Source organism: Nonomuraea sp. NPDC005692, assembly GCF_040631115.1.
In the GTDB taxonomy this organism is placed as follows: domain Bacteria; phylum Actinomycetota; class Actinomycetes; order Streptosporangiales; family Streptosporangiaceae; genus Nonomuraea.
Genome location: NZ_JBEXYU010000026.1, coordinates 1 through 54,540 on the forward strand (window position 1 = coordinate 1; position 54,540 = coordinate 54,540).

A 54,540-nucleotide genomic window follows, 5' to 3' on the forward strand; every position below is an offset into this window, starting at 1 on the left:
AACCAGTCGAACGACTCGGTCTGCAGAGCGAGAAGATCAGGAACTTCGAGGGGCTCCTGGATGCGCGCGAAAGAGACGCGACGGGGACCAGCGGGAACGGCGGAAATGCTGCGCGAGGCTGCCAACAGTTGTCCTTCCGGAGGGCACGGATGGAATCGAACTGCGCGCACGCCAAACGCCCGGACCGGAATCCGGGGCGTCGAAAGGCGGCGCGAGGCAGCAGCATAACTCAACTGAGAAACGAATGTCCACACTTACTATAAGTGTCAACCTCGGTGCCGCCTTCAGCTTTTCACAGCAGGGCGAACTCGTCAACTCCAGACGCCGTTGGACGTCCGATTGGCGCCAGCGGCCGGGCCGGGCGCGCGGGATGCTCCCCTCATGAACATGACGAGGACGTCCGACGCGTGGTCGGTCATGGAGCGGTTCTACGCGGCCGAGGCGGCGTACGTGGCCGCGGGCGGTTTCGGCAGGGCGGACTACGCGCCCGTCGCCGCTCTGCTGGACCCGGAGGTCGTGCTGCACCAGGCTCCTGGGCTGCCGTTCACCGGGACCGGGGAGTGGCGCGGGCACGCCGGGATGGAGCGGTTCCTGGCCGCCTTCAGCCGGACCTGGGAGTCGATGGAGTTCCTGGAGCAGCGGCACTGGGGGGACGAGGACACGGTCGTCGTCCGCAACCGCGTGCGTTTCCGTGCCCGCGCCACCGGGCGGGAGGTCGATACCCTGATCGTGCAGCTGATCACCGTACGGGACGGCCGCATGCTGGAGTGCCACCCCTTCTACTGGGACCCCAGGGCCGTCGCCGCCGCCTGCGACACCTGACCGCCCGGCCGGAGGGGCCGGTGGTCGGAGGATCCGGGCCCGCGCGGTTGGCGCGGGCCCGGATCCGCGCGGTCAGCGTTCGCTGGAGGACGCGCGGTAGTGCAGGTCCTGCACGTACGGCGCCGCGGTGATCGAGTACGGCGAGACCACCTTGGCCGCCGTCGCCGACTCCCTCGTGACCGTCGCCGACGTGCTCCCCGCCTTCAGCGGGAACGTCCTGGCCGACACGCCGGCGGGCGCGTCGTAGCTCTGCGTCGTGCCGCCGACGGTCACCGACACCTTGGCCGGCGCCGTCAGCATGGTGAGCACCTCGACCGTGTCACGCGCGGCCGTGCTGCCGCCGCGCAGCTTCATCAGCTTGGTCTGCGCGAAGGAGGGCTGGGCCGCGACCGGCTGGACCCGGTGGGTCAGGTACGCCGCGTCGTTCGTGATCTTCGGGCAGCCGAGCTTGTGGCAGGTCAGGTAGTAGGCGTTGATGTCCAGGTACGTCCAGCCGGCGTTCCTGGACGGCGCGAACTGGGTGTTCTCGGAGTAGTCGTTCCAGGTGGTGAGCTGGACCCAGTCGGCCTTGCCGTCGATCGCGCCCTTCCACGTCGCCCGCAGGTTCTCGGTGTTGCCCGCCTCGTCGAAGATGCCCTGGTTGGGGCGTTCGTCCTGGATCGACACCGGCTGCATCCAGATCTTGCCCATGCCGTGCGCGCGGTCGATGTTGCCGCCCAGGGCGGCGTTGGCGGCGGGGTTGCGGTTGCCCCAGTTGGAGAAGCCGTAACTGATCGAGGCGAACGCGTCCCGGTACTTGTTGAAGTCGAGGAAGCAGGGCACCAGCGCCACCTTGACGCCGTGCTCGGTCTCCATCGTCTTCATCCAGGCCGCCCACCAGGCGGCGGTGCGCCCCTCGGCCTTGAACGGCGCCACCACCAGGCGGTCGTCGGCGAGCCGGTAGACCGACTTCGAGGCGGCCAGCTTCGCCATCGCGGTGGCGAACGCGGCGCTGTCCACCGAGGCCAGGCCGTTCGTGTCCGGCATCAGCACGATCTTGAACCCGGGGTCCACGGCCTCGGCAGCCTTGATCAGGTTCTGCACCCGCGTCCAGTGGGCGCTGGTGATCGACAGGATGTCGACGGTGAAACCGTCCAGGCCGGCCGCGATGGCCTGCTTGACCTCGGTCTTGAAGTCGGCCAGCGCGTAGTCGCCGCTGATGGGGTCGCGCCCGGTCGGCCGGTCGCGCAGCAGCCCGCCGTAGGCGGCGTGCTTGCCGCTCTCGCCGTCCGGCTTGAGATAGTTCCTGGCGTAGTAGTCGTTGGCCGGGGCCTGGTTGTCCAGCGACACCGGATACGGCGTGAAGTAGTGCGCGAACACCTTCTTGGCCGACCCGCGCAGAGCCGTCTTCCCCGGCAGCACGAACGGCAGCGGCCCGTCGGTCTGGCCGCTGCCCTCGGTGTAGGTGACCGTGAGCTTCGGGCCGCGGTTGCCGGTCTCGCGCGAGGACATCAGCACGGTGGCGGTGGCGTCGCCGCCGGTGAGGGCGAAGGCGTACGTGCCGTCGCCCTTGACGGCGGCGGACACGTCCAGCTTGACCGCCGTCCCGGCGGTGAAACCGGTGTGCGAGGCCACGGCCGCGGCGCCGAACTCGGGGCGGGTGTTCCAGGTCGTGGCCGCCTCGGTCCAGGAGCCCGTCACGGGACGGACCGACACGGTGGTGTCCGTCGTCCTGGCCGGGACGACGTCCAGGGTGACCTTGACGTCCTCGGCGTCCTCCGGGATCCCGGCGACCTTGAAGCGGGTCAGGCCGACCCGCTGGCCCGCGGCGGCGCTGCCGCACGCGGCGCCGCAGACGCTCATCCAGGTCGCGGTCGCGAAGCTCTTCGCCGGCTCGGCCTGGCTGATGAACACGTCCTCCGTGGCGGCGAACGTCACGGTGAGGGGTGCGACGGCGGACGCCTGCGCGGGCGCGGCGACGGCCGCGCCCGCCAGCGCGGTGAGCATCGCCACCGCGACCGGCAGGGCCCGATATCGGTTGAGCATGGAACTCCCTTGGCTTTCGGTACGCCTCCGCAGCGGCGGAGCCGCGTTGCATCGCCAACGATGGAGCAAGATCGAGTCACCGGCCAGGACTTCCGGATAAATCCCCCATTTGGAACGATGCTATTTTTCGTCCCCTCGGTACGTCATTGCGGTCAGGCGGCCCGCCTCCAGAAGGTTCCCTGGTCGGGCATGGCGCCGAAGCCGCGACTCGGGCAAGATGGACCAGCCCTTTTCTGTCTCCGCTTGGCCTGCGCGCACGACCGAGTCAATGTCATCATGGGCACACGGTGTGTGATTTCGGGTAGGAGGGACCGATGTCCGAGCCTTCCCCCGGTGCGGCCGCAAGCTGGCCGATCAGCCGAGACCTCGCGGGGCTGCGGGAGCTCGTCCGCCGGCACGCGCTCCAGGCCGGGCTCGCCTCCCAGCGCGGTGACGACCTCGCGCTCGCCGCCAACGAGGCCGTCACGAACGTTCTCGACCACGCGGGCGGGGCCGGCTGGGTGCACATCTGGGCCGACGACCACTTCCTCACGGTCGACGTCGGCGACCACGCCGGCCGCCTGCGGCCCGACGCCTGCCCCGACGCCCGTCCCCAGGTCGGGCCGGGCGGTTACGGCCTGTGGGTGATGCGCCGCCTCTGCGACGAGTTCGTCATCACCCAGACCAGCGCCTCCTCCCAGGTCCGCCTCCGCATGGCCCGCACCCACCCCTCCAACCCCTGACCCCATCGGCGCCCCCGCTCGCGACCTCCCTTCTCCACGGGGGGAGGCCCCCTTCCCGCGCGCACCACGTCGCCTTCCCACGAGGCATGATCGGTTTCCCCCAGCCGGGGCTCACTCGGCCGGGGCCCCTGGGAGCGCGCCGCCGGGTTCGGCGATCCGCCGCTGCGAGACCTCGGCCGAGAGGATCGCCTGCGCCCGCCCGGCAGGCTACGGACGTCCCAGCGCCCGGTACACCCAGCCGGCCCCCCGCCAGCGCCCGGCGTCCAGGGCGTTGCGCCCGTCGACGACGTTGCGGGTCCGAACCACCTTCCCCACTTCCTCGGGATCCAGGTCGAGGAACTCGCGCCACTCGGTGAGCAGCAGCACGGCGTCCGCGTCGCACACCGCCTCCCCAGTTGACCTGGCGTACCCCAGGTGCGGGTGCACCCGGCGGGCGTTGGCCAGCGCCGCGGGGTCGTACACGGTGACCGTGGCGCCTTGGTCGCGGATCGTGGAGGCGACGTCCAGTGCCGGAGAGTCGCGGATGTCATCGGAGCCCGGCTTGAACGACGCGCCCAGCACGCCGATCACCTTCCCGGCGAACGTACCGCCGAGCAGTTCGCGGACCAGGTCGACCGTACGGGCCCGGCGCCGCATGTTGATCGCGTCGACCTCGCGGAGGAACGAGAGCGCCTGGTCCACGCCCAGTTCCTCGGCGCGGGCCATGAAAGCGCGGATGTCCTTGGGCAGGCAGCCGCCGCCGAAACCGAGCCCCGGGTTCAGGAACTTGCTGCCGATACGGTCGTCGTAGGACAGCGCCTCCGAGAGTTGGGTGACGTCGGCGTGCGCTGCCTCGCAGACTTCGGCCATCGCGTTGATGAACGAGATCTTGGTGGCGAGGAACGCGTTCGCCGAGACTTTCACGAGCTCCGCCGTCTCGTAGTCGGTGAGCACCAGCGGTATGCCCTCGGCGAGCAGCTTCGCATACACCTCGCGGAGCACTTTCCCGGGCCGCTCCGAGGTGGCGCCGATGACAATGCGGTCAGGGCGCAGCGTGTCCTCCACCGCATGCCCCTCGCGCAGGAACTCCGGGTTCCACGCCAGGTCAGCGCCGATGGGCACGTTCGCGGCGATCCGGTCGGCCAGCGCCGCGGCCGTGCCGACCGGAACCGTGGACTTGCCCACGATCAGGCATTCCCGCCGCAGGTGCGGGAGGAGTGCGTCGACGGCGCCGGTGACCTGGCTCAGGTCAGCGGCGTTGGAGCCCGTGAGCTGGGGCGTGCCCACGCAAAGGAAGTGGACGTCACCGAAGTCGGCGACCTCCTTGAACGACGTCGTGAACGCCAGGCGGCCGGTGTCGAGGTTCCGGCGCAGGATCTGCTCCAGGCCGGGCTCGTAGAAGGGCAGGTCGCCGGCCGCCAGCCGGGCCACCTTCTCATGGTCGACGTCGATGCCCAGCACCTCGAATCCGAGCTCGGCCATGCATGCGGCATGGGTGGCGCCCAGGTATCCGGTACCGATCACTGTGAGGCGGTGAGCCAATGAGTCTCCTGGTGTCTTTCGAAGGAAGTCTTGATATCGCGGGCCACCGGGCCCACCGTCGGGTCACGGTCGCCGGACCGCCCTGCCGTACGCCTGCAGCGTGCGGGCAGCCGCCGCATCCCAGGAGTGGCGGCCGAGAACGTACTGGCGGGCCCGCTCCCCCAACCCCGGATCGTCGTCGCTCAGCATCCGGAGCAGCGCGGCCGCCAACTCGTCCGGATCAAGCGTCTCGGTCCGCACGCACGCTCCCTCGGCGCTGCCGACCACGTGCGGGTCGAACCCCGGGCCGACCACGACCCGGGCGCGCAGTGCCATTGCCTCCAGGGCGGCGAACCCGAACGACTCCGAGGTCGAGGGGAAGACGCACGCGTCGGCGGCCACCATGTGATCGCGCAGTTCGCCGGTGTCCAGGTATCGCCCGAGTACGTGCACGTGCCCAGCCATCCCCGCCTCATCGACCCGTTCGCGCAGCCGCCGGTCGATGGAGGTGTCGTCGGGCCAGCCGGTGCCGGCCATGACCAAGCTGACAGGGATGCCGTCGGCCAGCATTCGACGGACCGTCTCGATCAGCTCGGTCACCCCTTTGTGCGGACCGTACCGGCCGGCGAACATGATCATCCGCCGTTCGCCGGTGATCCCGTACAGGGCTCGGACCTTGTCCCGTGCGGCGGCGCGTTCGATGTCGTTCGGGCACTCCATCTGCCAGGCCTTCCCTGCGCCGTGCGAAACCACGGCGACGTCGGCCCGTCCTGCCAGGTGCGGGACACCGGCTTTGGTGTGCGGCGACGGAACCATGATCAGCCGGGCTCGGCGGCTCAGCGCCCGGTTCAGCGCCCGGCCAAGAGCGGCGACCCATCCCCGGCCCCGGTCCCGGAGAAAGATCTCGGCGGAGTGCACGTGATAGCACACCGGTATCCGGAGCAGCACGGCACAGACCAGACCGGCCGGTGCGCACATCCAGTCGTGCACTGCGACCAGGTCGACCTTCTTCCGGGCGTGCAACCGCCGGGCGTACCGGATCCCGACGAAGTTCAGCCGGGCGACCACGGCCATCATCCCGATGCGCGAGCGCGGCAGCGTAGTACGTGCCCACGGCGGGGTGACGAGCACTCGGCGGACGGTCGCGCCGCGGTGGCGGAACAGGCGTGGCAGGCGGTGGTGCCGGGACGCGCCTACCAGGTGCACCTCGGCGTCCTGGGAGGTCAGGCCGCCGAGCAGCCCCTCTATGTAGGTGCCGATCCCGCCGAAGGGGTCGGGCGGTGCTCCGGTGGAGACGATGACGATCCTCATGTCACGAACCCTTCTGTTCGTGTGCCTCGTCGGGAACGATGACGCGGAATTCCTGGGCCGCGTGATCGGACAGGGCCTTGCCACCACCGTCGAGGTGGTAGCTGGGAATGACGAGGTCGCCAGTGGTGTACAGCCAGTCGAGACGCCAGATCCGAGGCAGTGAGAAGCGGGAGACGGGCCAGGTGTGAAGGGGGGCGAGGGCACTCGGAAGGCCATGCGCCTGGATGTCGTTCTGGAAGGAGTACAGCTCCGTCCAGGGCGAGTTGAAGTCACCGGCCAACACGATCGGATAGAGGTTGCCCGCCATGTCCGTGCGCAGCTTGTTCAGGTTCTCGAACCGCCAGATGCTCTGTTTCTTCTGGCGCTCGTAGAATCCTGCGGTGAAAGGGTTGCCGCCCCGGAACGGGCCCGGCAGGTGCACGTTGTAGAAGGAGACCGTGCGGCTGCCGACCAGGATTTCCGTACGCTGAAACTTCGGGCCTTTCCAGAACCAGTCGTCGCCGGTGCTGGAAACCGTCTGATGGTGCGCGGTGACGATGGGCAGCCGGGAGAGGGTGATGAACTCGCCCTCGACGGATATCTGGTAGCCGGGGAACGTCGCGCGCAGGCTGGCCGTGGCATCAATGCGTATCACCTGGTTGTACGGCGTATCGTTGATCACCCCGTACAGGTGTTCCTGCAGGAGATAGACATCGGCATTCTGCCGGCGTAAGAAGGCGTAGAAGACGTCGGGATCGTTTTCCATGTCCCAGTAGTTGGTGTTCCAGGAAAAGACCTTGACAGCCGTACCGCGCGGCCCGGCGGCGGTCGACTCTCTCAAACCGCGTCCGAAGCCCGCCAGCCAGGCTCCGCCCAGCAGCAGGAGAACCAGGAGCAAGGCGAGCCGGCGGCGCACCGGACGCGCGAAAGGCACGAGGGCGAGGAGCAGCATGGGCACTGCCACCATGGTCAGCGGTGGAGTCATCTCGACGATGACCCACGGCCACCAGTTGCCGGCGAGCAGGACATGTAGGACGAGGAAGGCCGTCCATGCTGCCGTGGCCGCGACCAGGAACCTCGTCCCCCTGCCCCAGCGGTCGATCACCGGGTCCGGCTCAGGAAGAGCGACACTGCTTCTCTTCCGAAGCCGCGACTGGTGGGGAACTCCACTGTGGTGCTCTTGAGGGGAAACGGTTGGGCCGGTACGTCAACTCCGAGGAACTCGCACAGCGGACCCCATTCATCGCGAATGTTGTAAATGAGCAACCGATCGGTCGGGACGGCCTCGATGACCTGCTCCGTGTGCGCCTTGAACTGCTCAATGGCGCGTTCCGGTCGCCGCTCGGTCATTGCCTGCAAGGCCCGGCCTTCGAGTGTCTGCTGAAACAGCCTGATCAGTGGGGCGAAATCCGTGCCGAGACTCGACGACAGTCGAATCGCGGCCCGGCCGTACAACGTGTTGATGTGCCGCCGGTTCTTGAGCAGCGTCCTTTGCACGCTGCCCACCCATTGCCGCGGATCGCGCACGGTGTGGACGACCTTCGCCTCCGGGTAAAGGTCGACAAGTTGTCGCCAGCAGGGGGTGGCCGGTTCGCACACCATTGATTCGTAACCGCTGAGGAGCTCCTTCCAATTCGCCGATCCGTCCTGAACGGCTCCCAGCAGGGGCCGGATCATCCGGGGATTCCGGAATACGTCCCCTGCGCTGAGGCACGGCCCGAAGCCGAGTCGCACCAGTGCCTCCTTGAGGGATGTCGTCCCCGTCCGGCCGTATCCGGTGCCAATGACGCGCATGGTGGTCTACTCCCTTGTGAGTGATGGGACGGGCGATGTTTCAGCTGCTCTTCGCCTGGCTGCCACAGCGCGAATCGCGGCGAGCAGCCCAAGCACTGCGAGGGTTGCGATCACGTGCCCCAATGTGGTGAGGAGCCGGCTCAGCAGCAGCAGTGTGACGAGGTCCGGGCCAGTGACCAGGGCGCCGAGTGTGAGACCGAGCACGACTTCACGTACTCCGAGGCCGGCAGGTGCCTGGGACAGCGCCCCAGCGACCGCGCTGAGGACGAATCCACCTACGCCGAGTGTCATCGCGGCCGCCGGAGGCGCTCCGAAGGCGATGGCGAGGATGGCCGCGTGCGTGCCGTTGCAGGACCAGCCGAGGACGTTGAAGGCAAGGACTGCCAATGAGGTTCTCGCAGAGGGCAGTACGATCTCGTGCTTTCCCCGACGGAGTACGCGTTGTCCGATGCCGAGCAGTCTCCCGAGCACGCGTGGCGCCAGCAGGACCGTACCGACGCCGAAGAGCACCAGCGGCAACGCCAGCCACCACAGTGGATGGTCCGCCGCGAGGTGTGGGACCGCCAGCAATCCGACGACACTCCCGCTGAGCGCGGTCAGAACGAGCGTGATCAGGCCGGCCGTCATGAGCCCGGCCGCCGGCGCTCCCACCCTCCGCGCGAGCGCGGCCTGCACGATCGGGGGCCAGATCGCGCCGGGAAGATAGCGTGTCACTCCGGACAGGAAGAACACCCAGGCGGCATCAGAAACCGTCAATCGTGTTCCGGTGCCGGTCACCAGCAGTCTCCACCCGAAGAATCCGGGAAAGGTCCCCACCACGGTGAGTGCGGCCCCGAGAGCGACGGGTCTCCAGCCGGCGGAGCTGAGACTGTCGCCGAGCCCATCTCGCACACGCCAGACCTGCCAGCAGAGAAACACGACGATGATCGAATAGACGGTCACCCGGAGCAGCCTGAGCAAGCGCCGACGGACGTCCGGTGAACTCGCCACCACTACTGCACCAGCGTGCTCGGCCGCTGGGCACCGATCGCCGAGGAGTTGTCCCCCATGGCGGTGACCTGGTCGAACAGTTCCTCGTAAGCGTCCAGGAAGGTCTCCACACCGTAGAGACGGCGGGCCCGGCGACCTCCCTCGGCGCGCTCGTCGGGGGTCAGCGCCGCCAACTCGGTGATCGCGCGAGCCAGCAAGGCCGGATCACGTGGCGGAACCCGCCGGCCGAACCCCGTCTGCAGGATGGGCGAACGCCCCCCGGGAAGGTCGGTGCTGACCGAGGGAATGTCGGCCATCATCGCCTCCGCTTGGACGGTTCCGAAGGACTCAGCGACGGAAGGCAGCGCGAAGACGTCGATCGAAGCGTAGAAATCGTCGATCTGACTCCCGCTGAGCAGCCCCAACATGCGGATCCGCTTGTCGTCGCCGATGAGCGGACGGAGCCGGTCCTCGATCCCGCCACCGGCCACCTTGATCCAGTCGCCGGCGATCAGCAGCCGAGCGTCCGGATCATCCAGCTGCTGGAATGCCCGTATCAGATATTCGATCCCCTTGTCCTCGACGATGCGCCCGAGGAACCCGATGTGCAGGCCGTTTCCGTCCCTGTAGCCGGGACGGCCGCCACGGCGGTCGAGGCACGGCGGCGCGATTCCCCGCCAGTTCCGCCGCCTGATCAGAGGCCACAACTTCGAACCCCGTGCCTGGTCCGTGCTGTTCAGCACCACCGCATCCGAGCACCGCATCGCGATCCACGTGGAGACGTCGACCGCTCGTGTCGCGACCGCGTTGACCAGGCCTGGAGGCAACCACAAATCAATATGATGCGTCGTCACCAGTGGCCGGCCGCGCAACCCCAGCGCGATGGGCGCCACCTCGAGCATCGGCACGTGCGGGTTGACGATCGCCGACCTGCGCGCGACAGCCCGGGCAAGCGGCACGAAGCGGGGACTCACCGGCCCTCTCCCGATCACCCTGGAGACGGGGGTGCGAAAGACCGAAACACCCGCGCGGATCTCGCGAAGAGGTAGCGACCTGTCGTGCTGAACGGCCACGACCGCGACGCGTTTGCCACGTCCTGCCAGCCCCTCGGCGAGGCGCTGGGTATGGATCGTCAGGCCGCTGACGTACGGCGCGTAGTAGTTGATGAGTATCGCCACATCGAACTCGTTGTCATCCATGGCGGTGGCCACTTCGGCTCCTCACAGTGAATGGACTGCACTGATGGACGGGATCTTGGTCACGAGCACGAGCGCGGCGAGCGCGCAGACCCAGATTCCGACGGACACGATCAGGGCGCGATCCCGCAGCAGCAACCGGACCGGGTCGCCGCCTCCCCTCAGCACCAGAACCACTTGGAGGTAGCGGGAGAGCGCGTACAGCACGAAAGGTAGGGAGATCAGTAAGACCTGCTGCCTGTGCGGTGCGGTCGGCGCCTCGAAGGCCAGATACGCCGACATGGCGGCGAGGCAGACCACACTGGCGAGCATCAGCAGATGGTTGAGGAATTCCACCGAGTAACCGCGGAGCGAGGGGCGGTGCTCCGCTCCGACCTCCACCAGCTCGTACCGGCGTTTTCCGAGGATCAGCAGGAGCGATCCGGAGAAGACCGCGATGAGCAACCAGCCGGGTATCACGGCTTCGGTGGCCAGGTAGCCCTGAACGACGCGCAGCACGAACCCGGTGGAGACCACGCCCATGTCGATCAACGGCAGGCGCTTGAGACCGGCGCAGTAGGCGACGTTCAGGACGAGATAGCTCAGGACCGGCCAGGCGCCGCCGTGCGGCGCGTACACGAACAGGAGGCTCAGCCCACTGATCAGTACGACGCCATACAGGGTGACCGCTGTGGCGGAGAGGCGGCCTGCCGCTATGGGACGCTGGCACTTGCCCGGGTGCAACCGGTCGAGCCGCTTGTCGACGACGTCGTTGACGAGGTAGATCACGGCCGCGGCGAGAATGAACGCCGCGATGGACCAGGCCACGCGTTCCAGAGTGGGCCACGACCACACCGCCACGTCCACCAGTGCGATCGGCACCACCAGCACGCTCTTGGCCCAATGCGTCGGCCGGGCCAGCAGGAAGAGGTCCATGACCTGCCGTACGAAGGCCTGGGCCGGCTTGTCATGTCGTTCCCGCGCAACGTTGACACTGCCCATGCTGCCGCCCGCCTTAGAAGAAGACTTTCGCCAACGACAGGGCTCCCTGCCGCCAGGCGTCCCGGCTGGTCTTGCCGACACCCGCCGGACGCTGTCGGCGCCACCAGTGATAGGAGCGCAGAATCGCATCCTCGTTCGAGAACCGTGGCGTGAATCCGAGTCGTTCACGTGCCTTGTCGATGGACACGTACGAGTCGATGAGCAACTTGTGCGTCAGCCGTTGATAAACCGGAGAGAGATGGCTGCGCTCGAGCAGCCGCAGCAGCGGCAGCGCGGGCCGTACCGGCAGTGATACGACACGCTTGCCATGCCCTGCCGCGTCGAGTACCGACTGAAATGCGGCACGTAGGGTTCCGAACTCGGCGGCACCCAGATTGTAGGTGTCGTCGGCGACCTCGTCGGGCGCCGCGATCAGCAGCATGATGAACTCGACGAGGTCCTCCACGGCGAGCATCTGGCTGAGCACGTCACCGCGCCCGAGAACAGGGAAGTTGCGGCCGTCCGCGGCCCATTCGAAAAGCATCGCGAACAGGCCCATGCGGCCGGGGCCGAGAAAGGTCTTCGGGCGGAGAATCGACACGCACATTCCGCGTCCGCGAAATCCCTCGGCGATCTCCTCCGCCTCCGCCTTGGCCCGACTGTAGGCGTCCACCGGCCGGCGCGGATGCGTCTCCGATGTCGGTACCTCGAACGGCAGACCGTAGACCGCGGCTGAGGAGACATGGACGACGCGGAGCACACCGGCAGCGCGGGCGGCCTCGAAGACATTGCGGGTGCCCTCGACGCTGATCTCCCGGAGCCGTCCCTTCGAGTAACTCGGCAATCCGCTGGCACAGTGAACGACGGTGGTGACACCGGAGAGCAGGCCGGCCAGCAACGCCTTGTCGCCGATGTCGCCGATCGTGTACTGCACGCCGTGCGCCGGCTCCGCGGGGACGTGCAGATCCACGCTGTGAACCCCATGTCCCGCATGCGCCAACCGCCGGACGAGACTGTCTCCCAGCATTCCCGATCCGCCGGTCACTAAGATCTGATCGTCCATCGAAGCGTCCCCCTTCTTTCTGTCGAATTCAGTTGTTCCGCTCGCGGTGGCGCAGTCCTACGGTGTGGTGACAAGTCATCGCCCGTCTCTGGTAGGCCGATCCGAAATTCTCGGGAGAGAATCCTCATGACGCCTCGCTCGAAGTTCCTCACCGCCTGAAATCGGGGTTGTCCGGGGCATTGACCGGAGTTTGGGAATGGCTGTCGAGGCGCTGTGACCTCGTCGCCGGCCGTTCACATGCGGGAACAGGCGAACCCGATGAGATTCGGGCGTTCCCGCAGTTCCGCGAGACTTCACACGCGCGGTGGCCCGGTCGGCGAGGACGAGACTCCGCATGCGCTACGACTACGGCGCGGGCGCGGCCCCCCTTGCAGATGGCGGCACCCCTGCAGGTGAAGAAGCACCGGCGTCGAGCGAAACACGTAGACGCATGCCATCGACCTTCCGTGAGGGGCGCATCTAGATCTTCATCGTGGCGAAGAGGCCTTTAAATGGCCTATGGATGCGCTTTTGCCGGCCGGCGCCACGGAAAGCGTGCTTCCGGACGCCTCTCATTTCGAGCCGACCGAACCGGCGGTCGCAGTTGGATTGTTCGAATCCCTGTTACCGCCCATTAGTTGGCGCGCATCCAACCCCCAGCCTTTCCCTCGTACTGGATGCGGTGCCGATCGATCCGACGGTGCCGGCCGCCACTGGCAGTTGCCGTTGCGGGCGCTCTCGGCCTCACGAACAGTCCTTCCTCTGTGCGAGCGCGGGCCCGCGGGGCTGACCCGCTACTACCGCTCGCTCGGGGACCCGATCGGGCGGCTCGACCGCTATGAGCCGGAGCTCAACGACTGGAAGCCGGGCGAGAAGCGCGACACCGTCAAGCCCGCGTTCATGGCGCGCAACCTGCAGAGGCTCAGCCTGGGCGACGCCCTCGTCCCTGAGGACCGGCAGCGGCTGAACGACTGGCTGCGGGCCAGCATCACCGGCGCCGAGCGCATCCGCGCCGGGGTGCCGCGGGACTGGGTCGTCGGCGACAAGACCGGGGGCGGCGTCGGCGCGTACGCGCCGGGCAGCGACATCGCCGTCGCCTGGCCGCCCTCCGGCGCGCCGGTGATCATCGCGATCTACACCAATCGCAACGACCCCACCGCGACCATGGACAACAGCGTGATCGCCAAGGCGGCCACTTTGCCGGCCCGAGCACTGGGCTACTCCATCCGTCCTCCCGGCGCACGCGAACAAGGAGACACCATCGATTCGTGGCGCGTCCCGTCGACGGCCTGCGGGGAGAGCAGGCGCGCACTCGGACAGGAACGGGCACCTCGTCGGGCGGGCTGACCGTGCCGCGGCTACAGCGCGCACCCGAGCGCCCTCAGCTCGGCGGTCGTCTCTCCCTCCCGGCGGGGCAGCAGAGAAGGGGTGCAGGCGCTTCGCGCCGGGCGTCGATCGCTGTTCACAGATCGACGGCCTCGGCCAGCGCGCCGGGGTCGCCGGCACGCAGCGGCCCAGTCGTTCTGCTTCGGCGTACGGGAGGGCGGCGGCGAACCGCTCATCGGCATCGGGCAGCAGGGCCGCGACCGCCGGCTCGGCTCTGACGGCCCGCGTGTACGCCTCGTACCAGCGCACGTCGAAGGGCGCGAAGCCCGCTCGACCAGCCCGATGATCTACCCGGACGCCTCGCCGAACACCTGACCGAATGCCTGCCCGGCCCCTGGTCCGGACCCCGCCACGGACGCCACCCCGGCGGCGCTGTTGGTCACCGCGGCCCTGACGGCGGCCGCTCGTTCGCGTCCCCAGGCCCGGACCGCCAGGCCGGCCTCGGCCTCCGTGAAGCCGGCATGACGCCTTCCCTCGTACAGACCGGTCCGGCGCGCGGCGCTCGCCGCCCTGGCACTGCTTACTCGGCTGGTCGCCGTGGACATCTCGGTCATGGGCGCGGGCGGGCGAAGGCGCGGCGCTGGCCCAAGTGGGCAAGAAGCTGGGGATCGCGGCCGGGCTGACCGTTCCGGGCTCGCCGGCCACCGTCGTCCACCCGGCGGGGCTCGCCCTGCCGTGCTCGCCGGCCGCCGTCAGCGTCGTGGACGGCGGCAGAGAGGCCGCCGCCCGCGGCGATCTCGGCCTCCTGCGGGACGTGCGGGCCGCGTTCACGGGCGCCTGCGACGTCGCCGGGCTCACCGGCGTGGCCGTGCCGGCCCTGGTGCTCGTCCTGACCCGCGCGCGACGGTGGGAAGAACGTGCGACCGCCCGCTGCCCGCGCGCGGGCGGCGGGGGTTAGCGTGCCGCCGCCCGCTTCGAACGCACGAAGACCTGGTGGGGCGGGGGCCGAGTGTCGGTCAGGCGGATTCGCCCACGCTGCGCCGGTGCCATTCGGCCAGCTCGACGAGCAGCCCGTCGGCCGCGCCGCCGAACATCGCGGCCAGTTCCTCCGCGTCGTCGACCACCACCACGTGGTCCAGCAGGTCCGCGCGCAGCCGGGCCGCCCTCGGGTCGCCGGCGCCGTCCGGGTCGAAGGCGGTGGCGGCCAGGAACAGGCCGCCGACGCCGGCCAGCGCCGCGGTCTGCCGGGCCTGCGTGCCGAGCACCGTCGCCGCGTCCGCCGGTACGGCGGGCAGCGCCGGCCGCCCGCCGCGGAGCAGCAACGTCAGCGGACGGGCGGGCACCTGCTCCCCCACCTCGCCCGCCGGCACGTGGGGGCTCCCGTCGGCGTGCCGCGCCGCGTGCCGGGGACGCCCCCAGGGCACGCCATCGGCCTCGTCCTGCGCACTCGCGCGCGTGAACAGGCCGCCGTCGGCGTCGACGACGAGGTCCCCAGGCTGCCACTGCTCGCCATCAAGCGGAATGTGCGCATTCGTCATGCCTGAACGCTACGCCCTGGTTGCGACAAATCTTCGTGGCGTGCGGAGGCGCGAGCTGGGCATCTGTCAGGACATGGCGCAGGCGCAGGATTGGGGCAGGCCGCGGGTGGCGGTGTCGAGCTGCCTGCTCGGCGAGCCGGTACGGCACAACGGCGGGCACAGCCGCGCCCGTTTCCTGACGCAGGAGCTGGCGCCGTTCGTCGACTGGGTGCCGATCTGCCCCGAGATGGAGATCGGCCTCGGCGCGCCCCGCGAGACGCTGCGCCTGGAGCGCTCGCCCGCCGGTCCCCGCCTGATGACCCGGCAGAGCCGCCGCGACCTCACCTCCGCCATGGACGAGCTGGCCGCCGAACGTTCCCCGAGCCTGGCGGCCGACGGTTACGTGTTCAAGGCCAAGAGCCCGAGCTGCGGCATCCACGGCATCCCGCTCTACGCCGGGGACCACGCGGTGACCCGCGACAACCGGGGCCTGTTCGCCGACGCGGTGATCGAGGGCCACCCGCTGCTGCCCGTCGAGGACGAGGGGCGGCTCAACGACGCCGTCCTGCGGGAGGCGTTCGTCGAGCGCATCTTCGCCCACGCGCGGCTGCGCGAGCTGCTGGAGGGCGACTGGCGGCCGCGCGACCTGGTCGCCTTCCAGGCCCGGCACAAGATGCAGCTCCTGGCCCACTCCACCGAGGGCTACCGCGAGACCGGCCGCCTGGTCGCCGCCGCGGGCATCCGGCCGCGCGAGGAGCTGGCCGCGGAGTACGGCACGGCGTTCCGGCGGGCGATGGCGGTCAAGGCGTCGATCGGGCGCAACGTCAACGTGCTGCAGCACTGCCTCGGCATGCTCGGCGACGAGCTCGACCCGGTGCGCCGCGCCGACCTGGTCGAGGTCATCGGCTCATACGCGGCGCACCGGGTGGCGCTGAGCGTGCCGCTGACGTTGCTGCGCCACCACGCCAGGGGCGAGGCGGCCACCTACGTCCAGGACCAGACGTACTTCTCCCCCTACCCGGAGGAGCTGGGCCTGCGGAACCACGTGGTGTGACCCCGCCGCGCCGGGCGGGCCGGCGCGGCGGGGAGGCGCCTACGTGGGGCTGGGCTCGGTCGGCAGCGGGCCGTCCGGTTCGGGGGCGGCGGACGTGCGCGGCGGCACATGGTGCACCCGCGCCGAGCCGATCTCGAAGTACAGCCCGACCAGCGTCAGCTGCCCGGCCCTGACCTGCTCGTCGACCTTGCGGTAGGTCCGCAGGTTCTCCAGCTGCTGCTGGATGTTGAGCCGGCACAGCGCGTCGAGGGCGGCGTCCTCGGCGGAGGTGTCGTGGCCGTCCTCGCCGAGCCGGTCGAGGCTGGGACGGCCGTGCCGGAGCCAGCGGCTGAGCTGCGGCAGGCCCTCGGTGGTCGCCGGGCCCTTCAGCAGCGCCGCCATCGCGCCGCAGCCGGAGTGGCCGCAGACGGTGATGGTGTGCACGTTCAGCACGCCGGTGGCGTACTCGATGGCGGCGGCCACCGAGTCGTCGTGCGGCTCGGAGCCGGCGCACGGCACGAGGTTGCCGATGTTGCGGACCGTGAACAGGTCGCCGGGCCCGCTGGAGGTGATCAGGCTGGGCACGACCCGGGAGTCGGCGCAGGTGATGAACAGGTGCGAGGGACGCTGCTGGGTGGCGAGCTGGGTGAAGATGGGCCGCAGCAGCGGGGCCGTGCGCTTGTGGAACTCGTCCGCGCCCTGGGCCAGGCGGCAGTCGATCGCCGCCGTGGCCGACAGCGGACGGCCGCGGTGGGTCCACGGCAGCCACCAGCGGCCGGGCGCCTTGGGCGGGCTCTTGGCCGGGAACATGCGTCCGCCGCTGGCCGCCATCGTGTACCACTCGTCGTGCAGCTCGTCGATGGTGACGGTGCCGCCCAGGCGCTCGTGGTCCAGCCGCCAGGAGTGGATCGCGTCGAAGGCGGCGTTGTCCATGAAGTCGATGTTCAGGTCGAGGTCGACGGCGACGCCGGGCGGGATGGCGCGCAGTTCCTGGGTCAGCCGGGGCACGCCCAGGAAGGTGAGCGAGCCGGAGACCGTGGCGTGCATGACCCCGCCGGGTTCCTGCCGCTTGTCCACGGTCACCCGGGTCAGCCGCCGCAGCGCCAGCAGCGCGGCCAGCGCCAGCCCGGCCAGGACGCCCTCGGCCAGCCCGACCAGGATCACGCCGGACATGGTCATGACGTAGACGGGCACCTCGTTGTGGCCGTGGACCTTCCTGAGGTGGCCGAGGCTGATGGTCTTGATGCCGATGAAGACGAGCAGCGCGGCCAGCGCCTCCATCGGGATCAGCTTGATCGTCCAGCCCAGGCAGAGGGCGAACAGCAGCACCCAGACGCCGTGCAGGATCGCCGACCAGCGGGTGCGGGCGCCCGCCTGGATGTTGGTGGTGCTGCGCACGATCACGCCGGCGACCGGGAGCCCGCCGAGCACGCCGCTCACCATGTTGGCCACGCCCTGGCCGGTCAGCTCGCGGTCGAGGTCGGAGCGGGGGCCGGTGTGCATGCTGTCGGTGGCCACGCAGCACAGCAGCGACTCCGCCCCGGCCACCAGCGCCACCAGCAGCACGCCCATGGCGATGTGCTGCCAGTCGCCGGCCGGCAGCACCGGAGGCGCCCACGCGGTGATCGCGCCGGACAGGTCGATGCGGGTGACGTTCCAGCCGAACACCGCGGCGGTGACGGCGGCGGCGAGCAGCGCGGCCAGCGGCGCCGGGATCGCCCGGACGTGCTTGGGCATCCGGCTCCAGGCCAGCAGGACCGTGATGGTGAGGATGCCGACCATGACCTTGTGGCCGTGCAGGTCCATGATCTGGCTGGGCAGCTCGGCCAGGTTGGCCCACGGCGACTGCTCTGGGCTGCCGCCGAGGACGACGTGCAGCTGGGCGAGCGCGATGATGATGCCGACGCCGGCCAGCATGCCGTGGACGACCGCGGGCGAGACCGCGAGGGCGGCCCGGGCCGCCTTGAACGCGCCGAGCAGCACCTGCAGGCCGCCGGCCATGATCGTGATCAGGCAGGTGGCGCGCCAGCCGTAGGTCTGCACCAGACCGGCGATCACCACCGTCAGGCTCGCGGTCGGGCCGCTGACCTGCACCACCGAGCCGCCCAGCCGCCCGGCGACGATGCCGCCCACCGCGGCGGCGACGAGCCCGGCGGCCAGCGGCGCCCCCGCGGCCAGGGCGACGCCGAGCGAGAGGGGCACCGCGACGAGGAACACCACCAGCGATGCCGGCACATCGTGTCTGAGAGTACGCATGATGCTACTCTCCGTAGTTATATTCATGCGGCACACCTTAGTGCCAGATCAACCCCACGTCGGACGACGGTAAAACGCGCCGGACATGTCCCCTCTGTCCGGCGCGTCGCCCTTCCGTGTCGCCCTGCCGCGCCCCTACTGGGCCGCGTCCTCGCAACTCACCGTGACCAGGGCGAAGAACACGTGGGTGCGGGCGTCCTGGGAGACCACCGACTCGAACACCTCGCACGCCGTGAACCCGTGGCGCAGCGCGTCGCGGCGGGCGTCGGACTCGGCGTGGGCGAGCGCGACGTTCTCGGCGAGGTCACGGCCGAAGCCGTCGAACAGCGTGCCCGTCGCGGCGGTGGCGGGCGCCGCGACGCCCGCCACGACGCCCGCCACGACGGCGGCCCCGGAACCGGCCAGGACCGCCGCGCCCAGCGCCGCCGGCAGCTTTCTTCTCAGGTACGTCATGGTCTCCCCCTGGATCGGGATGGGTGGGCCTGCACCCGTTGGGGCGTTCCAAGCCGTTCCATCCCGCGCCGTGGCTAGGAGGAGGCGCTGGGGATCTTCAGGGGGTCACGCGGGGCCTCGGCCTTGGCCTTGGCCATCTGCTCACCCAGCTCCTGCAGCCGGTTGCGTCCCATGGACTCGCGCACCTGCGGGAACCACTCCTTCTCCTCCTCCTCGACGTGGTGGCGGACGTTCTCCATGAGCACCGTCATCTTGGCGTCGTAGCGCTCGTCGGCCGGGTCGAGGTCCTTCAGCTCCGACAACATCCAGACGACGACGTGGTGCTCCTCGACGCTCTCCAGGATGTGGTCGGTGGTGTCGGGGGTGCCCGAGCGGGCGGCCGGGTAGAAGATCTTCTCCTCGATGTAGGTGTGCGCGGTCAGCTCCTCGATGACCTGCGCGACGATCTTCTGCTTGGTCTTGTGGGCGTCCTGGCCCGCCTTCTCGAACTCCTTGAACAGCTTCTCCACGGTCTTGTGGTCCTCTTTGAGCAGCACGATCGCGTCCATGGACGGCCTCCCTGGGGTCGGGACGCCCGGCGGGATCGAGGGATGCCGGGCGTCGGGTCCGCCCCAGGTACCCCTAGGTCAGGCGCTCACACCCGGCGCCTTCAGTGACGTTCCTGACGCGGCAGCACCACGTGGTTGACGATCACCTGGATGGCGGCGGCGACCGGGATCGCCAGCAGGGCGCCGACCACGCCGAGCAGGGCGCCGCCGATGAGGGCGGCCACGATGGTGGCGGCGGCCGGCACGTCCACGGACGACTTCATCACCTTGGGCGCGATCAGGTAGTTCTCGATCTGCTGGTAGACGATGAAGAAGATCAGGGTGGCGATGGCCACCGGGAGCGAGGCGAACAGCGCGACCAGCGTGGCGATGCCCGCGCCGATGAACGCGCCGATGAGCGGGATGAGGTCGGTGAGGGCCACGATGATCGCCAGGGCCAGCGCGTACGGCACGCCCGCGATCGACAGGAAGACGAACGTGGTCACGCCCGCGATCAGGGAGATGATCAGGTTGCCGGCCACGTAGCCGCCGACCCGGTTGAGTATCTCGTCGCCGAGCAGCCGGGCCCGGTCCCTGCGGCTCCGCGGGATCAGCCGGTAGCCGGTGCGCGTGATGGAGCGCAGCGCGCCCAGGAAGTACAGGGTGAGGATGAGCACGGTCAGCGTGGAGAACACGGCGCTGACCACGATCGAGGCGATGCCGAGCAGCCCGCCGAACACCTGCCGGCCGAGGTCGCCGCTGGTCAGGTACGCCTGCAGCCGCTCCAGCAGCTGGTAGCGCTGGTCCAGGTCGCGGATCTGCGGGTTGTTCTGCAACTGCTGGATGTAGCTGGGCAACTGCTCGGCGAACTGTCCCGCCTGCTCCGACAGCGCCGGGACGATCGCCATGGCGAACCCGGCGAACAGCACGATCACCGCCGCGAACACCGCGGTGATCGCCGCCCAGCGCGGCAGGCCGTGCTCCTCCAGCCATCGCACGGCGGGATCCAGGCCGACGGCCAGGAACAGCGACACGACGATCAGCAGGAGCATCGAGGCGCTGGCGGTGAGCGCCTGGACCAGCAGCCAGGCGGTCAGCACGCCGAGCGCGGCGGTGAACCCGAAGACGAAGGGCGTGCTGCCGAACGGCCGTCCGGGCCTGCCGAAGGGCAGGGCCGTCGTCTCCGGCCGGGGGCCGGAGACGTGGCCGTCGCGGCCGGCCGCGGACGCCGCGCCGGGTTCGCCCGGCGGGGCGGAGGAAGTGAACTGATCACCAGACATGGGGGCTCCTGAACCTGAGAAACCCCCTTCTCTGCCCGGCCGCGGCGGGGTCTATCGTCGCCGCCGCCGCCGGTGACGCCCCTCGCGGCCCGGACGGGGCCGCCGGGCTGCGCCCGTCCGGCGATCAGGGCGCTGACCTGCGCCGTTTCGCCGTACCGGGCAGGGGGTAGGCCGCTCATCCCGGGGCCGACGGCCTCACCGGCCGGCCGGTGTCCCCGTCGCGGGGGCCGGGCAGCACACGAGCCAAGGAAGAACGGCATGGGGGAACCGCAGCAGGTGCAGGTCGAGATCCTCGACCAGGTCGCCATCGAGGACCTGATCGGGAAGGTGGAGGACGTCGCCAGGCAGCCGGGCGCGGCCGACCGGGTGGCCCGGTGGCGGGCCGAGCACGGCACCGAGCACGCCACGCCCAAGGCCCGCTCGTTCGTCGTCGTGGGCCCGACGTTGATGTTCCTGCACCCGTGCCCCGACGGCGTCGTCCTGCCGTTCGCCGCCTACCCGGACGGGACGGTGAAGGTCTACACCGATCCCGAGCACGCCGGGCTGAGCTTCTACCGCGACTCCGGCGGATAGGCGTGTCCGGCATGGGGCCCGGCCAAAGGGGTACATCGTGGTTGCGGTCAACCCCCCGCAGGCGGCGCTCGTGCGAGCGGGCCCGCGCTGTGGCCTCGTCACCGGCCTCACACCACACGAAGGCACGAACATGAGGACATCACCACGGGGCCCGCGAGCGCTGCTGCCCCTCCTGTCGGCCCTGTGCGTGCTGGCGCTGCTGCCGGCCTGCAACCCGGGGCAGCGGGAGTCGCCCCTTCCGCAGGGCACGGCGCGTGAGGGGCTGGTCGACGGGCAGGTGGGGGCGATGCGGCTGTTGCACGTCCACATCCTGGCCCCGTCCATGGAACAGCAGAAGGCGGGCGACGATCTCGGCCTCTACCTGACGTTGGTCAACGAGAGCGACCAGCCCCAGAAGCTCGACGGCGTCAGCACCGTGCACGCCAGGAAGGTCGTCTACCGCGCGGGGCCGGGCGCGGCGCAGGAGGAGGTCAACGTGACCGTCCCGGCTCGCTCGACCGTCTCGCTCCAGGAGGGGCAGAGCCGCCCGCACCTGGAGATCCTCGACATCGACCGACCGCTCGGCGCCACGCCGATCGACGTCACCTTCCGCCTGACCACCGGCACGACCACCCTGCGCATCCCGGTGCTGCCGCTGGAGCGGGGCGCCGGCACACCCGTCCCTGGCCACAGCTGACCCGGACCGGGACGGACGCTACCGGTAGTGGGTCCTCGCGTACTCGTCCTTCCTGGCCTCGCATTCGATGACCGACGACCTGCGCCTGCACGTCTACGGCAGGCGGCGTACACCGGAGCGGCGTCCTTGCAGTGCTTCCCCCTGAAGCCGGAGGACTCGCAGGACCGGTAGCGGGCCCGCGACACGCCCGGCGCGCCGGCGGCCCTGCCGCTCTCGCTCCTCGCCGGCCCGTCCGCCACGGCCGCGGCGACTCGCGGCGGAGCCGGCGTACCGGGCGTCGCGTAGAGGAAGGCGATGCCCAGCAGGGCCGTCAGCGCGACGCGGGCCGGCCCTGCCCGGATCGATGTCCGGCGTTCGATCCGCCTCAACGAGGGCCCCATCGCCCGCCTCCGCCTCCCGTTCCCCCGTGCCGGGACGGCGGTCAGGAATCGAGAAGCGTCGTCCGGGCCGGCGGAACTAGCGTGACCGGCATGGACATCACCATCCACTCCAGCTACCTCCCCCACGACGACCCGGACGCCTCCCTCGCCTTCTACCGCGACGCCCTCGGCTTCGAGGTGCGCAGCGACGTCGGCTACGACGGGAAACGCTGGATCACGGTCGGCCCCGCCGGCCAGCCCGGCACGTCGATCGTGCTGCAGCCACCCGTCCCCGACGGCTGCGGCATCACCGAGGACGAGCGCCGCACCATCGTCGAGATGATGGCCAAGGGCACCTTCGCCGGCATCAACCTGTCGACCGACGACCTCGACGCCGTCTTCGACCGGCTCGCGGCGAACGGCGCGGAGATCGTCCAGGAGCCGGCCGAGCAGCCGTACGGGGTGCGCGACTGCGCCGTGCGGGACCCGGCGGGCAACCTGATCCGCATCAACCAGCGGCTCTGAGGCGGCGAGGTCAGGGGCCGGCCGGGTCGAGGAACCGGCGCGCGCCGCGCAGCCTGGTCCGCAGCAGCCGCTGGGTGGCGGCGCAGTCGAGGCGCACGTCCAGCGGGCCGGGCACGCCCGACTCCGCGCGCCGGCCCGCCGGGAGCAGGGCCGGGTCGAGCCCGTCGCGGCGGGCGATGAGCAGGCCCAGCTCGTACCGGCTCACCGCGTCGGCCCCGGCGACGTGGCGGACGCCGGGCGGGCCGGCGGCGGCCAGTTCGAGCAGGGCCGCGGCGAGGTCGGCGACGTGCACCGGGCATCGCACGTCGTCGGTGAACAGCACGCCCTTCGTCGCGCCGGTGGCCAGGGCGTGCACCAGGGCCTCGTGCGACGAGCCGCCGCCGCCGACGACCAGCGACGTCCTGGCGATCACCGCGTCCGGCGCGACCGCGGCCACGACGGTCTCGGCGGCCGCCTTGGCCGCGCCGTACGGGGTGATCGGGTCGGGGAGGCACGTCTCGTCGTAGCGGACCGCCGCGCCGGAGAAGACCGTGTCGCTGGAGACGTGCACCAGGCGGCTGCCCGCCGCGGCGGCGGCCAGGGCGACGTTCGCGGCCCCGGTGGCCGTGGTCGCCCAGTCGTGCTGCCGGAAGGCGGCATTGACGACCGCCTCCGGCCGGACCGCGGCGACCAGCGCCTCGACGTCGGCGCGGCGGCGCACGTCGAGCGGCGCCCAGGCGACGCCGGCCGTCTTCCCCGGACGGGTGTGGCAGGTCGCGGTCACCTCGTGCCCGGCCGCCGCGCCCCGCCGGACGAGTTCGGCGCCCAGGAAGCCGCTGCCGCCGACGACGAGCAGCCTCATGCGGACGTGGCGCCGACGTAGGCCGCCAGGTGCTCGCCCGTCAGGGTGGAGCGGGCGGCGACGAGGTCGGCGGGGGTGCCCTCGAAGACGACCCGGCCGCCGTCGTGACCGGCGCCTGGGCCGAGGTCGACGATCCAGTCGGCGTGCGCCATGACCGCCTGGTGGTGCTCGATGACGATCACCGACTTGCCGCCGTCGACGAGCCGGTCGAGCAGGCCGAGCAGCTGCTCGACGTCGGCGAGGTGCAGGCCGGTGGTGGGCTCGTCGAGCACGTAGACGTCGCCGCTCTTCTCGGCCATCTGGGTGGCCAGCTTGAGCCGCTGCCGCTCGCCGCCGGACAGCGTGGTGAGCGGCTGGCCGAGGCTGAGGTAGCCGAGCCCGACGTCGGCGAGCCGGCCGAGGATGGCGTGCGCTGCCGGGGTGCGCGCCTCACCCGCGCCGAAGAACTCCTCGGCCTCGGTCACCGGCATCGCCAGCACCTCGCTGATGTTCCGGCCGCCGAAGCGGTACTCCAGCACCTCGGCCTGGAAGCGCCTGCCCTCGCACTCGTCGCACACGGTGGCGACGCCGGCCATCACGCCCAGGTCGGTGTAGAGGACGCCGGCGCCGTTGCAGTTGGGGCAGGCGCCCTCGGAGTTGGCGCTGAACAGGGCCGGCTTGACGCCGTTGGCCTTGGCGAACGCCTTGCGGATCGGGTCGAGCAGGCCGGTGTAGGTCGCCGGGTTGCTCCGCCGCGAGCCGCGGATCGGGCTCTGGTCGATCGACACCACGCCCGCGCCGGCCGGGACGGACCCGTGCACGAGCGAGCTCTTGCCGGAGCCGGCCACGCCGGTGACGACGACCAGCACCCCGAGCGGGATGTCGACGTCGACGTCGCGCAGGTTGTGCTTGTTCGCCCCGCGGATCTCCAGGGCGCCGGTGGGCTTGCGCACCTCCTCCTTCAGGGCGGCCCGGTCGTCGAGGTGCCGGCCGGTGACGGTGCCGCTGGCCCGCAGCCCCTCGACGGTGCCCTCGAAGCAGACGGTGCCGCCCTCGGTGCCGGCGCCGGGGCCGAGGTCGACGACGTGGTCGGCGATGGCGATGGCCTCCGGCTTGTGCTCGACGACGAGCACGGTGTTGCCCTTGTCGCGCAGCCTGGCCAGCAGGCCGTTCATCCGCTGGATGTCGTGGGGGTGCAGGCCGATGGTGGGCTCGTCGAAGACGTAGGTGGTGTCGGTGAGGGACGAGCCGAGGTGGCGGATCATCTTGACGCGCTGCGCCTCGCCGCCCGACAGCGTGCCGGCCGGCCGGTCGAGCGACAGGTAGCCCAGCCCGATCTCGACGAAGGAGTCGAGCGTACGGCCCAGCGTGGCCAGCAGCGGCGCCACGGACGGCTGGTCGAGGCCGCGGATCCACTCGGCCAGGTCGGTGATCTGCATCCGGCACGCGTCGGCGATGCTGACGCCGTCGATCTTCGAGGACCGGGCCTCCGGGCTGAGCCGGGTGCCGTCGCACTCGGGGCAGGTGGTGAAGGTGACCGCCCGTTCGACGAAGGCGCGGATGTGCGGCTGCATGCCCTCCTTGTCCTTCGACAGGAACGTCTTCTGGATCTTCGGGATCAGGCCCTCGTAGGTGAGGTTGACGCCCTCGACCTTGACCTTGGTCGGCTCCCGGTAGAGGAAGTCCCGCATCTCCTGCTCGGTGAAGTCGCGGATCGGCTTGTCGGGGTCGAGCAGCCCCGACTCGGCGTAGACGCGCACGGTCCAGAAGCTGTCGGACTTCCAGCCGGGGATGGTGAAGGCGCCGCCGGCCAGCGACTTGGAGTCGTCGTAGAGCTGGGTGAGGTCGATGTCGGAGACCGTGCCGCGGCCCTCGCAGCGGGGGCACATGCCGCCCAGGCGGGTGAAGCTCTGCCGGACCGTCTTGCTGGAGCCGCGCTCGACGGTGATCGCGCCGCTCGCGCGGACCGAGGGCACGTTGAAGGAGTAGGCGTTGGGCGAGCCGATGTGCGGCCGGCCGAGCCGGCTGAACAGGATGCGCAGCATGGCGTTGGCGTCGGTGGCGGTGCCGACCGTGGAGCGGGGGTCGGCGCCCATCCGCTGCTGGTCGACGATGATCGCGGTGGTCAGCCCTTCCAGGACGTCGACCTCGGGCCGGGCCAGCGTCGGCATGAACCCCTGGACGAACGTGCTGTAGGTCTCGTTGATCAGCCGCTGCGACTCGGCGGCGATCGTGGCGAACACCAGCGAGCTCTTGCCCGAGCCGGATACGCCGGTGAACACGGTCAGCCGGCGCTTGGGGATCTCGACGCTGATGTCCTTGAGGTTGTTCTCGCGCGCGCCGTGGACGCGGATCAGATCGTGGCTGTCGGCGATCTGCCGCTCGGGCGGCGTGTGCGTGCTCATCGTTTCTCCATCTCTCGCGCGAGCCCCCGTAGGCGTCGCCCGGCCGCATCCGGCCAGGTACGAGGGTATGGCCTCACGATATCGGCGGGCGCGGGGCGGGCGCTTCTCCGATCCTGACCGGTGGGCCCGTCCCGCCGCGGAGCGACGGTTCAGGGGCGGGCGCCGTCGATGAAGTCGAGCAGGTCCCGGTTGAGGCGGTCGGCGTGGGTGATGAAGACGCCGTGCCCGGCCCCGGCGTACTCGTGGTAGACGTTGCCCGGCACCAGCTTCGCCAGCCGCCGCCCGCACAACCAGACGGGGGCCGAGGCGTCGGCGTCGCCGTGGATGATCAGGGTCGGCACCCTGATGGCGGCGCTCTCCTCGCGCAGGTCGGTGCAGACGCCCGTCCTGACGACCTCGTGGGCGGCCTTGGCCGAGCAGTCGAGGCAGCGCTGCACGGTCCACTCGACGAGCTCGCTGGAGATCTGGTTGCCCAGGTGCGTGGCGAAGAACGCCTGCGCGTTCTGGGCCAGCCACCTCGGGCGGTCCTTGGCGCGGACGGCCGCCACTGCGTCGAAACGGTCCTGGTCGATGCCGTCGGGGTTGTCGGGCGTCCTGACGGCCAGCGGCGCGGTGGGCGAGATCAGCACGATCCGGCTCACCCGGTCGTCCCCGTGGCGGGTCAGGTAGCGGATCACCTCACCGCAGCCCATCGAGTGCGCCACCAGCGTCACCCCGCGCAGGTCGAGGTGGTCGAGCAGCGCCGCCAGGTCGTCGGCGAGGTTGTCGTAGTCGTATCCGTGGCCGGCTCAGTCGGAGCGGCCGTGCCCGCGCTTGTCGAAGGCGACGCAGCGCAGCCCCCGCTCCGACAGCGGCATCATCTGGAACTCCCACGAGCTGCTGCTGAGCCAGGCGCCGGCCACGAACACGACGGGCTCGCCCTGCCCCCAGTCGGTGTAGAACAGGCTCGTCCCGTCGTGGCTGTCGAAGTACGGCATGTGGTCCTCCCGGACGTCTCGCGCTTACGGGAGAACTCTCGCGCGGCGTGGGTCATGCCGTCGATTACGTGCCAGGTAATGCCACGGCCTACGCGGCGGGCGCCAGCCCCCGCGCCAGCACGTCGAACGCCTGGTCCACGGCCGCGACGTGATCGGCGAGCACGTCGGCGGCCCGCTCCCCGGCCAGCTGCCGGGCCGCGGTGGCCAGGAAGGCCGAGCGGAAGGCGCCGACGACCAGCGCCGCGGTCAACCGGCCGGGCAGCCCCTCGCCGCACTCGTCGACCAGGGCCGCGAGCACGGCCTCCAGCTCGTCGGCGATCTCCCTGGCGCGCGCCCGCAGCGCCGCGGAGCCGATCACCACCCGGAAGAAGTGCACGAACCGGTCGTCGACCCCGCCGAGCGGGTGGCCCGCGCGCGCGTGCCGGACGAGCATGTCCCGCAGCGCCGACAGCACCGGCTCGCCCGGCCGGCGGCCCCGGACGGTGTCGGTGACCAGGTCGACCAGCTCGGGGACGCGGTCGAAGAAGATGTCCTCCTTGCGGGGGAAGTAGTTGAACACCGTCACCTTGGAGACGTCCGCCGCCTCGGCGATCTCGCCGATGGTCACCTCGTCGAAGCCGCGTTCGTAGAACAACATCGAGCCGTGGTCGGAGATGCGCCTGCGGGTCTCGGCCTTCTTGCGTTCGCGGAGCGATGGAGTCTCTTTCACGAGAAAAGTATATCGCACTCAAACTTTAGTCGGGTATAGTTTTTGCCATGGACTACGACGTGATCATTTCCGGTGGCGGTCCCGTTGGCCTGATGCTCGCCTGCGAGCTGCGGCTGCACGACGTGCGCGTGGCGGTGCTGGAGCGGCTGACCGACATCGACCAGACGGTCAAGGCCGGCTCGGTCAACACGCCCACCGCCGAGGCCCTCTACCGGCGCGGGCTGCTCCCGGTGCTGGAGGAGGCCCAGGCCGAGACGATGAAGGCATTCCAGGCGTTCATGGCCCAGCGGGGCGGCGCGGCGGCGGCCGGGCAGCCCAAGATCTCCGCCTTCGCCGGGCACTTCGCCGGCTTGTGGCTGCTGACCGACCTGGTGGACGAGAGCGACCCCGACTTCGCCGACCGCGGGCCGGCCGCCCGCCTCAGCGGCATCCGGCAGCAGGACATCGAGCGGGTGCTCGGCGAACGGGCCGCCGAGCTCGGCGCGGACGTGCTGCGCGGCGTTGAGCTGACCGGCTTCGAGCCCTCCGCCGACGGGGTCGTCGTGCGGGCGGGCGAGCGGGAGTTCCGCTGCGGGTGGCTGGTGGGCTGCGACGGCGGCCGCAGCACCGTGCGCCGCCTGGCCGGCTTCGACTTCCCCGGCACGCCTCCGCTGATCACCGGCCACCAGGCCGTCGTGACCATGGAGGGCGGCGAGGGGCTCGGCACCGGCTGGACGCACACCGACACCGGCACCTACGCCAACGGGCCGACCCCCGGCCGCATCCTGACCGTGGAGTTCGACGGGCCGCCGGAAGACCGCACCACGCCGGTCACCGCCGAGGAGCTGCAGGCCAGTCTGCGGGCCGTCTCCGGCGTGGACGTCACCATCACCGGCGTCAGGACGGCCACCCGCTTCACCGACAACGCCCGCCAGGCCACCACCTACCGGCTCGGCCGGGTCCTGCTGGCCGGCGACGCGGCGCACGTCCACTCGCCCTTCGGTGGCCAGGGGCTCAACCTGGGCATCGGCGACGCCGTCAACCTCGGCTGGAAGCTCGCCGCCGTCGTCCGGGGCCGCTCGGCCGAGGCGCTGCTGGACACCTACACCGCCGAGCGGCACCCCATCGGCGCGTGGGTGCTCGACTGGACCCGCGCCCAGGTGGAGCTCATGCGGCCCGAGGCCCGCTCCCGGGCGTTGCGGGCCGTCGTGTCCGACCTGATCGGCACCACCGAGGGCACCACGTACTTCGTCAAGCGGCTCTCCGGCGTCTGGCACCGCTACGAGCTGCCCGGCGACCACCCGCTGGTCGGCCAGAGCGTCCCCGACCTGGAGCTGGCCGACGGCACCCGGGTCGGCGACCACCTGCACGATGGGCGCGGGCTGCTGCTGGACCTCGGGGCCGGTCTGGCGGCCGACCCGCGGGTGCCGGTGCTGGCCGCCAAGCCGGTGGACGTCCGCGACTTCGGCGGCCTGCTGGTCCGGCCGGACGGAGTCGTCGCCTGGGCGGGCGACGCGCCGGACGCCGCGCTGGAGGAGGCCCTGGCCGCCTGGTTCTGACGGCGCCCTACTCGCCGGCCGCCCACTCCTGGTACGTGGTCCGGCCCAGCGTGGCGTCGTCGTCGGGCACCAGCGAGCGCTCGGTCAGCTCGCTGCCGAAGTAGCGGGCGTGCTCGTCGGCGACCACCTCGCGCGGGTCGCCGAGGCCGGCCAGCGCGTCGCGGAAGAACTCGTCCATCCGGAACTGCTCGGGGCCGGCGACCTCGGTCCGGCCGTTCAGGGGCGCCCCGAGCGCGACCCGGGCGACCGCCGCCGCGACGTCGTCGCCCGCGATGGGCCGGAACAGCACGGGCGCGATGTGCACCTCGCCGTCGACGGCCGACTCGTCGGCGATGCCCCGCACGAACTCGAAGAACTGCGTCGCGTGCACCAGCGAGTACGGCAGGCCCGACTTCTCGATCAGCCGCTCCTGGGCGATCTTCGCGGCGAAGTAGCCGTTGTCGGGCATGCGCTCGGTGCCCACGACCGACAGCGCGACGTAGTGGCCGACGCCCGCCGCCGCCCCGGCGGCCAGCAGGTTGCGGGTGGAGGTCTCGAAGAACTCCAGCACCGCGGCCCGCTCGAACGACGGCGAGTTGGAGACGTCCACCACGACCTGCGCGCCCTCCAGGACCTCGGCCAGCCCCTCCCCCGTGAGGGTGTCGACGCCGGTACTCGGGGACGCGGCGACCGCCTCGTGCCCCTGTCCGGCCAGCCTGCGCACGAGCTTCGACCCGATCAGGCCGGTCCCGCCGATCACGACAACCTTCATGACGACCTCCCTCTCGCCCGGGGCACCTCGTGTGCCGTCCGGTCGCCGGCTGATGTCATGTCCAGCCGGCGGCCCGGCGGCACCCGTTGTGACGCCTCCATTACCCGGCGATGTCCTGTCATGCCCGTACGGCCGGGGCGGCGGCAGGGCGCGACCGTCAGTCGTGCGCGGGCGGCAGCACCGCGGCGACCAGGGCGCGCAGGGCGGCCAGGGCCTCGGCGGCGTCGACGCGCTCGGGGGCGACCAGCCACTGCTGGTGGATGCCGATGCCGGCGCCGATGAGCGCGACCGCCAGCGGCTCCACCGGCAGGCCCGGCGGCAGCGGCAGGCGTTCGAGCCAGCGCCTGCAGTGGTCGCGCAGCGTGTCGTGGATCTCGACGTAGCGGTCGCGGATGGGCGAGCCGGGCTCCAGCGCCTCGACCAGCAGGGTGACGAAGAGCTTGGTGGTCGGCAGGGCGAACATCGCGCCGACGCCCTGGTCGAACGGCCCGAAGTCCGGCTCGCCGGCCCCGGGGGCGTCGGCGAGGCCGTCGCGCACCCGGGCCACCGAACGTTCGAGCACGGCCAGCAGCAGGCCCTCCTTGCCGCCGAAGTGCCACGGGATGGACCCGCGGCTGATGCCCGAACGGGCGGCCACGTCGTGGAACGTGGTCTGCCGGTAGCCCTTCTCGGCGAACAACTCGGCCGCCGCGTTGAGGATGAGCTCGCGGCTCTCGTTGCTGGTCTGTTCCCGTCGCGTTGTCACGCCACCTCCTCTGTGCTATCAATCGTATTCTATGTTGACCAACACAGAGGAGAGTCCCGTGCACGTCGCCATGATCGCCACGCACTACCCGCACGCCGCCCACCGCGAGGAGTTCGTCGGACGGGTGCGCAAGGTGGCCGAAGCGTTCCGGAGCATGCCCGGCTGCCTGTCGGCGGAGTGCTGGCTGTCGGAGGAGGCGGTGGTCTCCATCGTGCGCTGGGAGTCGGACGAGGCGTTCGCCGCGTCGCTGGCCGCGCTCGGCGCCGCCGACGTCGACGTGGCCTTCGACGAGCGCGAGGCCCGGCCGCGCGAGATCGTCCGGCTGGCCGCCGCCTGAGGCTAGTAGCCCGAGGGGCGGACCAGCCCCGTCTCGTACGCGAAGACCGCCGCCTGGGTGCGGTCGCGCAGCCCGAGCTTGACCAGGATCCGGCTCACGTGGGTCTTGACCGTCTGCTCGGCGATCACCAGGCGCTCGGCGATCTCGGCGTTCGACAGGCCCTGCGCGATCAGCGCCAGCACCTCGGTCTCGCGCTCGGTCAGGTCGCCCACGCGCTCCTTCAGCGGCGCCCGCGGCGCGCGGCTCACCCGGGTGAACTCGGCGATCAGGCGCTTGGTGACGTTCGGGGCCAGCAGCGCGTCGCCGGTCGCCACCACCCGCACCGCGTGGGCCAGCTCGGCCGCCGAGGCATCCTTGAGCAGGAAGCCGGACGCCCCGGCGCGCAGCGCCTCGTAGACGTAGTCGTCGAGGTCGAACGTGGTCAGGACGAGCACCTTCGCCGACGCGTCCGGACGGGCGGCGATCCTGCGGGTGGCCTCGATGCCGCCGAGCTCGGGCATGCGCACGTCCATGAGGACGACGTCGGGGTCCAGCTCGGCGACCTTGGCGACGGCGTCGAGCCCGTTGACGGCCTGGCCCACGACCTCGATGCCGGGCTCGGCGTTGAGCAGCACGGTGAAGCCCTGGCGGACCATGACCTGGTCGTCGGCGATGAGCACGCGGATGCTCGTCATGAGGTGGCCTGGACGCCTTTCTGTGAGTCGACCGGCAGGAACACGCTGACCTCGTAACCGCCGTCCGGCGTGGGCCCGGCGGCGAGGTCGCCGCCCAGCATGGCGGCGCGCTCGCGCATGCCGAGCAGCCCGTGCCCGGCGCCGGGCGAGGGCCGCGCCGGCCTGGCGGGCGGCTCGTTGACGACCCGGATCGCCAGGGCGCCGGGCCGGTACGTCAGCCGGACCGCCACCGCCGCGCCGGGAGCGTGCCGCATGGCGTTGCTGAGCGCCTCCTGCACGATCCGGTACGCCGACAGCTCCACGCCCGGCGACAGCGGGCGCGCCTGCCCGGCGATCTCGGCGGTGAGCGTGACGCCCGCGCCGCGCACGTTGGCCACCAGCTCCTCCAGCCGGTCGAGCGTGGGCTGCGGCGCGTCGCCCGGCTGGTCCTGCGCGCGCAGCACGCCCAGGACCCGGCGCAGCTCGGTCAGCGCCTCGACGGCGTTCTCCCGGATGCCGGCCAGGTTCTCCCGCAGCTCCTGCGGCGGGTCCTCCACCAGGTGCGGCGCGACCTGGGCCTGGATGGAGATCACCGACATGTGATGGGCGACGACGTCGTGCAGCTCGCGGGCGATCCTGCTGCGCTCCTCCAGCAGCGTGCGGCGGGCCCGTTCCTCGGCCGTCAGCTCCTCCTGGGCCTCCAGCCGGGTACGGGTCGTCCTGAGCTGGCGCACCCCGGCCCCGACGGCGACCGCGACCGCGTCGGCCATCAGGGCAGTCGCGCCCAGCCCGCCCCCGTTGGCCTCCGGCATGAGCACCACGATCGCCACCGCGGTCAGCGCGGTGATCGCCAGCGCCTTGACGGCGATGCCGGGGCGTACCCGCAGCGCCAGCAGGAACAGCACGCCGGCCTGCAGGGCGACGCCCGAGCCCGTCCACGGGAAGGCGGTCGGGTCGGCGCGTGGGAACGGCCCCCTCTCGAACGTCTCGGGATGCACCGTCCAGGGGAAGCTCAGGTGCTGCGACACGTAGACCATGCCCGACCGCGCCCCGGCGACCATGAGGGCGATCGTCGCCCACCAGGCGGCCAGCGGGCGCCACATCGCCAGCACCATGGCCGCCGCCATGGCCATGGCCAGCAGCGGGACGGTCGGGTCGATGCCGATCCCGCCCGGGTACAGGCCCATGGCCAGCGCGTACAGGGCGACGGCGACGTGCGGGAGCCGGGACAGTGCGCGCGGCCCGCCCATGCGGGGCAGGGGGTCGGGGGCCATGGTCCACAGGTCCGCGCCCAGCGCGGCGAGGGCCTTCCGCAGCCTGCTCATCCGCCCTCGCCCACGTTCCTTCTGTCCCGGCTTGCACCCTTGGCCCAGCTTACGGGTGAGCCGGTCACCATCCGCGCGAGGAGGCGGCTGCCGCGATTGCCCATGGGAGCCCTTCCGGTGGGGGACGGTTCCTCCGACGCTACGGACCGCCCCGGCCGCGCGCCTCCCGCTGCGGAGCTCACTTCTCGCCTAGCTCCCAGGTACTACGGGACGTACCTCAGCCCGCTCCGGGCAGGTGCAGACGGCGTCCCTGCCAGCGGGCGCGCAGCCAGCGGTCATGGCTGGCCACCACGACCGCGCCGGGGCCGTGCTCGGCCATGGCGGCCTCCAGCTCGTCGGCGAGGCCCGGCGACAGGTGGTTGGTGGGCTCGTCGAGCAGCAGCACGTCGGGAGGGTCGGCGATCAGCAGCGCCAGCGCGAGGCGGCGGCGCTGGCCGACGGACAGCTCCCCCACCCGCAGGTTCGTGTCGCGGGCGCGGATCAGGCCGAGCGAGCGCAGCGGCACGGCCTCGGCGCGCGCCGGCCCGAGAACCCGCTCGTAGGTCTCCCGCACCGTGCGGCCGGGGTGCTCGAACGTCGTGTCCTGGGGCAGCAGGCCGACGGTCAGCCCCGGCCGCCGCCGTACCGGCCCGGCCGGCTCCAGGTCGCCGGACAGGACCGCGAGGAGGGTGGACTTGCCCGCGCCGTTCGGGCCGGTGACCAGCAGCCGGTCCCCTTGGTGGAGGTCGAGCCGGTCGAGCGCGAGCCGCCCCGCCACCCGGACGTCCCGCGCCGCCACCAACAGCCCGCCGCCAGGGCTCTCCCCGCTCCCGGCACCGCCACGGTCCCCCTCGGGACCTTCGGAAGGAAGGAGGGCCGCGTCGCCACGGTCGCCCTGCGAACCTTCAGAAGAACAGAGGGCCGCGTCGCGCCTCCCTCCTTCCGGACCTTCAGTTGGAGAGAGGGCCGCGTCGCGCCTCCCTCCTTTCCGAGCTTCAGTGGGCGGGAGGGGGGCGGTGAGGCGGGGGCGTAGGCGCAGTGGGGGTGGCGGGGCGGGGACCTGGGCGCGTTCCAGCTCGGCGAGCCGGCGGGCGGCGTCGCGCACCCGCCGGGAGATCTGCTGCTGCACCCGCCCGGCGCGGTGGCCGTAGCCCATCTTCTCGTTGTCGCGGCGCAACCCGTCCTGCGCCACCCGCCGCGCGGTCACCGCGACGGCGCGGCGCAGCTCGTCCAGTTCCTCCTGCTCGGCCGCGTGACGCCGCTCCCAGCGTTCGCGCTCGGCGCGTTTCCCGGTCAGGTACGCGCTGTAGCCGCCGCCGTACCGGACGGGACCGTCCACGGCGAGGTCGAGGTCGAGCAGGTCCGTGCAGACCGCGTCGAGGAAGGCCCGGTCGTGGCTGGCCACGACCACCACGCCGGTCATGCCGCGCAGTTCCTCCTCGACGAAGACGGCGGCGTCGTCGTCGAGGTGGTTGGTGGGCTCGTCGAGCAGCAGCGCGGCGGGACGCCTGATCAGCAGCGCCGCCAGGGCGAGCCGGCCGCGCTGCCCGCCGGACAACGACCCGAGCACGCGCGTGCCCGGCACACCGCCCAGGCCCAGCCGGTCGAGGACGATCTCCGCCCGCCGGTCGGCGTCCCAGGACTCGTGCTGCTGCGCCTGGTCGAGCCGGGCCCCGTACGCCTCGAGCAGCGCGGCGTCGTCCGGCGACCCGGCCAGCTCGCGGGCGAGCCGGTCGAGCTCGGCCAGGTCCGTCCGCGCCTCGTGCAGGGCGTCGTCGAGCACGTCGGCGAGCGTGTCGCCGGCCGCGAACGGCAGCTCCTGGTGCAGGAAGCCCAGGTCGGCGGGCCGGACGACGGTGCCGGAGTCGGGTTCGTCCACGCCGGCCAGCAGGCGCAGCAGCGTGGACTTTCCCGCGCCGTTCTCGCCGATGAGCCCGATCCGGCGGCCGGGGGCGGCGGTGAGCGAGAGGCCGTCGAGCACGCGCCGCGTGCCCAGCGTCCGGACGAGATCGTGGGCCAGCAGCGCGTCGCCGGCCGGCGGGCAGGGGTTGGAGACCATGTGAACCTCGGAGGAGGACGCGGGCGCGCCGAAGCCGCCCGGTGAAGGGGACAGGGGTTTCGGGGAACGACGAAAAGGCCCACGTCGGCGGCGCTCACGCGCTCACGCCGGGGCCGATCACCCTCCGGTGTCACCCGGAGATGTCGTCGTCACCTGCCATGTCCGGTCTCCTGACCGTAGATCACAAACGTTCCCACCGTAGCCTACGCGCTCCACCCCGCGGGCAGGCCCAGGGCGGCCCGGACGCCCGGGGTGACCGCCGCGCGGAAGGCGGCGTCGAGCTCGGCGGGCGACCAGGGCGCGCACCCGGCCGTAGCCCGCCGCTACGGCCTGAGCACGATCTTGCCGTGGGTGTGCCGCCGTTCCAGCTCGCCGAACGCGTCCCTGACCTGCTCCAGCGGGTACACGCGGGCGATCGGCACCTCCAGCTCCCCCCGCGCGGCGAGCCGGGCCAGCTCTCCCACCACGACCGCACACGCGGCCGAACCTTCCCCGTACGTCCGCGCGCCGACCCGGGCCGCGCCCGCCCAGTCGCAGATCGTGTCGATCCGCTCGGGCCGCACGCCCAGCTCGACCGCCAGATCGACGTAGCCGTCCCCATAGGTGTCGATGAACGCGTGCACCTTCCCGCCGGAGGCCGACCGGATCCGCTCGGCCACGCCCTCCCCGTACACCACCGGCACGACGCCGTGCCCGGTCAACCAGGCGTGGTTGGCCTCGCTCGCCAGCCCGATCACCGTCGCGCCCCGCCGCCGCGCGAGCTGCACGGCGAGGGACCCGACGCCGCCCGCCGCCCCGGACACCACCACGATCTCCCCCGGCCCCGGATCGACCGCGAACACCGTGGCGTACGCCGTCGTGCCGGCCACGTACAACGCCCCGGCCACCTCCCAGGGCAGCCCCGCGGGCCGCAGGGTCAGAGCCACGTCGTCGGCCACGACGAACTCCGCGTGGCTCGCCCGGCGATGGGTGAAGCCGAGCACCTCGTCGCCCACCGCGAACCCGCGCACCTCCGGACCGGCCGCCACCACCACACCGGCCAGATCGCTGCCCTGCCCGGACGGGAACGTCGCCGGCCAGCGCCCGTGCCGCGCCCCCTGGCGGATCATCGTCTCGCCGGGCTGGATCCCGGCCGCCCGCACCTCGACCAGCACCTGCCCGGGGCCCGGCGCCGGACGCTCGACCTCCTCCACCCGCAGGACGTCGATCCCGCCGTACTCGTGGAACCGCACAGCCTTCATCGCGTGATCACCCTCCTCGTCCGGACCGGCCCTCGCACGGCCGCAACCCACCCTGCCCCTCCCGTGTCGGCGGCGGAACGGACCGCTCTTCCCAGGACCGCCGATCCCAGGAAGCGGCTTGACTTCAAGTGCGCTTGAAGCCGCAGGATCCCGCACATGACCAAGAACCAGACGACAGGCCGTACCGGCCAGGAGACCGACGCGCTCATCGCCCTGCTCGACCTCGGGGACAACCTGCCCGGGGCGGCCGAGCTGCGAGCGCGTTCCTACGAGCTGCTCGGCCTCGCCCCGCGGGCGGCGGTGGCCGACGTCGGCTGCGGATCGGGCCGCGCGGTGGCGGAGATGGCCGGGCTCGGCGCGCGGGCGATCGGGGTCGACCCCGACGAGCGGATGATCGGCGTGGCGGCCGGGCGGTGGCCCGCCGGCGAGTTCCGGGTGGCGGAGGCGTACGCGTTGCCGTTCGACGACGGCGAGCTGCGCGGCTATCGGGCCGAGAAGGTGTACCACGTCCTGGACGACCCGGCCCGCGCCGTGGCCGAGGCGCGGCGCGTGCTCGCCCCCGGCGGGCGGATCGTGCTGCTCGGGCAGGACTGGGACACCTTCGTCATCGACTCCGGCGACGCCGCGCTCACCCGCCGGATCGTGCACGCCCGTGCCGACCTCGTCAGGTCGCCCCGCGTCGTCCGCCGCACCCGCGATCTGCTGCTGGACGCCGGTTTCTCCGACGTCACCGTCGAGGTGCACACCAGGGTCTTCACCGACGCGACGATGGTGCCCGTACTGGCCGACCTCGCGGGGAAGGCGTGTTCGGCCGGGGCGGTCGGCGCGGCCGAGGCCGAGGGCTGGCTCGCCGAGCAGCGTGCGCGGGGGCGGGCCGGGCGGCTGTTCCTGGCCCTGCCGCTGTTCGTGACCGCGGCCACGCGTTAGCCCGCCGGGGCCGGGTCGGCGGCGGGGCAGGGCGGGGCGAAAGCGGCCAGTTCGCCGCTCTCGTGCCGTTCGAGCAGGGCCTCGGCGCCGTGCTCCAGGGCGCGGGCCGCGTCCGCCGCGCGCGGGAGCATCGTGCTCTCGTACGCGGCCACGGCCTCGGCCACCGTGGCGGAGCCGGCCAGCGCGAGGGCGAGCTCGCAGGCGTCGAGCATGGCCAGGTTGGCGCCGACGCCGAGCGGCGGCATGAGGTGGGCCGCGTCGCCGAGCAGGGTCACGCTGGAGGACCGCGCCCACACGTGCGGGACGGGCAACGCGAACAGCGGACGGTCGACGTACGGCCCGTCGTTGCCGGTGATCATCCGGAGCAGGTCCGGCGACCAGCCGGAGAACGCGTCGAGCAGCCGGGCGCGGATCCCGGCGGTGTCGCCGGCGCTCAGGCCGCTCGCGGCGATCCACCCGGCGGGCAGGCGCTGGATGACGTAGACGCGGATGTGGTCGCCGCCGTTGCGCTGGGCGAACAGGGCGCGGTCGCCGTCGGCCGCGGTGGCGCCGCCCTGGCCGACCAGCGCGGCGAGGCCGGGGTGGGCGTTCTCGACGTCGTGGAACCACGCCTCCAGGAAGGTCACCCCGGTGTAGCGCGGCGCCGCGGGCGAGACCGCCGGCCGCACCCGGGAGAACGCGCCGTCGGCCCCGACGACCAGGTCCGCCTCGACGGACGTGCCGTCGCGGAAGTGCACCCGGCGCGGGCCGCCGGGCGGGCCGGTGACCTTCTCGACGGCCGCGCCCCACCGCACCGTCCCGGGCTCCAGCGAGCCGAGCAGCAGGTCGCGCAGCACGCCCCGGTCGATCTCCGGCTTGAAGAGCTCGCCCGCGGCCGGGACGTGGTGGTCGAGCAGCCGTCCGGACGGGTCGAGCAGCCGCATCTCCTGCCCTTCCGGGCGGGCCAGCCGGAGGAAGTCGTCGAGCAGGCCGGCCTCGCGCAGGGCGGCCTGCCCGTCGTCGGCGTGCAGGTCGAGGGTGCCGCCCTGGTCGCGGGCCCGCGGGTGGGCGTCGCGGTCGTGGACGGTCACGGGGATGCCGTGCCGTTGCAGGACGCGGGCGCAGGTGAGCCCGCCGGGGCCTGCTCCGACGATGTGGATCCGCGCGGCGGCGGGTGCGGGTGAGCGCATGACTGGACCTCTCGTTCGCGATCAGGGGTGGGTACGGCGAGCGCCGCCGTTCCAGAGAAGCAGAACGAGTACAAAAGTGCAACCGGTCAACTAATTCACTGGTGCCACCTTTTGGTAGGGTGGGCGGCATGGACACGCCACCCGTCGCCGGCCGCCGCGAACGCAAGAAGGCCGCCACCCGCAGAGCCATCGCCGACGCCGCCCTGCGCCTGTTCATCGAACACGGCTACGACCGGGTGAGCGTCAGGGACGTCGCCGAGGCGGCCGACGTGTCGACCACCACGCTGTTCAAGCACTTCCCGAGCAAGGAGGCGCTGGTCTTCGACGAGGAGGCCGACCGGGAGGCGGAGCTGGTCGCGGCGGTGCGCGGGCGTCCGGAGGGGCAGAGCGTCGTCGAGGCGCTGCGCGGGCACGTGCTGGCGTCCTGGCCGCAGGTCGCGGCCCATCCGCTGCAGGCGGAGTTCACCGAGCTGGTGGAGTCCACGCCGGCGCTGCTGGCGTACTCCGAACGGATGTGGACCCGGCACACCGCCGCTCTCGGCGCGGCCATCGCCGAGGACGCGGGCGTGGCCCCCGACGACGTCGCCTGCCACGCGCTCGCCCGGTTCGTCCTGGAGACGCCGGCGCTCACGCGGGGGCGGCCGGATCTTCGCGGGGCCGTCGAGCAGGTCTTCGACCTCCTCGCGCACGGCTGGCGCCCGCCGCGCTAGCGGCCGGCGCCGGCCCGCGCCCTCAGACGGTCCGGGACGACCGCCCGCCGTCGAGCCCCCACGAGACGATCCGGACGGGGGTGATCACGATGACCTCCCGCGAGAAGTACGGCACCGGCGGCTCGTGGTCGGCCAGGGCCACCGCCGTGCCCCGGATCTCGATGCCGCGCACCACCCACGGGTCGGTCGAGGCCAGGTCGTCCACGACGAGGGCGACCGTGCTGCCCCGCTGGACGTTCCTGAACTTCTTGGAGGCGCCCATCGCGTGCCCGCCGATGGTGATCGTGCCCGTGGCGGCGTCCACGAAGAAGCCCACGGGGTTGTTCTGCACGTCCCCGGAGGGGGAGACGGTGGCCAGCCGGCCGAGGTGCTGCCCGGCCAGGTAGTCGAGCTCTGCCTGCGTGAAAATCATGCGGGGAGTATGCAACCTTGACACCGGCGTCACCCCAAATCCACCCATTCCGCCAGTTCGACTCCAGGACGATGTGCCGGCATTCGGCCATGAGCGACGACGACCTGATCGAGTTACGGCGCGAGCTCCACCGCCACCCCGAACCGGCCAGGAGCGGCGCACCGCCGCCCTGGTGGCGGTCCTGGACGCCCTGCTGCTGCACGCGTCCTATCCGTTCAACGGGGAGGATTTCGGGCTGTTCCTGGAGCGGGCGCCGGGGGCGATGTTCTTCTTCGGCGTGGGCGAGCGGGGCGTGCCGCACGCCCCGGACTTCGTGCCGGACGAGCGGGCGATCGCCCTCGGCGTCGAGGCGATGGCCGGGTTCCTGCGCGCCCGCGGCGCCGCGCTCTGACGTCCCCGGCCCGTCTCCCGGCCCGGCGGATCGGGCGTGGGACGGGCCGCGGACGGGCCGAGGACGGGCAGGTCAGCGGCGGGACAGCCGCAGCGGGAAGGTGCCAGGGCCGACGCCGCCGAGCGTGGTGGTGTAGGCCGCGAGGTACCGGTCCAGGTACGGCGAGCGGTCACCCTGGGTGGGCACGTCGTGCCGCGTGGACAGCAGGTCCAGGCTCAGCCGCGCGCCGGAGACCTTGATCGTGTTGCCCGAGGGCACGTCCAGCCAGCCGTTGGACTCGATGGTGCCGATCTGGACGCCCAGGCGGTGGCCCGGCTCGAAGGTCCAGTCGGCCGACTTCAGGTCGAACGCGATCGGGCCGCCGCGCGCCAGCAGGGCGACGTTCTCGTCGAACATCGTCGCCCGGCCGTCGGGGGCGACGTCCCACAGGCGGACCATGACGTTGCCGTAGGTGCTCGCGTCGAGCCTGATCCGCGGCGTGCCGGTGAGCCTGAGCTTCTCGGCGGCGGGCGTGGACCAGGTCCAGTAGCTGCCCGCGGCGGCCGCGCTCTGCCTGGCCGAGCTCTTCTCGGCGGTGGAGAGCGGTTCGAGCGGCGGCGCGTGCTCCATGTCCCAGCGGCCGGAGGGGGCCGTGGTGGCCGTGGCCGCGGCGCCGCCGCCGTCGTCCAGGTACGCGCCGGCCGACAGCCGGGCCTCGTACGACGTCGTGACCACCGGCCAGGTCGGCTGCGCGCGCCACCCGCCGAGGCTGTCCTCGATCGCGTACGCCGGGTCGCCCACCGAGGGGCGCACGCCGCGCAGGTACTGGTCGTAGAACCGCATCACCTCGTCGAACCAGCCGGCCCGTCCCTGCAGCAGCCGGCCCTGGGCGTCGGTGTCGTTGCCGCGCACGTGCTCCCACTGGCCGAGCCAGCCGCGTTCGCGCCCGCGGTGGTTGTCCAGGTAGACCTCCATGTCCTCGGGCTTGGTGTTGGGCTCGATGAAGCCCTGGGTGACCAGCAACGGCGTGCTGGTGCCGGCCGCCCGGTCGGCCAGGTTGCGCGCCCGCCAGTACGCCGAGCGCAGGTCGGGATTGTTGTTGTTGGTGATGTTGTCGGACAGGCAGGCGGGATGGGCGGTCTCGTACTGGGCGTTCGCCTTGTACCGGTCGCTGTCGCCGGCCATCGGCGCCATCGTCGCGATCGAGTTGTACGCCTCCGGCGTGCCCGTGACGTTGGGCCGCGGGACCTTGTTGCTGAACAGGTAGTTGTACATGTTCCAGACCGGCTCCTGGGCGACGACCGCCTTCAGGCTCGGCAGCCTGAGGTTGTTGCCGACCAGGCCGGTGACCGCGTCGTACGACTTGCCGTACATGCCGACCTTGCCGGTCGACCAGGGCTGGGCCGCCGCCCACTCGACGGCGGCCCGCACGTCGGCCTGCTCGCCCGGCCCGACCCAGTCGAGGCAGCCGGTGCTGCCGCCGAAGCCGCGCAGGTCGACCATCACGAAGGTGTAGCCGCGGGCCATCAGCCCGGCGCCGTCGACGAAGTCCCGGAACCGCGCCGACGGCCCGACCTGGTCCCATCCCTCCGGGCCGGTCTGCCCGGCGTGGGCGAAGTAGGGGCCGACCGAGACGATGACCGGCGTGCGCGCGCCGGCCGGCAGGTGCGCCGGGCGCAGCACGTCGGCGTGGAGCTCGACGCCGCTGCCGTCGGCGGAGGGGAAGTACGCCTCCGCCCAGGCGGCGCCCGCGGGGACCCGGGGGTTCTCCTCGTGCGTCACCCCCGGCGCCGTGGTGCGGGCCGAGGCCGGCGGGCCGCCGGCGGCGAGAGTGGTGATCGTGACCAGGACGCCGGCCGCCACAGTGGCCGTCGCCTTCCCGCGGATGTTCATCGACTCTCCCCGTGCATAGGTGTGCCGGCGGCGTCCGAACGAGCGTGCATCACTCATATGCCAGCGGGCACGCCCAGGCAAGCCCCGCCACACCCGTCCGGGAAGTCAGCGGGGGACGCGGCGGGTCAGGCGCATGCGGATGTCGTGCTCGGCCCACAGCACGAAGCGTTCGACGGGCGTCACCGGATGGTCCTCGACCGGCTCGAAGGCGAACCTCCTGAGCAGCACGGCGAGCACCAGCTCGGCCTCCACCACGGCCAGGCTCGCGCCCTCGCAGCCGCGCGGCCCGAGGCCGAAGGGGAGGTAGGCGTAGCGGTGGCGGGCGGCCTGCTGCTCGGGGGTGAACCGGGCCGGCCGGAACGCGTGCGGGTCCGGCCAGTGGCGGGGGTCGAGGTGGACGGCCCAGAAGGGGTAGAAGATCGTGGTGCCCGCCGGGACGTGGTGGCCGCCGAGGGAGAGGTCCTCGGTGGTCTCGCGGGCGCCGTACGGGCCCGGCGGGTAGAGCCGCATCGACTCCTTGAGCGCCATCCCCAGGTACGGCAGGCGCCGCAGGTCGGCGTACTCGGGGGCGGCCCGGTCGCCCAGCACGTCGTCCAGCTCGGCGGTCACCCGCGCGGCCGGGCCGGGGTTGCGCGCGAGCAGGTGCAGGGTCCAGGAGACGGCCACGCCGGTGGTGTGGTGGGCGGCCAGCATGATCATGAGCACGGTGTCCCTGATCCGGGCGGGCGACATGTCCGCCTGCGCCAGGGCGGTCACCAGTTCGCTGCCGCCGCGGGCCAGCACCCCGTCCACGACCTCGCGCAGGTACGCCAGCGCCCGGTCGCCGCGCGCGAGGTCGTCGTCGCGCTCGTACAGGCGGCCCAGGTGGACGGTCAGCACGGTCTCGAACGCGCTCACCACCCGCGCCGGGTCGGCGAGGCCGCCGCCCAGGGCGTACTGGGCGATCATGCGCAGGGACAGCTCGCTCAGGTCCTGCTGGAGCGCCACCGGGCCGTCGGCGGCGCGGCGCTCCCAGCGGTCGGCCAGCTCGGTGGCCAGGGTGACGAAGCCGGCGAAGTGCGCCTCGTGCGAGCGGCGGCCGGCGAGCACCGAGAGCAGCACCCGGCGGAAGGGGCCGTGCTCGTCGGCGGGGAGCGTCTGCAGGTTGCCGGCCTCGCACAGGGGGGCCAGGAACTCGAAGAGCTTGTCGGGGCGTTTGTCGATCGCGGCCGTGGCCTCCAGCAGCACGGGGTCGGCCACCGAGATCGCGGCCGGCGCGCCGGGAAGCTGGAAGCGCACCAGCGGGCCGTACCGCTCGTGCAGCCGGAGCTGGTAGGTGTGCAGGCCGCCGACGGCCGCGATGGCGCTCAGCCCGCCGTCCGCCGCGGGAGGAGGGCCGGGGATGTCACGCATCCGGCCACCGTCTCGCGTGCGCGCCCGCCCGGCAAGTGCCCCCGGACCGGCGGCGGTCACCTTTCTCCGGTTCGATGCGTCAGCAGAGTGAGAACGCCACCTTTGATAGGAAATATCGCCATGACTCACCATGACCTGCTGGCCGACCGGTTCGAGGGACATCGTCCCCGTCTGAAGGCGGTCGCCTACCGCATGCTCGGCTCGCTGGCCGAGGCCGAGGACGCGGTCCAGGAGGCGTGGCTGCGGCTGGCGCGCTCGGACTCGGGCGACATCGCCGACCTGGGCGCCTGGCTGACCACCGTGGTGAGCCGGCTCTGCCTGGACATCCTGCGCGCCCGCAAGGCCCTGCGGGAGGAGCCGCTGGAGGCGCGCCTGCCGGACCCGGTGGTCGGGCGGGCCGAGGCCGCCGACCCGGCCGCCGACCCCGAGCAGGAGGTGCTGCTGGCCGACTCGGTGGGCCTGGCGTTGCTGGTCGTGCTGGAGTCGTTGTCGCCGGCCGAGCGGCTGGCGTTCGTGCTGCACGACATGTTCGGCCTGCCGTTCGAGCAGATCGCGCCCATCGTGGAGCGCACGCCGGTGGCGGCCAAGAAGCTGGCCAGCCGGGCGCGTCAGCGGGTGCGCGGCGCGGCCCCGACCCCCGATCCCGACCTCGCCGCTCAGCGCCGGGTGGTGGAGGCGTTCCTGGCCGCGGCCCGCGAGGGCGACTTCGACACGCTGCTGGCCGTCCTCGATCCGGACGTGGTGCTGCGCGCCGACCGCGGCCTGCTCACCGGCGGCATGAAGGTCGTCCGCGGCGCCGCGGACGTGGCCGGGCAGGCCACCGCCTTCCGCCGCTCGCCCATCGGCGCGGTCGCCCACCCGGCGCTCGTCAACGGCCTGGCGGGCCTGGTCAACACCGTGGAAGGCAGGCTGTACTCGGTCATGAGCTTCACCGTCAGCGACGGCCGGATCGCCACGATCGACATCCTGGCCGACCCCGACCGGCTGGCCGCGCTCGACCTCACGCCCCTGGAGCACTGATCGCCGGGCGGTGATTGACGAAGGTCGTCGCGGTGCTGGACGATCGGTCGCGCGGAGTCGTCCACCGGCCGCCGCCTACGAAGGGTTCCCTGATGACGCTCGCCTCCCGGCTCGGCCACGCCCCCGACGACCGGCTGCTCATCGTCAACGCCGACGACTACGGCATGAGCCGGTCGGCCAACCTCGGCATCACCTCCCTCCTGCGGGCCGGGGCGATCAGCTCGGCCACGGTGATGACGCCCTGCCCGTGGGCGCCGCAGGCCGTCGCCGCGGCCGCGGGCTTCGACGTCGGGGTGCACCTGACGCTGACCAGCGAGTGGGAGGGCTACCGCTGGGGCCCGGTCACCCGCGACCGGCCGGTCCCCACGCTGGTGGACGAGACCGGCTACTTCTTCCGCGACTGCGCCTCCTTCGAACGGTCCGCCGACCCCGGCGAGGTCCGCGTCGAGATCGTCAACCAGATCCGCAGGGCCGTCGCGCTCGGCCTGGACCCCTCGCACGCCGACAACCACATGGGCAGCCTGTACGGCCTGGCCACCGGCCGCCACTTCCTGGACGTCGTCCTGCCGGTGTGCGCCGAGTTCGGCCTGCCCTTCCGCCTGCCGCGCTCGCTGGCCGGCACCGGCGCGCCGGAGGAGCTGGAGCCCGTGGCGCGGGCCCTGGCCGCGATGGCCGACGAGGCCGGGGTGGTCATCCTCGACCACCTGTGGTCGCTGCCCTTCCAGCAGTCCGACGGCGAGGACTACGACTCGCTCAAGAAGGACATGATCGGGCTGCTGCGCTCGCTGCGGCCGGGTGTGACGGAGATCTACATCCATCCCTTCGAGGACACCGACGAGCTGCGCGCCATCATGCCGGGCGCGGCCAAGCGCGGCTGGGAGCTCGCCCTGTTCACCGACCCCGACGTCCGGGAGATCCTGGACGCCGAGGACGTCAAGCTGATCGGCTGGCTGGACCTGCGGGCCGCGCAACGTGGGGAACGCCCGTGACCTCGGGCGGGTCCCGGTCCGCCGGGTGAGCCGCTATGCGGGGCCGGTGGGCACCAGGTAGCGGCGTTTGCGCTCGGTGAGGTCGAGCAGCCGGCCGCCGCTGGCCTCGATGACCCGGCGGGAGGCGGTGTTCGTCCGGTCGCACATGACCAGGGCGGGGTCGACGCCCAGCCGCCGCGCGATCGGCAGCGCCGCGGCCAGCATCGCCGTCGCGTGGCCCAAGCGGCGGGCCCCCGGGCGCACGTCGTAGCCGATGTGGCCGCCGAACCGTTCCAGCTGCAGGGTGAGCCGGTGGCGGACGGCCAGCCTGCCGAGGAACCGGTCGCCGTCGGCCCACCACAGCGTGGTCATCGGCACGAACCCCGCGCGCACGCCCGCCTCGGTGCGCTCGCCCAGCACCCGCCGGACGTAGGCCGCGAAGGCCGCCGGATCGGTCAGCGCCCCGGGATCGACGTCCTGGACGAACCACGGGACCGGGAAGTCACGGTCGGCCCGGAACTCGGCCACCGCCGCCAGGAACGACGTCCGCAACCCGGGCGTGGGATCGACGAGAGCCGGCATGCCGACCATGATGCCCGACGGCCGGTCAGAACGGGCGAGGTGTCCTGGCGGTGGCGCGGTCGAAGAGGTCGGCGAGCTCGGCGGCGCAGTGGTCGGGGTCGAGGCCGCCGGCGACCCGGTCGGCCACCGCGTCGATGCCGGCGCGCAGGGACGTGGCCATCAGGACGCTGTCGAACGGCCGGAACGCGCCGCTGCGCTGGCCGTCCTCGAACAGGGCGACCAGCCTGGCGATGGCGGCGTCCCGCTCGTCGCCGCCCACCGGCGCGCGGTTGAACGCGATCTGCTGGACCGCGCGCACGTGGGCCGGATGGGCCGCGATGAAGGCGATGTTCGCCCTGATGAACGCCTCCAGCTGGGCGCGGGCTCCGGAAGCGGCCTCGATCACCGGCCGCATGAAGGCGGCCGCGTCGGAGACGACCTGCCGGACGACGGCCTCGAAGAGCTGCTCCTTGGTGGAGAAGTGGTAGGAGATCAGCCTCTTGCTGCTGAGCCCGGCATGGTGACAGATGGCCTCGAACGTGGTCTCCGCGTAACCCCGCTCGGCGAGCACGGCGATCGCGGCCGAGGCGATCTGGGCCTTGCGTGCCTCGGTGGCCGCCTGACGGGTTCCGGAGCTCTCCATGTCAGCCCAGCTTGCCACGCTTCGGGAACGCCGCACGCACGGCACTGCGGTTGACGACGACCGCGACGGCGGCGATCAGGACGCCGACCACGGCCTGCTCGGCCTTCATCCACAGCGGGTAGCCGCTGTCCGGCGCGATGAGGATGAGCACGACGCCGATGGGCGCGGCGACGGAGACGAAACGGATGCGCACGTAGGCGGCCCGTCTGCCCCGGGCGGCCTGCCCGGCGAGGGAGACGAGCCAGGCGGAGGCGGCGGCGACGGCGGCGGCGCGCAGCCACACCACCCAGTTGCCGCCGACGACGGCGGCCACGCCGAGCGTGGCGATCGACAGGAGCAGCACGGCGGCGAAGAGGATCCGGACGAGCCGCCAGACCTGATTGTTATCCATGAGGATAAATTTACACGCCCGGATAACGAAGTGCGAGGGAAAATCCGTTGCCGCCGTCCCGGCGGAGCGGCCACGATCGATCATGACCGTGACCCGAGAGGTACTCGCCTACTACGCACAGGACCTGGAGCACGACCGGCTGCGCGAGGGGCGCGGCCGCCTGGAGTTCTGGCGCACCCAGGACGTGCTCCGCCGCACGCTGCCGCCGGCCCCCGCCCGGGTCCTCGACGTGGGCGGCGGCACCGGCGTACACGCCGAATGGCTGCTGGCCGACGGCTACGAGGTGGAGTTGCTGGACCCCGTGCCGCTGCACGTGGAGCGGGCGGCGAGGGTGCCGGGGCTGCGCGCCCGGGTCGGTGACGCGCGGCGGCTGCCCGTGCCGGACGGCGGCGCGGACGCCGTCCTGCTGCTGGGCCCGCTCTACCACCTCGCCGACCGCGCCGACCGGCTGCGGGTCCTGAGCGAGGCCCGGCGCGCCGTGCGGCCCGGCGGGCTGGTGGCCGCGGCCACCATCAACCGGTACGCGGCCGTGCTCGACACCGTCAACCTGGGCACCTACCTGGAGGAACGGCAGCGGGAGGCGGCCCATGCCGCCGCGGCGGACGGCGTCATGCTCTCCCCCAGGCGCGGCTTCTCCGCCTACTTCCACCACCCGGACGAGGTGGCCGCCGAGTTCGCCGAGGCCGGACTGTCCGGCACCGCCCGCTACGGCCTGGAGGGCACCTTCTGGCTGCACGGCGACGTCAACGACTGGCTCGACGACCCGGAACGCCGGGCCCTGCTGCTGGACGCACAGCGCTCGATGGAGTCGGAGCCCTCGCTCCTGGGCGCCAGCGGACACCTGCTGACCGTCGCCCACCGGCCCGGCTGAGTTTCCTTACACGCCCTTGATCTCCCGAGGTTCATAGTACTAGGAGCCTAGATATATGGAGCAAGGGTGATCGACTTCCATCTGGACGCCCGGTCCGGCGTCTCGCCGTACCTGCAGCTGGTCCAGCAGGTACGGCACGCGCTGCGCCTGGGCCTGCTGCGCGAGGGCGACCGGCTGCCCACGGTCAAGGAGGTCGTCGCCGCACTGGCGATCAATCCCAACACCGTGCTGAAGGCCTACCGCGAGCTGGAGCACGAGGGGCTGGCCGCGGCCCGTCCGGGGGTCGGCACGTTCGTGACCAGGACGCTGACCGACGCCTCCCTGGCCGCGCACGGGCCGCTCCGCCAGGACCTGCGCCGCTGGCTGGCCAAGGCCCGCCTGGCCGGGCTCGACGACGAGAGCATCGAGGCGCTGTTCATGAGCACCTTCCGGGCCGCGGCGCGGCGGGACACGGCATGAGCGGCGTCCTGACCGCCCAGGGGCTGGGCAGGAGGTACGGCAGGCGCTGGGCCCTGCGCGACTGCGCGCTCGACGTGCCGGCCGGTCACGTCGTCGGGCTGGTCGGCCCCAACGGGGTCGGCAAGACCACGCTGCTGAAGCTGGCCGGCGGGCAGCTCAGGCCGTCCGAGGGCAACATCGCCGTGCTCGGCGGGAACCCGCCGGACGCGCCGGGGCAGCGGGCCAGGATCGGGTTCGTCGCCCAGGACGCCCCCGTCTACGCCGGGCTGAGCGTGGCCGACCACTTACGCATGGGCGCGCGGCTCAACCCCGGCTGGGACGCCGCGCTCGCCCACGACCGCGTCCGGCGGCTCGGCCTGGACCCGCGGCACCGGGCGGGCAGGCTGTCGGGCGGCCGGCGCGCCCAGCTCGCGCTCACCATGGGCCTGGCCAAGCGGCCCGAACTGCTGCTCCTGGACGAGCCGGTCGCCGCGCTCGACCCGCTGGCCCGCCGGGAGTTCCTCCAGGGCCTGATGGAGGCCGTCGCCGAGCAGGAGCTCAGCGTGGTGCTCTCCTCCCACCTGGTCGCCGACCTCGAACGCACCTGCGACTACGTGATCGTGCTGGTCGACTCGCGGGTGCGGGTCGCCGGCGAGGTCGAGGACCTGCTGGCCACCCACCACCGGCTCACCGGGCCGCGCCGCGACCCCGCCCGGCTCCCCGCGGAGCAGCACGTGGTCTCCGCCCGCCACACCGACCGCCAGAGCACGATGATCGTCCGCACCGGCGCGCCGATCCACGACCCCGCCTGGACGGTCACCCCGCTCAGCCTGGAGGACCTGGTGCTGGCCTACATGGAACGGCCCGCCGCCGCCCGTCCGCTCGCCCTGGAGGTCCAGCGATGATCTGGCTGACCTGGCGCCAGTTCCGCGCCGCCGCCGCGATGACGGCCGGCGCGCTCGCCGTGCTCGCCGCCGTCCTGGCCGCGACCGGGCCGGGGCTGGCCCGCGCCCACTCCACCGGGCTCGCCGCCTGCGCCGCGAACGGCGACTGCGGGCGCTTCCTCGACCGGTTCTTCGACGAGCACCAGATGTCCTTCCTGGCCGTCACGCTCGTCGTGCTGCTCCTGCCGGCCCTGGTCGGGCTCTTCTGGGGGGCGCCGCTGATCACCCGCGAGCTGGAGGCCGGCACCCACCTGCTGGTGTGGAACCAGAGCATCACCCGCACCCGGTGGCTGGCCGTCAAGCTGGCGCTCACCGGCCTGGCCTCGGTGGCCGCCGCCGGGCTGTGCAGCCTCGTGGTGACCTGGTGGTCCGGCCCGCTGGACCGGTCGGCCGCGCCGGGGTTCGGGCTGATGGACCCGCTGGTGTTCGGGGCGCGCGGCGTCGTCCCGATGGGGTACGCGGCCTTCGCCTTCGTCCTGGGCGTGACCGTGGGCATGCTGGTCCGCCGTACGCTGCCGGCGATGGCCGTCACGCTGGCCGTGTTCGTCGCGCTCCAGCTCGCCGTGCCGCTGCTGGTCAGGCCGCACCTGCAGCCGCCGGTCAGCGCGTCGTACGAGCTCGGCCGCGACAACGTCGACGACTTCCTCGTACCGCGCGGCGGCGCCGGCGCGCACGTGATGCTCGCCCCGGCGGTCCCCGGCCATCCGGGGGCGTGGGTGCTGTCCGGCGAGCTCGTGGACGGCTCCGGGCGCGGGCTCGGCGACGAGGGCGACGGGACCGTCGTCCGGGTGTCCCTGACCTCGGGGCCCTGCGGGCCGTCCGCGATGCGGGAACAGGCCGAGGGCGCCATGAGGGCGTGCCTGGCCGAGGTCAACCGGCTGGGGTACCGGCAGCGGGCGGTGTACCAGCCCCTCGAGCGGTTCTGGCCGTTCCAGTGGATCGAGACCGGGCTCTACGCCCTGCTCGCCCTCGGCCTCACGGCGTTCTGTCTCGGCCGGCTCGGCAGGCGGCCGTCATGAGGGGCACGACGCCGACGGCGGTGCTCGTCCTGGTCGGGGCGACGGCCTGCGCCGCGCCCACGTGCCGCGCGGCACGCTGACCGCCCGCGCCCGGCCGGGAGCATCCGGTCAGGTGAGGCGGTCGAGCAGGTCGTCGAGCGTGTCGGCCAGGGCCTGCGAACTGGCCGGGGTGAACCAGGTGGTGCGGACGCGTTCGTTGCTGCCGTTCGGGGTCTCGTGGTCGGCCGCGAGCCGCGCCAGCGAACGGCTCTCGTCGCCCAGGGCCCGCCCGAGCCCCTGGAACAGGCCGCGGACGTAGCCCTCCGCCACCTCCGGCGGCACGCCGTGCCCGGCGGCCCACGTGCTGAGCGTGGCCAGGTAGGACAGGTGGGTGGTGAGCGTCGCGGTCAGCGCGGAGAAGACGTTGAAGGCCGCCTCGTCCTCGGCCACGAGCACGCCGCCCAGCCGTCCGAACAGGGCGTCGGTCACCGGGTGGGCGGGCCAGGTCACCGTGACCGAGTCGCGTTCGCGGACGGCGGGCAGGGGGATGGCGCGTACCAGGGTGGCGCCGGTGTCCAGGAGCTTGCGCAGCTCGTCGACGGCGACGCCGGCCATCACGTTGACCACGATCGTGTCGTCGGCCACGCGCAGCCCGGCCAGCGCGTCGTGCCGGTCCGGCGGGCGTACGGCGATGACGACCAGGTCGGCGCGGTCCACCACCTCCTGGTTGGAGGCGCACACGTGCACGTCCTCGTAGCGCTGCGACAACTCCGCCGCCGCACGCGCACCCCGCGGGGAGAGGAACACCTCGGGACGCTCGCCGGGGCCCTCGCACAGGCCCGTCACGATGGCCCGGCCGATCTCGCCCACCCCGATGACCCCGATCCGCTTCACCGTGTCTTCCTCCCGATCCGTGGTCGTACGTACTACAGCAGTCTGTACCGTCGCTTCGGTTGCTGGCGGGATTCAGCGCGGAGGCCGGCGTCCCTAGCGTTGTCCTCATGAGCGATCCGTACAGAATTGACACATATGAGCGGCCGGCGCACAGCCCGCGGACCCGGCCGGGGCGATCGGCCTCGCGTGCCCTGCTGTGGGTCCTGGCGGTGGGCGGAGCCTCGGTGAACGTGGCGGTCGGCATCGTCACGCAGGGAGATCCGAACCTCCTGGGGCTGTTGTCGGGCGTGGTGGGCGTGGCCGGCATCGCCGGCCTGCTGATCCTGCGCTTCGCCGGCGGCCGGTCGTGAGGCCCGTCATGGAGGCGGTCGTCACGCTGGAGCGGGTGAGCAAGACCTACGGGGACCTGGTCGCCCTCGACGACGTCTCGCTGGCCTTCCCGCGCGGCCGGTTCGTGGCCGTGATGGGGCCGTCGGGCTCGGGGAAGAGCACCCTCCTGCAGGCCGCCGCGGCCCTGGAGCCGCCGACCTCCGGCGCGATCACCATCTGCGGCGTCGAGGTCACCCGCATGTCGGAGACCCGGCGCACGGAGTGGCGCAGGAAGCACCTGGGCTACGTGTTCCAGTCCTACAACCTGCTGCCCACCGTGACCGTCGAGGACAACATCACCTTGCCGTTGCGGATGGCCGGGGTGCGCCCGGACCGGGCCTGGCTCGGCGAGCTGGTCGACCGGATGGGCCTGCGCGACCGCATGCGGCACCTGCCCACGGAGTTGTCGGGCGGCCAGCAGCAGCGGGCGGCGATCATCCGGGCCCTGTCCGCGCGCCCGGACGTGGTGTTCGCCGACGAGCCCACCGGGGCCCTCGACCTGCGCAGCGCCGCCCACGTGCTGGACCTGCTGCGCGAGCTGGTCGACGACCTGGGCCAGACCGTCGTCATGGTCACCCACGACCCGGCCGCCGCGGCCCGCGCGCACGACACCGTGGTCATGGCCGACGGGCGCGTCCTCGACGTCCTGCCCGCCCCGACCGCCGAGGACCTGGCCGTACGGCTGGCACGGCTGAGCGAGGAGCGGGTCGCATGATCAGGCTCGCGCTGGCGCTCGCCAAGGCGGGCGGGCTGGTCGTGGTGTTCGCGGCGGTGCTGGGCGGAATGGCGCTGGTGACCGGGACCGGCGTGCTGGTGGACTCGGCCTTCCGCGCGCAGCCGCCCCTGCGGCTGTCGGGCGCGGACGTGGTCGTCTCGGCACGGCAGACGATCCCGCTCAAGGAGGAGCCGGACATCGCGCTGCCCGAACGCGCCAGGATCCCCGGCTCGCTGGTCGCCGCGGCGTCCGGGGTGCCCGGCGTCGCGGCCGTGGCCGGTGACGTCGCCTTCCCCGCCGCCGTCGGGTCCGGGACGGCCGGGCGGACCGCCGACCCCGCCACCGCCGGGCACGGGTGGTCGTCCCTCGCGCTGAGCGGCCGGATCACCGCCGGGCGGGCGCCGCGCGCCGCCGACGAGATCGCGGTGAGCGGCGCTCGGGTCGGCGACCGGCTGCGGCTGACGGCGGCCGGCACGCCGGGCACCTACCGGGTGAGCGCCGTGGTGGACGCCCCGGGCGTGTACTTCACCGACGCCGTCGCCACCGCCCTGGCCGCCCGGACGGCGGGCCGGGCGCGGACGGTGGACCTCGTCGCGGTCCGCGCGGAGCCCGGCGTCTCCCCCGAGACGCTGGCCGCCCGGCTGAAGGACCGCCTGGGCGACGGCTACACGTACGCCACGGGCCTGGACAGGGCCGACGCGGAGTCGCCGGGCGCGGCGGCCGGTCGCGGGCTGCTGCTGGTCCTGCCCTCCTCGATCGGCGGGATCAGCCTGCTGGTGGTCGGGTTCGTGGTGGGCGGCGGCCTGGCGCTGTCGGTCAACCGGCAGCGCCGCGACCTCGCCCTGCTGCGCGCGGCCGGCGCGACCCCGCGCCAGGTGCGCAGGCTGGTGGCCGTCCAGGCCGCGGCGGCGGCGCTTCCGGCGGTGCCGTTCGGGGCCGCGCTCGGCTACTTCCTGGCCGCCCGCTTCGGCGAGCTGCTGGCCGGGATCGGGCTGGTGCGCGCGGACCAGCCGCTGGTGTACGGGCCGCTGCCGGCCGTGGCCGCGGCGCTGCTGCTGCTCGGCGTCACGCGGGTGGCCGCGTGGGCGGGGTCGTTGCGGGTCTCGCGCATGCCGGTGGTCTCCGGGCTGCCCGAGCCGCGCATGCCCTCTCCTGGGCGGACCCGGGCAGGGCTGCTGCTGATGCTCGCCGCGCTGGCGCTGTCCGTGACACCGCTGTTCATGCGGAGCGAGGCGGGCATGATCGGTCCGGGCATCGCGTCGATCGTCGCGGTGATCGGCCTGGCGCTGGCCGGTCCGCGGCTGGTGCAGGGGGTGGCCAGGGCGGTGGCCGGATCGCGGCTCATGACGCGGCTGCCCGGCCCGCTGTGGCTGGCGGTGCACAACTCCCACGGGTACGCGCTGCGGACCGCCGGAGCCGTGGCCGCCCTCGGCATGGTCGTCACGCTCGGCCTCAGCGTGGTGCTCACCCAGACCACGATGGCCAAGGCGCGCGCCGACGAGGTCGCCCTGGGCCTGCGCGGCCTCGTCACGATCACCGCTCCGGACCTCGGCGGCGTCCCGCGCGGCCTGCTGGCCGACGTGCGGTCGCGCACGAAGGCGGCGGGCATGGCGATGACGACCGTGGTGACCGAGCCGATGCTGACCGGCGACAGCCCCGGCCTGATGGCCAGGCCCGCCATGGCGCTCGGCCCGGACGCCGAGGGCCTGGTCGACCTGGACCTCGCCGACGGCAGCCTGTCCGGGCTCAAGGGCGCGGCCGTCGCCGTGGAAGAGGGACAGGGCCGGGTCGGTCAGAGCATGGGCGTGATCATGGGCGACGGCGCGCGGGTGCGGGCGCGGGTGGCCGCCACCTACCGGCGCGGCCTCGGGTTCGGCCCGATCGTGGTCTCCCGCGACCTGGCCGCCGCGCACACGACGACCGGACTGGACAGCGCGGTGCTGGCCCGTCCGGCCGACTTCGGCGACCTCGCGCGCCGCCCCGGGCTGCGCTTCGACAACCATGCCGCCGGACCGCAGGCCGCCATGGCCTCGGCCCAGACGCTGGTGAACGTGGCCGTGCTCGCCGTGCTGCTGGGCTACGTGCTGGTGGCGGTCGCCAACCGGCTGGTGGCGACGACGACCGCGCGCCGGGAGGAGTTCGCCGGGCTGCGCGCGATCGGCCTGACCCGGCGTCAGCTCAGGCGCGTGGTGCGGTGGGAGGCGCTGCTCGTGGGCGCCGGTGCGTCGGTGTCGGGGCTGGTGTTGTCGGCGGTGCCGCTGGTGCTGCTGAGCGTGGGCTTCCTGGCCCGCCCGCTGCCGGCCGGGCCGTTGTGGCTGGTGCCCGCCTCTATCCTGGCAGTGATGACGATTGTGTCCCTCGCCATGGAGCTACCCGCCCGGAAGATCATGACTTGACGTGAAAGCTCTGTGGCGGTTCGTTCGGTATCACCTGATCGTGTTCGCGTCGGCCCTGGCGGCGATGGTCTGGCT

Annotated in this window: 55 protein-coding genes and 1 pseudogene (1 of these 56 only partly in view); 23 read left to right on the forward strand and 33 right to left on the reverse strand. The window is 72.4% G+C overall.

What is annotated here, in order from left to right; all coding sequences use genetic code 11:
• The first annotated feature begins 381 nt into the window (after positions 1-381).
• On the forward strand, positions 382-822 hold the full coding sequence (locus ABZ459_RS37565) for a nuclear transport factor 2 family protein (protein ID WP_357980868.1): 441 nt from the start codon (positions 382-384) through the stop codon (positions 820-822).
• 72 nt (positions 823-894) lie between these two features.
• Here the strand turns inward: ABZ459_RS37565 and ABZ459_RS37570 are convergent, their stop codons facing one another.
• Positions 895-2,847, reverse strand: a complete 1,953-nt coding sequence (locus ABZ459_RS37570; RefSeq protein WP_357980871.1) for an endo-1,3-alpha-glucanase family glycosylhydrolase — start codon at positions 2,845-2,847, stop codon at positions 895-897.
• 314 nt (positions 2,848-3,161) lie between these two features.
• On the opposite strand from ABZ459_RS37570, the gene ABZ459_RS37575 reads away from it, so the two are divergent.
• Positions 3,162-3,569 (forward strand): ATP-binding protein, encoded by a 408-nt coding sequence (locus ABZ459_RS37575; protein WP_357980874.1) that lies wholly within the window; start codon positions 3,162-3,164, stop codon positions 3,567-3,569.
• A gap of 207 nt (positions 3,570-3,776) precedes the next feature.
• Here ABZ459_RS37575 and ABZ459_RS37580 read toward each other — a convergent pair whose 3' ends face one another.
• From ABZ459_RS37580 to ABZ459_RS37615, 8 genes are all read right to left on the reverse strand, one after another.
• On the reverse strand, positions 3,777-5,090 hold the full coding sequence (locus tag ABZ459_RS37580) for a UDP-glucose/GDP-mannose dehydrogenase family protein (protein ID WP_357980877.1): 1,314 nt from the start codon (positions 5,088-5,090) through the stop codon (positions 3,777-3,779).
• Positions 5,091-5,153: 63 nt separating this feature from the next.
• Positions 5,154-6,380: a glycosyltransferase family 4 protein gene (locus ABZ459_RS37585; protein WP_357980880.1), complete on the reverse strand. Its 1,227-nt coding sequence runs from the start codon at positions 6,378-6,380 to the stop codon at positions 5,154-5,156.
• Between the two features lies 1 nt (position 6,381).
• Positions 6,382-7,464 (reverse strand): endonuclease/exonuclease/phosphatase family protein, encoded by a 1,083-nt coding sequence (locus tag ABZ459_RS37590; protein ID WP_357980883.1) that lies wholly within the window; start codon positions 7,462-7,464, stop codon positions 6,382-6,384.
• Positions 7,461-8,153 (reverse strand): sulfotransferase family protein, encoded by a 693-nt coding sequence (locus ABZ459_RS37595; protein WP_357980886.1) that lies wholly within the window; start codon positions 8,151-8,153, stop codon positions 7,461-7,463. Before ABZ459_RS37595 ends, ABZ459_RS37590 begins: the two co-directional genes overlap by 4 nt.
• Before the next feature lie 6 nt (positions 8,154-8,159).
• Positions 8,160-9,095 carry a lysylphosphatidylglycerol synthase domain-containing protein gene (locus tag ABZ459_RS37600; RefSeq protein WP_357980889.1) on the reverse strand — a complete coding sequence of 312 codons (936 nt, stop codon included), beginning with the start codon at positions 9,093-9,095 and terminating at the stop codon, positions 8,160-8,162.
• 50 nt (positions 9,096-9,145) lie between these two features.
• Positions 9,146-10,333, reverse strand: coding sequence for a glycosyltransferase family 4 protein (locus ABZ459_RS37605; protein WP_357980892.1), 1,188 nt, complete (start codon positions 10,331-10,333; stop codon positions 9,146-9,148).
• A 9-nt stretch (positions 10,334-10,342) separates the two neighbouring features.
• Positions 10,343-11,299, reverse strand: a complete 957-nt coding sequence (locus ABZ459_RS37610) for a UbiA prenyltransferase family protein (protein ID WP_357980895.1) — start codon at positions 11,297-11,299, stop codon at positions 10,343-10,345.
• Between the two features lie 13 nt (positions 11,300-11,312).
• On the reverse strand, positions 11,313-12,341 hold the full coding sequence (locus ABZ459_RS37615; RefSeq protein WP_357980898.1) for an NAD-dependent epimerase/dehydratase family protein: 1,029 nt from the start codon (positions 12,339-12,341) through the stop codon (positions 11,313-11,315).
• Positions 12,342-13,046: 705 nt separating this feature from the next.
• On the opposite strand from ABZ459_RS37615, the gene ABZ459_RS37620 reads away from it, so the two are divergent.
• Entirely contained in the window at positions 13,047-13,667 is a 621-nt protein-coding gene (locus ABZ459_RS37620; protein ID WP_357980901.1) for a serine hydrolase, read from the forward strand.
• A gap of 326 nt (positions 13,668-13,993) precedes the next feature.
• Here the strand turns inward: ABZ459_RS37620 and ABZ459_RS37625 are convergent, their stop codons facing one another.
• Positions 13,994-14,260 (reverse strand): hypothetical protein, encoded by a 267-nt coding sequence (locus ABZ459_RS37625; protein WP_357980904.1) that lies wholly within the window; start codon positions 14,258-14,260, stop codon positions 13,994-13,996.
• A gap of 35 nt (positions 14,261-14,295) precedes the next feature.
• Here ABZ459_RS37625 and ABZ459_RS37630 point away from each other — a divergent pair, with 35 nt between their 5' ends.
• A complete protein-coding gene (locus ABZ459_RS37630) occupies positions 14,296-14,604 on the forward strand; it encodes a hypothetical protein (RefSeq protein WP_357980907.1) in 309 nt (102 codons plus the stop codon).
• Positions 14,605-14,662: 58 nt separating this feature from the next.
• On the opposite strand, the gene ABZ459_RS37635 is transcribed toward ABZ459_RS37630, so the two are convergent.
• Positions 14,663-15,184: a hypothetical protein gene (locus tag ABZ459_RS37635; protein WP_357980910.1), complete on the reverse strand. Its 522-nt coding sequence runs from the start codon at positions 15,182-15,184 to the stop codon at positions 14,663-14,665.
• 73 nt (positions 15,185-15,257) lie between these two features.
• Between ABZ459_RS37635 and ABZ459_RS37640 the strand changes: the two genes are divergently transcribed.
• The gene (locus ABZ459_RS37640) at positions 15,258-16,217 is read left to right on the forward strand and encodes a DUF523 and DUF1722 domain-containing protein (RefSeq protein WP_357981300.1); all 960 of its coding nucleotides are present in this window, start codon (positions 15,258-15,260) and stop codon (positions 16,215-16,217) included.
• Positions 16,218-16,256: 39 nt separating this feature from the next.
• On the opposite strand, the gene ABZ459_RS37645 is transcribed toward ABZ459_RS37640, so the two are convergent.
• The 4 genes from ABZ459_RS37645 to ABZ459_RS37660 form a co-directional block, all read right to left on the reverse strand.
• Positions 16,257-18,452 carry a SulP family inorganic anion transporter gene (locus ABZ459_RS37645; protein WP_357980913.1) on the reverse strand — a complete coding sequence of 732 codons (2,196 nt, stop codon included), beginning with the start codon at positions 18,450-18,452 and terminating at the stop codon, positions 16,257-16,259.
• 135 nt (positions 18,453-18,587) lie between these two features.
• Complete coding sequence (locus tag ABZ459_RS37650; RefSeq protein WP_357980916.1) at positions 18,588-18,905, reverse strand: hypothetical protein; 318 nt, start codon at positions 18,903-18,905, stop codon at positions 18,588-18,590.
• Between the two features lie 74 nt (positions 18,906-18,979).
• Positions 18,980-19,453, reverse strand: coding sequence for a hemerythrin domain-containing protein (locus ABZ459_RS37655; RefSeq protein ID WP_357980919.1), 474 nt, complete (start codon positions 19,451-19,453; stop codon positions 18,980-18,982).
• 101 nt (positions 19,454-19,554) lie between these two features.
• Complete coding sequence (locus ABZ459_RS37660; RefSeq protein WP_357980922.1) at positions 19,555-20,712, reverse strand: AI-2E family transporter; 1,158 nt, start codon at positions 20,710-20,712, stop codon at positions 19,555-19,557.
• Between the two features lie 258 nt (positions 20,713-20,970).
• On the opposite strand from ABZ459_RS37660, the gene ABZ459_RS37665 reads away from it, so the two are divergent.
• From ABZ459_RS37665 to ABZ459_RS37675, 3 genes are all read left to right on the forward strand, one after another.
• Positions 20,971-21,285 carry a hypothetical protein gene (locus ABZ459_RS37665; protein WP_352363572.1) on the forward strand — a complete coding sequence of 105 codons (315 nt, stop codon included), beginning with the start codon at positions 20,971-20,973 and terminating at the stop codon, positions 21,283-21,285.
• A 130-nt stretch (positions 21,286-21,415) separates the two neighbouring features.
• The gene (locus tag ABZ459_RS37670; protein WP_357980926.1) at positions 21,416-21,961 is read left to right on the forward strand and encodes a copper chaperone PCu(A)C; all 546 of its coding nucleotides are present in this window, start codon (positions 21,416-21,418) and stop codon (positions 21,959-21,961) included.
• Between the two features lie 470 nt (positions 21,962-22,431).
• Positions 22,432-22,845, forward strand: a complete 414-nt coding sequence (locus tag ABZ459_RS37675) for a VOC family protein (RefSeq protein ID WP_357980929.1) — start codon at positions 22,432-22,434, stop codon at positions 22,843-22,845.
• A 10-nt stretch (positions 22,846-22,855) separates the two neighbouring features.
• Here the strand turns inward: ABZ459_RS37675 and ABZ459_RS37680 are convergent, their stop codons facing one another.
• The 4 genes and pseudogenes from ABZ459_RS37680 to ABZ459_RS37695 all read right to left on the reverse strand — a co-directional run bounded on the left by ABZ459_RS37680 (position 22,856) and on the right by ABZ459_RS37695 (position 27,756).
• Complete coding sequence (locus ABZ459_RS37680) at positions 22,856-23,686, reverse strand: sugar nucleotide-binding protein (protein ID WP_357980932.1); 831 nt, start codon at positions 23,684-23,686, stop codon at positions 22,856-22,858.
• Positions 23,683-26,070, reverse strand: coding sequence for an excinuclease ABC subunit UvrA (locus ABZ459_RS37685; RefSeq protein ID WP_357980935.1), 2,388 nt, complete (start codon positions 26,068-26,070; stop codon positions 23,683-23,685). The genes ABZ459_RS37680 and ABZ459_RS37685 overlap by 4 nt, the downstream gene beginning before the upstream one ends.
• A 149-nt stretch (positions 26,071-26,219) precedes the next feature.
• Positions 26,220-27,047, reverse strand: a pseudogene (locus ABZ459_RS37690) (alpha/beta hydrolase).
• Between the two features lie 88 nt (positions 27,048-27,135).
• Positions 27,136-27,756, reverse strand: a complete 621-nt coding sequence (locus ABZ459_RS37695) for a TetR family transcriptional regulator (RefSeq protein WP_357980938.1) — start codon at positions 27,754-27,756, stop codon at positions 27,136-27,138.
• 47 nt (positions 27,757-27,803) lie between these two features.
• Between ABZ459_RS37695 and ABZ459_RS37700 the strand changes: the two genes are divergently transcribed.
• Positions 27,804-29,294 (forward strand): FAD-dependent oxidoreductase, encoded by a 1,491-nt coding sequence (locus ABZ459_RS37700; RefSeq protein ID WP_357980941.1) that lies wholly within the window; start codon positions 27,804-27,806, stop codon positions 29,292-29,294.
• A 7-nt stretch (positions 29,295-29,301) separates the two neighbouring features.
• On the opposite strand, the gene ABZ459_RS37705 is transcribed toward ABZ459_RS37700, so the two are convergent.
• Positions 29,302-30,045, reverse strand: a complete 744-nt coding sequence (locus ABZ459_RS37705) for an SDR family oxidoreductase (protein WP_357980944.1) — start codon at positions 30,043-30,045, stop codon at positions 29,302-29,304.
• A gap of 157 nt (positions 30,046-30,202) precedes the next feature.
• Positions 30,203-30,790, reverse strand: a complete 588-nt coding sequence (locus ABZ459_RS37710) for a TetR/AcrR family transcriptional regulator (protein WP_357980947.1) — start codon at positions 30,788-30,790, stop codon at positions 30,203-30,205.
• 58 nt (positions 30,791-30,848) lie between these two features.
• Between ABZ459_RS37710 and ABZ459_RS37715 the strand changes: the two genes are divergently transcribed.
• On the forward strand, positions 30,849-31,127 hold the full coding sequence (locus tag ABZ459_RS37715) for an antibiotic biosynthesis monooxygenase (RefSeq protein WP_352363589.1): 279 nt from the start codon (positions 30,849-30,851) through the stop codon (positions 31,125-31,127).
• Between the two features lie 2 nt (positions 31,128-31,129).
• On the opposite strand, the gene ABZ459_RS37720 is transcribed toward ABZ459_RS37715, so the two are convergent.
• The 4 genes from ABZ459_RS37720 to ABZ459_RS37735 all read right to left on the reverse strand — a co-directional run bounded on the left by ABZ459_RS37720 (position 31,130) and on the right by ABZ459_RS37735 (position 36,384).
• Positions 31,130-31,801 (reverse strand): response regulator transcription factor, encoded by a 672-nt coding sequence (locus ABZ459_RS37720; RefSeq protein ID WP_357980950.1) that lies wholly within the window; start codon positions 31,799-31,801, stop codon positions 31,130-31,132.
• On the reverse strand, positions 31,798-33,105 hold the full coding sequence (locus tag ABZ459_RS37725) for a sensor histidine kinase (protein WP_357980953.1): 1,308 nt from the start codon (positions 33,103-33,105) through the stop codon (positions 31,798-31,800). Before ABZ459_RS37725 ends, ABZ459_RS37720 begins: the two co-directional genes overlap by 4 nt.
• A 217-nt stretch (positions 33,106-33,322) precedes the next feature.
• Positions 33,323-35,143, reverse strand: coding sequence for an ATP-binding cassette domain-containing protein (locus tag ABZ459_RS37730; protein ID WP_357980956.1), 1,821 nt, complete (start codon positions 35,141-35,143; stop codon positions 33,323-33,325).
• A gap of 323 nt (positions 35,144-35,466) precedes the next feature.
• Positions 35,467-36,384 carry an NADP-dependent oxidoreductase gene (locus ABZ459_RS37735; protein ID WP_357980959.1) on the reverse strand — a complete coding sequence of 306 codons (918 nt, stop codon included), beginning with the start codon at positions 36,382-36,384 and terminating at the stop codon, positions 35,467-35,469.
• A gap of 156 nt (positions 36,385-36,540) precedes the next feature.
• Between ABZ459_RS37735 and ABZ459_RS37740 the strand changes: the two genes are divergently transcribed.
• A complete protein-coding gene (locus ABZ459_RS37740; RefSeq protein ID WP_357980962.1) occupies positions 36,541-37,311 on the forward strand; it encodes a methyltransferase domain-containing protein in 771 nt (256 codons plus the stop codon).
• On the opposite strand, the gene ABZ459_RS37745 is transcribed toward ABZ459_RS37740, so the two are convergent.
• Positions 37,308-38,480, reverse strand: coding sequence for an NAD(P)/FAD-dependent oxidoreductase (locus ABZ459_RS37745; RefSeq protein WP_357980965.1), 1,173 nt, complete (start codon positions 38,478-38,480; stop codon positions 37,308-37,310). The genes ABZ459_RS37740 and ABZ459_RS37745 overlap by 4 nt on opposite strands.
• Positions 38,481-38,608: 128 nt before the next feature.
• Between ABZ459_RS37745 and ABZ459_RS37750 the strand changes: the two genes are divergently transcribed.
• Complete coding sequence (locus ABZ459_RS37750; RefSeq protein ID WP_357980968.1) at positions 38,609-39,190, forward strand: helix-turn-helix domain-containing protein; 582 nt, start codon at positions 38,609-38,611, stop codon at positions 39,188-39,190.
• 22 nt (positions 39,191-39,212) lie between these two features.
• Here the strand turns inward: ABZ459_RS37750 and ABZ459_RS37755 are convergent, their stop codons facing one another.
• Positions 39,213-39,602 carry a PPOX class F420-dependent oxidoreductase gene (locus tag ABZ459_RS37755; RefSeq protein WP_357980971.1) on the reverse strand — a complete coding sequence of 130 codons (390 nt, stop codon included), beginning with the start codon at positions 39,600-39,602 and terminating at the stop codon, positions 39,213-39,215.
• 172 nt (positions 39,603-39,774) lie between these two features.
• On the opposite strand from ABZ459_RS37755, the gene ABZ459_RS37760 reads away from it, so the two are divergent.
• Positions 39,775-39,993: a hypothetical protein gene (locus tag ABZ459_RS37760; RefSeq protein WP_357980974.1), complete on the forward strand. Its 219-nt coding sequence runs from the start codon at positions 39,775-39,777 to the stop codon at positions 39,991-39,993.
• Positions 39,994-40,065: 72 nt separating this feature from the next.
• Here the strand turns inward: ABZ459_RS37760 and ABZ459_RS37765 are convergent, their stop codons facing one another.
• Together ABZ459_RS37765 and ABZ459_RS37770 are read right to left on the reverse strand one after the other, a co-directional pair.
• Positions 40,066-41,865 (reverse strand): CocE/NonD family hydrolase, encoded by a 1,800-nt coding sequence (locus tag ABZ459_RS37765; RefSeq protein WP_357980977.1) that lies wholly within the window; start codon positions 41,863-41,865, stop codon positions 40,066-40,068.
• 105 nt (positions 41,866-41,970) lie between these two features.
• On the reverse strand, positions 41,971-43,257 hold the full coding sequence (locus ABZ459_RS37770) for a cytochrome P450 (RefSeq protein WP_357980980.1): 1,287 nt from the start codon (positions 43,255-43,257) through the stop codon (positions 41,971-41,973).
• Positions 43,258-43,377: 120 nt separating this feature from the next.
• Here ABZ459_RS37770 and ABZ459_RS37775 point away from each other — a divergent pair, with 120 nt between their 5' ends.
• Both ABZ459_RS37775 and ABZ459_RS37780 read left to right on the forward strand, forming a co-directional pair.
• Positions 43,378-44,277 carry a sigma-70 family RNA polymerase sigma factor gene (locus tag ABZ459_RS37775; RefSeq protein ID WP_357980983.1) on the forward strand — a complete coding sequence of 300 codons (900 nt, stop codon included), beginning with the start codon at positions 43,378-43,380 and terminating at the stop codon, positions 44,275-44,277.
• Positions 44,278-44,369: 92 nt separating this feature from the next.
• Positions 44,370-45,266 carry a polysaccharide deacetylase family protein gene (locus ABZ459_RS37780; protein WP_357980986.1) on the forward strand — a complete coding sequence of 299 codons (897 nt, stop codon included), beginning with the start codon at positions 44,370-44,372 and terminating at the stop codon, positions 45,264-45,266.
• Positions 45,267-45,299: 33 nt separating this feature from the next.
• On the opposite strand, the gene ABZ459_RS37785 is transcribed toward ABZ459_RS37780, so the two are convergent.
• The 3 genes from ABZ459_RS37785 to ABZ459_RS37795 are packed head-to-tail and all read right to left on the reverse strand — an operon-like array spanning position 45,300 to position 46,840.
• Positions 45,300-45,827 carry a GNAT family N-acetyltransferase gene (locus ABZ459_RS37785; RefSeq protein WP_357980989.1) on the reverse strand — a complete coding sequence of 176 codons (528 nt, stop codon included), beginning with the start codon at positions 45,825-45,827 and terminating at the stop codon, positions 45,300-45,302.
• Positions 45,828-45,852: 25 nt separating this feature from the next.
• Positions 45,853-46,449 (reverse strand): TetR/AcrR family transcriptional regulator, encoded by a 597-nt coding sequence (locus ABZ459_RS37790; protein WP_357980992.1) that lies wholly within the window; start codon positions 46,447-46,449, stop codon positions 45,853-45,855.
• Between the two features lies 1 nt (position 46,450).
• Positions 46,451-46,840 carry a hypothetical protein gene (locus ABZ459_RS37795; RefSeq protein WP_357980995.1) on the reverse strand — a complete coding sequence of 130 codons (390 nt, stop codon included), beginning with the start codon at positions 46,838-46,840 and terminating at the stop codon, positions 46,451-46,453.
• Between the two features lie 82 nt (positions 46,841-46,922).
• Here ABZ459_RS37795 and ABZ459_RS37800 point away from each other — a divergent pair, with 82 nt between their 5' ends.
• The 4 genes from ABZ459_RS37800 to ABZ459_RS37815 all read left to right on the forward strand — a co-directional run bounded on the left by ABZ459_RS37800 (position 46,923) and on the right by ABZ459_RS37815 (position 50,112).
• Positions 46,923-47,711: a methyltransferase domain-containing protein gene (locus ABZ459_RS37800; protein ID WP_357980998.1), complete on the forward strand. Its 789-nt coding sequence runs from the start codon at positions 46,923-46,925 to the stop codon at positions 47,709-47,711.
• 66 nt (positions 47,712-47,777) lie between these two features.
• Positions 47,778-48,170 carry a GntR family transcriptional regulator gene (locus tag ABZ459_RS37805; protein WP_357981001.1) on the forward strand — a complete coding sequence of 131 codons (393 nt, stop codon included), beginning with the start codon at positions 47,778-47,780 and terminating at the stop codon, positions 48,168-48,170.
• Positions 48,167-49,054, forward strand: a complete 888-nt coding sequence (locus tag ABZ459_RS37810; protein ID WP_357981004.1) for an ABC transporter ATP-binding protein — start codon at positions 48,167-48,169, stop codon at positions 49,052-49,054. The genes ABZ459_RS37805 and ABZ459_RS37810 overlap by 4 nt, the downstream gene beginning before the upstream one ends.
• Positions 49,051-50,112, forward strand: a complete 1,062-nt coding sequence (locus ABZ459_RS37815; RefSeq protein ID WP_357981007.1) for an ABC transporter permease — start codon at positions 49,051-49,053, stop codon at positions 50,110-50,112. Before ABZ459_RS37810 ends, ABZ459_RS37815 begins: the two co-directional genes overlap by 4 nt.
• Positions 50,113-50,220: 108 nt before the next feature.
• On the opposite strand, the gene ABZ459_RS37820 is transcribed toward ABZ459_RS37815, so the two are convergent.
• Entirely contained in the window at positions 50,221-50,985 is a 765-nt protein-coding gene (locus ABZ459_RS37820) for an NAD(P)-binding domain-containing protein (protein WP_357981010.1), read from the reverse strand.
• Between the two features lie 107 nt (positions 50,986-51,092).
• Between ABZ459_RS37820 and ABZ459_RS37825 the strand changes: the two genes are divergently transcribed.
• The 4 genes in view from ABZ459_RS37825 to ABZ459_RS37840 are tightly spaced (at most 40 nt apart) and all read left to right on the forward strand, a layout consistent with a single transcriptional unit that may run on beyond the window.
• On the forward strand, positions 51,093-51,335 hold the full coding sequence (locus ABZ459_RS37825; protein WP_357981013.1) for a hypothetical protein: 243 nt from the start codon (positions 51,093-51,095) through the stop codon (positions 51,333-51,335).
• A gap of 8 nt (positions 51,336-51,343) precedes the next feature.
• Positions 51,344-52,069, forward strand: a complete 726-nt coding sequence (locus ABZ459_RS37830; RefSeq protein ID WP_357981016.1) for an ABC transporter ATP-binding protein — start codon at positions 51,344-51,346, stop codon at positions 52,067-52,069.
• Positions 52,066-54,465, forward strand: coding sequence for an ABC transporter permease (locus tag ABZ459_RS37835; protein WP_357981019.1), 2,400 nt, complete (start codon positions 52,066-52,068; stop codon positions 54,463-54,465). Before ABZ459_RS37830 ends, ABZ459_RS37835 begins: the two co-directional genes overlap by 4 nt.
• 40 nt (positions 54,466-54,505) lie before the next feature.
• A protein-coding gene (locus tag ABZ459_RS37840; RefSeq protein ID WP_357981022.1) for a histidine kinase crosses the window boundary here: on the forward strand, positions 54,506-54,540 show its 5' portion. The gene runs 1,156 nt beyond the window's last position; only the first 35 of its 1,191 coding nucleotides appear in the window; the start codon lies at positions 54,506-54,508; its stop codon lies off the right edge, out of view.

Coding starts and splice junctions, on each gene's coding strand:
- ABZ459_RS37565 (WP_357980868.1), top strand. CDS start 382: ATGAACATGACGAGGACGTCCGACGCGTGGTCGGTCATGGAGCGGTTC.
- ABZ459_RS37570 (WP_357980871.1), bottom strand. CDS start 2,847: ATGCTCAACCGATATCGGGCCCTGCCGGTCGCGGTGGCGATGCTCACC.
- ABZ459_RS37575 (WP_357980874.1), top strand. CDS start 3,162: ATGTCCGAGCCTTCCCCCGGTGCGGCCGCAAGCTGGCCGATCAGCCGA.
- ABZ459_RS37585 (WP_357980880.1), bottom strand. CDS start 6,380: ATGAGGATCGTCATCGTCTCCACCGGAGCACCGCCCGACCCCTTCGGC.
- ABZ459_RS37595 (WP_357980886.1), bottom strand. CDS start 8,153: ATGCGCGTCATTGGCACCGGATACGGCCGGACGGGGACGACATCCCTC.
- ABZ459_RS37610 (WP_357980895.1), bottom strand. CDS start 11,299: ATGGGCAGTGTCAACGTTGCGCGGGAACGACATGACAAGCCGGCCCAG.
- ABZ459_RS37615 (WP_357980898.1), bottom strand. CDS start 12,341: ATGGACGATCAGATCTTAGTGACCGGCGGATCGGGAATGCTGGGAGAC.
- ABZ459_RS37625 (WP_357980904.1), bottom strand. CDS start 14,260: ATGACCGAGATGTCCACGGCGACCAGCCGAGTAAGCAGTGCCAGGGCG.
- ABZ459_RS37635 (WP_357980910.1), bottom strand. CDS start 15,184: ATGACGAATGCGCACATTCCGCTTGATGGCGAGCAGTGGCAGCCTGGG.
- ABZ459_RS37640 (WP_357981300.1), top strand. CDS start 15,258: ATGGCGCAGGCGCAGGATTGGGGCAGGCCGCGGGTGGCGGTGTCGAGC.
- ABZ459_RS37645 (WP_357980913.1), bottom strand. CDS start 18,452: ATGCGTACTCTCAGACACGATGTGCCGGCATCGCTGGTGGTGTTCCTC.
- ABZ459_RS37650 (WP_357980916.1), bottom strand. CDS start 18,905: ATGACGTACCTGAGAAGAAAGCTGCCGGCGGCGCTGGGCGCGGCGGTC.
- ABZ459_RS37655 (WP_357980919.1), bottom strand. CDS start 19,453: ATGGACGCGATCGTGCTGCTCAAAGAGGACCACAAGACCGTGGAGAAG.
- ABZ459_RS37660 (WP_357980922.1), bottom strand. CDS start 20,712: ATGTCTGGTGATCAGTTCACTTCCTCCGCCCCGCCGGGCGAACCCGGC.
- ABZ459_RS37665 (WP_352363572.1), top strand. CDS start 20,971: ATGGGGGAACCGCAGCAGGTGCAGGTCGAGATCCTCGACCAGGTCGCC.
- ABZ459_RS37670 (WP_357980926.1), top strand. CDS start 21,416: ATGAGGACATCACCACGGGGCCCGCGAGCGCTGCTGCCCCTCCTGTCG.
- ABZ459_RS37675 (WP_357980929.1), top strand. CDS start 22,432: ATGGACATCACCATCCACTCCAGCTACCTCCCCCACGACGACCCGGAC.
- ABZ459_RS37680 (WP_357980932.1), bottom strand. CDS start 23,686: ATGAGGCTGCTCGTCGTCGGCGGCAGCGGCTTCCTGGGCGCCGAACTC.
- ABZ459_RS37685 (WP_357980935.1), bottom strand. CDS start 26,070: ATGAGCACGCACACGCCGCCCGAGCGGCAGATCGCCGACAGCCACGAT.
- ABZ459_RS37700 (WP_357980941.1), top strand. CDS start 27,804: ATGGACTACGACGTGATCATTTCCGGTGGCGGTCCCGTTGGCCTGATG.
- ABZ459_RS37705 (WP_357980944.1), bottom strand. CDS start 30,045: ATGAAGGTTGTCGTGATCGGCGGGACCGGCCTGATCGGGTCGAAGCTC.
- ABZ459_RS37720 (WP_357980950.1), bottom strand. CDS start 31,801: ATGACGAGCATCCGCGTGCTCATCGCCGACGACCAGGTCATGGTCCGC.
- ABZ459_RS37725 (WP_357980953.1), bottom strand. CDS start 33,105: ATGAGCAGGCTGCGGAAGGCCCTCGCCGCGCTGGGCGCGGACCTGTGG.
- ABZ459_RS37730 (WP_357980956.1), bottom strand. CDS start 35,143: ATGGTCTCCAACCCCTGCCCGCCGGCCGGCGACGCGCTGCTGGCCCAC.
- ABZ459_RS37735 (WP_357980959.1), bottom strand. CDS start 36,384: ATGAAGGCTGTGCGGTTCCACGAGTACGGCGGGATCGACGTCCTGCGG.
- ABZ459_RS37740 (WP_357980962.1), top strand. CDS start 36,541: ATGACCAAGAACCAGACGACAGGCCGTACCGGCCAGGAGACCGACGCG.
- ABZ459_RS37745 (WP_357980965.1), bottom strand. CDS start 38,480: ATGCGCTCACCCGCACCCGCCGCCGCGCGGATCCACATCGTCGGAGCA.
- ABZ459_RS37750 (WP_357980968.1), top strand. CDS start 38,609: ATGGACACGCCACCCGTCGCCGGCCGCCGCGAACGCAAGAAGGCCGCC.
- ABZ459_RS37755 (WP_357980971.1), bottom strand. CDS start 39,602: ATGATTTTCACGCAGGCAGAGCTCGACTACCTGGCCGGGCAGCACCTC.
- ABZ459_RS37765 (WP_357980977.1), bottom strand. CDS start 41,865: ATGAACATCCGCGGGAAGGCGACGGCCACTGTGGCGGCCGGCGTCCTG.
- ABZ459_RS37770 (WP_357980980.1), bottom strand. CDS start 43,257: ATGCGTGACATCCCCGGCCCTCCTCCCGCGGCGGACGGCGGGCTGAGC.
- ABZ459_RS37775 (WP_357980983.1), top strand. CDS start 43,378: ATGACTCACCATGACCTGCTGGCCGACCGGTTCGAGGGACATCGTCCC.
- ABZ459_RS37780 (WP_357980986.1), top strand. CDS start 44,370: ATGACGCTCGCCTCCCGGCTCGGCCACGCCCCCGACGACCGGCTGCTC.
- ABZ459_RS37785 (WP_357980989.1), bottom strand. CDS start 45,827: ATGCCGGCTCTCGTCGATCCCACGCCCGGGTTGCGGACGTCGTTCCTG.
- ABZ459_RS37790 (WP_357980992.1), bottom strand. CDS start 46,449: ATGGAGAGCTCCGGAACCCGTCAGGCGGCCACCGAGGCACGCAAGGCC.
- ABZ459_RS37795 (WP_357980995.1), bottom strand. CDS start 46,840: ATGGATAACAATCAGGTCTGGCGGCTCGTCCGGATCCTCTTCGCCGCC.
- ABZ459_RS37800 (WP_357980998.1), top strand. CDS start 46,923: ATGACCGTGACCCGAGAGGTACTCGCCTACTACGCACAGGACCTGGAG.
- ABZ459_RS37810 (WP_357981004.1), top strand. CDS start 48,167: ATGAGCGGCGTCCTGACCGCCCAGGGGCTGGGCAGGAGGTACGGCAGG.
- ABZ459_RS37815 (WP_357981007.1), top strand. CDS start 49,051: ATGATCTGGCTGACCTGGCGCCAGTTCCGCGCCGCCGCCGCGATGACG.
- ABZ459_RS37825 (WP_357981013.1), top strand. CDS start 51,093: ATGAGCGATCCGTACAGAATTGACACATATGAGCGGCCGGCGCACAGC.
- ABZ459_RS37830 (WP_357981016.1), top strand. CDS start 51,344: ATGGAGGCGGTCGTCACGCTGGAGCGGGTGAGCAAGACCTACGGGGAC.
- ABZ459_RS37835 (WP_357981019.1), top strand. CDS start 52,066: ATGATCAGGCTCGCGCTGGCGCTCGCCAAGGCGGGCGGGCTGGTCGTG.